Consider the following 56,227-nt stretch of genomic DNA (forward strand, 5'->3'; position numbering starts at 1 on the left):
TGGAATGTCTGGACCTTCGCTCGAGCCCACGCCGCACGGGCCCAGGCACCGGCCTATCTGTACTTCTTCACCCGGCGCCCGGCCTACCACGCCGACCAGTCATTCACCGGCCAGAGCCCGGCTGAACGGTTTGGCGCCTACCACTCGCTCGAGCAGGTGTACTTCTACGACAACCTCGATGTGAGTGCACCGACGCGCGCCTACACGGAGGTGGACCGGCGCATCGCCAGCATCGCCTCGAGCTACCTGGTGAACTTCGCCCGCACGGGCGATCCCAACGGCGGCGGCCTGCCCCCATGGCCTCGCTTCACCGGACCGGCCAGCGCCACGATGGAGATCGGCGACACCATCGCACCGGTGGCTGTGCCCTTCCAGGACAAGCTGGCCTTCTGGGACCGCTACTACACGGCCACGCTCGGGCGCGGCCTGCCTTTCTGAACGAGAAAGCCTCTGCACCATGCAAAACGTCTACCTCTGCGACGGCCTGCGCACGCCCATCGGCCGCTACGCCGGCGCACTCAGCGGCGTGCGCACCGACGACCTGGCCGCCGTGCCCCTGCAGGCCCTGATGGCACGCCACCCCGGCCTGGACTGGGCCGCGCTGGAGGAGGTGAGCTACGGCTGCGTCAACCAGGCCGGCGAGGACAACCGCAACGTGGCCCGCATGGCCACGCTGCTGGCCGGCCTGCCGGTGAGCGTGGCCGCCAGCACCGTCAACCGCCTGTGCGGCTCGGGGCTGGACGCGGTGGGCGGCATCGCCCGCGCCATCGCGTGCGGCGCGCTGGATCTGGCGGTGGCCGGCGGGGTGGAGAGCATGAGCCGCGCCCCGCTGGTCATGCCCAAAGCCACCAGCGCCTTCTCGCGCCAGGCCGAGGTGGCCGACAGCACCATCGGCTGGCGCTTCGTCAACCCGCGCATGGTGGCGCTGCACGGCGTCGACAGCATGGGCGAGACGGCCGAGAACGTGGCCCGGGAGCACGGCGTCAACCGTGCCGATCAGGATGCCTTCGCGCTGCGCAGCCAGCAGCGCGCCGCCGCCGCCCAGGCCGCCGGCTGGCTGGCGGCCGAGATCACCCCGGTGCCGGTGCCCGGCCGCCGCGGCGACATCACCTGGGTCAGCGTGGACGAGCACCCCCGCCCGCAGACCACCGCCGAGGAGCTGGCGCGGCTGAAGCCCGCCTTCCGCGACGGCGGCAGCGTCACCGCCGGCAACAGCTCGGGCGTGAACGACGGCGCCGCCGCGCTGCTGCTGGCCAGCGAGGCCGGCGCGGCCCGCCACGGCCTGACGCCCCGCGCCCGCGTGCTGGGCCTGGCCACCGCCGGCGTGGCGCCGCGCGTCATGGGCATCGGCCCGGTGCCGGCGGTGCGCAAGCTGCTGGCGCAGACCGGCCTGACGCTGGCCGACTTCGACCTGATCGAGCTGAACGAGGCCTTCGCGGCCCAGGGCCTGGCCGTGCTGCGCGGCCTGGGTCTGCCCGACGACGGCGACTTCATCAACCCGCAGGGCGGCGCCATCGCCTTCGGCCATCCGCTGGGCATGAGCGGCGTGCGCCTGGTGCTCACCGCCCTGCACCAGCTCGAGCGCAGCGGCGGCCGCCGCGCCCTGTGCACCATGTGCGTGGGCGTGGGGCAGGGCATCGCGCTGGCCATCGAGCGGGTGTGAGCCCGCTTTTTCCCGATCGCTCCTGAAAGAACCCATGACCGACGCACCCCTGCTGCTTCAGCGCCGTGGCGCCATCGCCTGGCTCACGCTCAACCGCCCGGCCACCCGCAATGCCTTGAGCGGCGACGACCTGTTCAGCGCCTTCGAGACGGTGCTGGCCGAGATCGACGCCGACCCCACGCTGCGCGTGGCGGTGCTCACCGGCGCGGGCAGCGCCTTCTGTGCCGGCGGCAACGTCGCCGAGATGCGCGACCGCCAGGGCATGTTCGCCGGCCCGCCGGCCGAGATCACCGCCCGCTACCGCCAGGGCATCCAGCGCATTCCCCGGGCGCTGGCGCGGCTGGGCCTGCCGATCATCGCGGCGGTCAACGGCCCGGCCATCGGCGCGGGCAACGACCTGGCCTGCCTGTGCGACCTGCGCATCGCCAGCAGCGCGGCGCGCTTTGCCGAGAGCTTCGTCAAGGTGGGCATCGTGCCGGGCGACGGCGGCTGCTGGCTGCTGCCCCGGGTGGTGGGCTGGTCCAAGGCGGCCGAGATGGCGCTGACCGGCGACACCCTGGACGCGGCCGAGGCGCTGCGCATCGGCCTGGTCTCGCAGGTGGTGGCGCCCGAGGCGCTGGAAGACGCCGCCCTGGCCCTGGCCCAGCGCGTGGCTGCCAACCCGCCCCAGGTGCTGCGCTGGACCAAGCGCCTGCTGTGGCAGGCCCGCAGCGGCACGCTGGACGAGGCGCTGGACGCCGCCGGCCAGTTCCAGGGCCTGGCCCACCACACGGCCGACCACCGCGAGGCCCTGGCCGCCTTCTTCGAGAAGCGCCCGCCGGTGTTCACCGGCGCCGGCATGGCCCCGCAGGAGGGCGCATGAACGCCGCCACCGTGAATGCGACGCCGCCCGTGCTGCAGATCGAGCACCCCAGCCCCGGCGTGCGCCTCATCCGCCTGCACCGGCCCGAGGTGCTCAACGCCTTGAACCTGCGCCTGCGCCATGCCCTGGCCGAGGCCTTCACCCAGGCCGATGCCGACGAGGCCGTGCGCGCCGTGGTGCTGGCCGGCAGCCCGCGCGCCTTCTGCGCCGGCGCCGACCTGAACGAGTATCGCCAGGCCACGCCCGCCGAGATCGTCGAGCGCGGCATGGGCCGGCTCTGGGACGCCATCGCCCAGTGCCGCAAGCCGGTGATCGCCGCGGTGTGCGGCCATGCGCTGGGCGGCGGCTGCGAGCTGGCCCTGCATGCCGATCTGATCATCGCCGGCACCGGAGCGCGCTTCGGCCAGCCCGAGGTCCGCATCGGCCTGATGCCCGGCGGAGGCGCCACCCAGCGCCTGACCCGCGCGGTGGGCAAGTTCCAGGCGATGCGGCTTCTGCTGCTGGGCGAGCCGATCGCGGCCGACGAGGCGCTGCGCCTGGGGCTGGTGTCGGAGGTGGTGGCCGACGATCAGGTCGAGCCGCGGGCGCTGGAGCTGGCCGCCCGGCTGGCCAGCGGTCCCGCTGCAGTGCAGACGCTCATCAAGGAGACGGTGATCGCCAGCATGAACCTGCCGCTGCAGCAGGGGCTGGAGCTGGAGCGGCGCGCCTTCGCGCTGGCCTTCGCCTGGCCGGACCGGGCCGAGGGCATCGCCGCACGGCTGGAGCGGCGCGAGCCGTGCTGGTCACACCGGAACGGCGCGGGCTGAACCACTCTGGCGCGCTGCTCAGCGCGAAGACGCCACATCCGGCCAGCGGAGTCAGACAGCACAACTGCGGCCACCCACGCGTCCAACGTCACCGACCCGATGAGAGTCTGATGACCAGCGCAGTGCAGGTGCATCGCGGCTTTGCCCAGGCACGGCTGCAGTGCGCCGGATGTCTCCTGACTCAGAACAGCTGAGACAGAAACACCAGACTGCGCCCCTGCGCCAGCACCGCGCTGGCCGGGTCGTGCGCGGCGCGGGCCCAGCAGTTGAAGCCGTGCTGCGCCTGAGGGTAGTCGTGGAACTCGGTCTGCGCGGCGGCGGGTGCGCAAGTCATGGCCGTGCGCACCGCGGCCACCGCGTCGGGCGGAATGCTCGGGTCGTGGCCGGCGTGGTGGAACTGCACCGGCACGGTGATGCGCGCGGCCAGCGCGGCAAGATCCGGCTGCGCGGCGATGCCGCCGCCGTAGTAGCAGACCACCGCGTCCACCCCGCACAGCGCCGCCGCAGCGAAGGCCAGCCGCCCGCCCATGCAGTAGCCGAGGGCGCCGATGCGACCGGTACATTCCGGCATCGCGCGCAGCGCTGCCAGCGCCACGGCCATGTCGGCCACCGCCTGCTCGCGGCTCAAGCCGCGCATCAGCGTCAGCGCACGCTCGCGGTCCTCGCCGACGTAGCCCAGCTCGACCCGTGTCGCCTGGCGCCGGAACAGGTCGGGCGCGATCACCACGAAGCCGGACTGCGCGTACTGCTCGGCCACGGCGCGGATATGCGCGTTGACGCCGAAGATCTCCTGCAGCAGCAGCAGACCGGGGCCGCGGCCGGCCGGCGGCAGCGCGACGAAGGCGTCCAGCGAGCCGTCCTCGGCGGGCAGGCTTGTCCAGCGGGTGGTGCAGGGGCTCATCAGAAGAATTCCTTGATCGGTCGGGAAAGAACCCGAGGCTAGCCGAGATCGGGCTGACCGGCAGACCGCGCACCCGCCCTGGGACGATCTCCTATCATCTCGCCTTTTCCCTTCCGCCCTGGCCCGTGTCCCGCCCCACCATGACCCCGCCCCTCCTGCCGCCGCTGGCGCAGGCTCGCCGATGAGCTCGCGCGGCCCGGCGCAGATCGCCGACCTGCATCGCTTCGACTGCATCATCGACGCGCGCTCGCCGTCGGAATATGCGCTCGACCACATTCCCGGCGCGATCAACTGCCCCTCGCTCGACGACGAGGAGCGCCGCATCGTCGGCACGATCTACAAGCAGCAGGGCGCCTTCGAGGCGCGGCGGGTCGGCGGCGCGATGGTGGCGGCCAACCTGGCACGCCACCTGCGCGAGCGCTTCGCCGACATGCCGGCAAGCTGGCGCCCGCTCGTCTACTGCTGGCGCGGCGGCCTGCGCAGCGGCTCGATGGTGAACTGGTGGCGGCTGGTGGGCTGGGACGCGCAGCAGCTCGCCGGCGGCTACAAGCGCTGGCGTCAGCATGTGATCGCGCAGATCGACGCGATCGCGCCGCAGCTCGATCTGCGGGTGGTCTGCGGCCCCACCGGCAGCGCCAAGACCCGCGTGCTGCAGGCGCTGGCCGCGCAGGGCGAGCAGGTGCTCGACCTGGAGGGCCTGGCCTGCCACAAGGGCTCGCTGCTGGGCGCGCTGCCCGGCGTCGAGCAGCCCTCGCAGAAGGCCTTCGAGACGCAGCTGGCGGTGCAGCTCGAGCGGTTCGACCTGGGCCGGCCGGTCCATGTCGAGGCCGAGAGCCGCCGAATCGGCCGCATCGCGCTGCCGACCGCGCTGATCGAGCGCATGCGCGCGGCCGTCTGCCTCGAGATCGAGGCCGGCGCCGCGGCGCGGCTGGACTATCTGCTCGAGGACTATGCCTACCTGGGCGACGAGCCCGAGCAGCTCGCCTCGCGCCTCGAGATGCTGCGCGAGCTGCACAGTCGCGAGACGATCGCGCGCTGGCAGGACTGGGCGCGCACCCGCGCGCTGCGCCCGCTCTTCGACGAGCTGAGCCGGCTGCACTACGACCCGGCCTACGGCCGCTCGCAGGCGGCGCATTTCCGCCGCTGGGCCGAGCGGCGCACGGTCGCTGCCGACACGCTGGACGCGGCCGGCATCGAGCGGGTGGCGCAGGCGCTGCGCGCGCTGGGCTGAAGGGGGCACAGGCATGGCACGGGAACTGCGCCTGCACGGCGTCGGCCGCCGCTGGGGCGATCGCGAGGTGCTCTCCAGCATCGACCTGACGCTGCGCGCCGGCGAGCGGGTGGCGCTGATCGGCCCGAGCGGTGCGGGCAAGTCGACGCTGCTGCGGCTGATGGCCGGCGCGCTGCGCCCGACCCAGGGCCGCATCGAGGTCGACGGCCGCGATCTGGCGCAGATGCCCTGGCGCGCGCTGCAGGCGCACCGCGCCCGCTGCCGCATCGTCGAGCAGCAGAACCTGCTGGTGCCGCAGTCGAGCGTGCACGACAACATCGTCGCCGGGCTGCTGTCGCACTGGCCGGCCTGGCGCACGCTGCTGGCGGCGCTGTGGCCGCTGGAGCGCGAGCGCGTCGCCGCGCTGCTGCAGGCGGTCGATCTGGCCGGGCTGCAGTGGGCGCCGGCGGCCACGCTCAGCGGCGGGCAGATGCAGCGCGTGGCGCTGGCGCGCGCGCTGGTGTCGGGCCCGCGCCTGCTGCTGGCCGACGAGCCGACCGCCTCGCTCGATCCGCGCACCGCGCGCCAGATCACCCGGCTGATCGTCGATCAGGCCAGGGGCGGCGACATGGCGCTGGTGTTCTGCACCCACTGGTTCGACATCGTACGCAGCGACTGCACCCGCGTCATCGGCCTGCGCGACGGCCGCCTGCTGTTCGATGCCCCGCCGGCCGAGATCGACGAGACCCGCCTGGCCCAGCTCTATGCCGGCAGCGATGAACGGCTCTGACCCGGTGCTGCGCTCGCGGCTGCTGACGCTGCTGCTGGTGCTGGCGGTGCTGCTCTCGGGCGGGGTGGCGCTGCCGCTCACCGGCGCCGAACCCGCGAAGCTGTTCGATGCCGAGGGGCTGAAGAACGCCGGCGACATCCTCTCCGGCCTGGCGCGGCCGGACTTCTCGGCCGAGTTCCTCGCGCGGGTGCTGGAGCTTTCGCTCGAGAGCCTGCTGATCGGCGTGCTGGGCACGGTGATGGCCACCGCGCTGGGCACGCTGCTGGCCCTGGCGGCGATCCGCGTGCCCGATCTGGACGATCCGCCGCAGCGCCTGCCGGCGTGGTGGCGGGGCTTGGGCGCGCTGATGCGCCAGATGGCGCGGCTGCTGCTGAACTTCTTCCGCTCGGTGCCGGAGATCGTCTGGGCCTATCTGTTCGTGCAGCTGCTCGGCCTGGGGCCGGGCGCGGCGGTGCTGGCCATCATGCTGACGGTGGGCGGCAACATCGGCAAGCTCTACGCCGAGCTGGCCGAGGCGCTCGAACCCGCCGCGATCCGCGCGCTGCGCGCCACCGGCGCCTCGCGCGGCGCGGTGCTGCTGCACGCGGTGCTGCCGCAGGTGCGCCGCGCCTGGACCGGCTACGCGCTGTTCTGCCTGGAATGCAACATCCGCATCGGCTCCATCCTGGGCGTGGTCGGTGCCGGCGGCCTGGGCAGCGAGATCGCGCTGAGCCTGCGCTATTTCCAGTACGACAAGCTGGCGACGACGCTGCTGGCGGTGCTGGTCTTCGTCGTCGCGCTGGAGGCGCTGGGCGCGCGGCTGCGGCGCTGGCCCCTGCAGCGCACGCTTGCGCTGGCCGGCCTGGGCACGGCAGCGGCGCTGTGGCGGCTGGAGATCGCCTGGGCGGATCTGTGGAGCGGCTCGTCGGTGGCGCTGCTGAGCTTCGAGCATCTGGCGCCGGACGCCGCCTTCATGCGCACCGTGGCGCTGCAGACCGGCGAGACGGTGCTGATGGCCTGGGCGGCGACGCTGGCCTCGGCGCTGGGCGCGGCGGTGCTGGCCCCGCTGGCGGCGGCGCACCTGAGCACCGGCAGCTTCCTGCCCGATCCGCCGCGTCCGGCCTGGCCGCGCCGGCTTGTGCTGTGGGCCGGGCGCCAGTCGGCGCGTGCGGTGCTGCAGCTCACCCGGGTGATGCCGGAGCTGACGCTGGCCCTGGTCTTCGTCGTCTGGGTCGGCGGCGGGCCGCTGGCGGGCATCCTGGCCATCGCGGTGCACAACCTCGGCGTGATGGGCCGCCTGTTCGCCGACGTGCTCGACGAGGCCGAGCCAGGGCCGCCGGCGGTGCTGCAGGCACAGGGCGCCGGGCGGCTGGCGGTCTTCGTCGCCGGCGTCTGGCCGCAGGTGCGCGCGCGGCTGGCGGCCTTCGCGCTCTACCGCTTCGAGGTCAATGTGCGTGCCACCACGATGGTGGGCTTCGTCGGTGCCGGCGGCATCGGCGACGCGCTGCACACCGCCATCAGCCTTTTCCATGTGCGCGACCTGACGCTGCTGCTGATCGTGCTGCTGAGCCTGGTCGCGCTGGTCGACCTGATCGGCGACCGCCTGCGCGCGCGCCTGCTCGCCACCCCCGGCCGCGGCCCGCGCTGCGCGCCGTCCGTCCTCTCCCCTTCCTCCTCCGGAGCCTTTCCCGCATGAACCTGCCCCGCCGCACCCTGATCGCCCTGTCCTCGCTGCTGGCCCTGTCCGCGCTGGCGCCGCTGGCACAGGCCCAGGAGACCGTCATCCGCGTCTCCGGCATCCCGGACGAGAACCCGACCGAGCTGGCGCGCAAGTACAAGCCGCTGGTCGACCAGCTGCAGAAGCACCTCGGCGTCAAGGTCGTCTACGTGCCGGTGATCGACTACGGCGCCGCGGTCTCGGCGCTGGGCGCCGGCAAGATCGACTTCGCCTGGCTGGGCGGCTTCACCTTCGTGCAGGCCAAGGTGATGTCGGGCGCGCGGCCGGTGGTCATGCGCGACATCGACCGCGAGTTCCACAGCGTCTTCATCGCCAGCAGCACCTCCGGCATCACCAAGCCCGAGGAGCTGCGGGGCAAGAGCTTCGCCTTCGGCTCGAAGTCGTCCACCTCGGGCCACCTGTTCCCGCGCCATTTCCTCGAGACCACCTGGCGTATCGACCCGGACAAGGACTTCGCCGGCGCGCCCGTCTACAGCGGCGCGCATGACGCCACCGTGAAGATGGTCGAGTCGGGCAAGGTGCAGGCCGGCGCGGTCAACATCGAGGTCTGGAAGCGCATGGAAGCCAAGCAGCAGTTCGACCCGGCCAAGGTGCGGGCGATCTGGACCACGCCGGCCTTCGTCGACTATGTCTGGGCCGCGCGCAAGGACCTGCCGGCCGAGACGGTGAAGAAGTTTGCCGACGCCTTCCTGACGCTGGACATGAACGATCCGGCCGAGAAGGCGGTGCTCGAGCTGCAGGGCGCGAAGAAGTTCGTGCCGGCGAAGGCCGAGGACTTCGCCATCATCGAGCAGGTGGGCCGCTCCACCGGCCTGCTGAAGTGAGGGCGGCCATGACGACCGCACCGGCCACTGCGCCCGCGCCCGCTCACCCGCCGCTGTCGCAGCTCGCCCACGGCGGCGGCTGCGGCTGCAAGCTCGCGCCCGGCGTGCTCTCCGAGATTCTGGCGCGCACACCGCAGGGGCTGATTCCGCCGGAGCTGATCGTGGGTCTGGAGACCAGCGACGACGCCGCGGTCTGGCGCCTGGACGAGCGCCACGCCATCGTCGCCACCACCGACTTCTTCACCCCGATCGTCGACGATCCGCGCGACTTCGGCCGCATCGCCGCGACCAATGCGCTGTCCGACATCTACGCGATGGGCGGGCGGCCGATCTTCGCGCTGGCCCTGGTCGGCATGCCGATCCAGAAGCTCTCGACCGAGACGATCGGCGCGATCCTGGAGGGCGGTGCCAGCGTCTGCCGCGAGGCCGGCATCCCGATCGCCGGCGGCCACTCGATCGACGCGGCCGAGCCGATCTACGGCCTGGTCGCGATCGGCCTGGTCGCGCCCGACCAGGTGCGGCGCAATGCCGACGCGCGCCCCGGCGACTGCCTGGTGCTGGGCAAGCCGATCGGCGTGGGCGTGCTGTCGGCGGCGCTCAAGCGCGGCCTGCTCGATGAGGCGGGCTATGCGCGCATGCGCGCGCCGATGACGCAGCTCAACGCGGTCGGCACCACGCTGGCCGCGCTGCCGGCGGTGCACGCGATGACCGATGTGACCGGCTTCGGGCTGCTCGGCCATCTGCTGGAGGTCTGCCGCGGCTCCGGGCTGGACGCGACGCTCGACCTCGCCACGGTGCCGGTGCTGGACGACGCGCGCCACTTCGCCCAGGACGGCATCTTCACCGGCGCCTCCACCCGCAACTGGGCCAGCTACGGCGCCGAGGTGGCGCTGCCGGCCGATCTGCCGGAAGCCCAGCGCGCGCTGCTGACCGATCCGCAGACCAGCGGCGGCCTGCTGGTGAGCTGCGCGCCCGAGGCGCTGGACGAGGTGCTGGCCACCTTCCGCGCCGCCGGCTTCGCCGAAGCGGCCTGCGTCGGGCGGATGCAGGCGCGCGGCGACGCGGTCGCGCGGGTGCAGGTGAAAGGCTGAACCGGAACGGCCGAACGATCTCGGGGCAGCGCTCAGCGCCGCCACAGCACCCGCAGATGCATCGGCCGGGTGAAGTTGGCGCCGTCGGCGCGCTGGTGCGGTGCATAGGCAACGCGCACCCGCTCGGTCAGTGCGGCATCGACATGATGGTCGGCGAAGCTCGGATGCAGCATCCGGCGCTCGAAGGCTGCGAAGTCGGCGAAGTGCACCGGCATCTCGAAATGGCGCTGCTCGCCGGCACGCCAGAGACTGTCGGGTCGTGCCAGTGCCCGGTCGAGGGCCTGCTGCGCAGCGATTCGCACCTCGCGTTCGTCGTTGAACAGTCGCACGATCTCGTTGAGCGCACCGTCGTAGACCGGCTCCGAGACATGCAGCCAGCCTCCCGGGCGCAGCACCCGCGCGATCTCGTCGAGCGCACGGTCCATCACCGCCGGCGGCACATGGTGCAGCGACTTCAGCATCAGCACGCCGTCGAAGCAGGCATCGGGCAGCGGCATCGCCTCGGCCCCTGCCAGCAGCAGGCGCAGCCGCGGATGGGGCCGCTGCAGATTGCGTTCATGCTGGCGCGCATCGACCTCCAGGCCGGTCAGCCGGCTGTCGGGATGGCGCTCGAGCAGAGCGCGTGCCAGACGGGCGGCGCCACAGCCGACCTCCAGCAGCTCCCGCCCGGACAGGTCGAACAGCGAATCGATCAGGTCCAGCTCGTCGGCGATCAGCGGCGCCTGGGTGCCCAGGGAACTCCGGGAAATCTTGGAAAAATTGGGACTGGCAGTGGAAATGCTCATGGGAAGACTATAGCAAATATACCTTGCAGGGTATATTTGCACTCCGTGCCACTGTTTTTCCGGAGACCCTGCGATGTCCTCCCTGCTGTCGCCTTCCACCCTGGTCATCGATGTCCGCTCGCCGGCCGAGTTCGCCAGCGGCCATCTTGACGGCGCCGTCAATCTGCCGCTCGACCGGCTCGCCGGCCTGTGCGCACAGGCACTGCCGGACCACCAGGCCGACATCGTCGTCTACTGCGCCGCCGGCGGCCGCTCGGCGATGGCCTGCCGGATGCTCGGCGAACTCGGCTACCGTCGGGTGCGCGACGGTGGTGCGCTGTCGGTGCTCGCGCTGGGCTGTGGACGGCCGCTGCGCCGGGTCTGACAAGACCTGCAGCGGAGCGAAGAAACCCCATCCTGTATGGGCATAGAATTTGCAGCCATGCCCAAGCCCGCGAAGTCTGTTGCCCGTCCGCTGTCCGCCATTCTTCCCAGAACCACGCTCGACCGCTCGCGCCATGCCGCGCCGCAGGTCTTCGAGCAGCTGCGTGCGCGCATCGTCTCGATGGAACTGGCCCCCGGCAGGGTTCTGGTGCGCAGCGAGCTGGCCGAGGCCTTCGGCGTGAGCCAGACGCCGATCCGCGACGCGCTGATCAAGCTCGGCGAGGAGGGGCTGGTGCAGATCTTCGCGCAGCACGCCACCGTGGTCAGCCGCATCGACCTGGCCGCTGCCACCCAGGCGCATCTGCTGCGGCAGGCGCTGGAGCTGGAGATCGTCGAGCGCCTGGCCTGCGGCGAGGCCGACGCCGCGCTGGAGGCCCGCCTGACCGCCGCACTGGCGCGCCAGCGCGCGCTGCTGGCGCGCCAGGAGGCCACCGGCACGCTGACCGATGCGGACTGTGTCGAGTTCATCGAGGCCGACCAGGCCTTCCACCAGGCGATGTACGTCGCGCTGGGCCTGGAGGCGCTGTGGACGCTGGTGCGCCGGCAGAGCGGCCACATCGACCGGCTGCGCCGGCTGCATCTGCCCGAGGCCGGCAAGGCGGCCTCGGTGCTGCGTCAGCATGAGGCCGTGGCGGCGGCGATCGCCCGGCGCGATCCGGCCGCGGCACGCGCCGCACTGCGCGAACACCTCAGCGGCACGCTTGGCCGCATCGACGAGATCCGCAGGCTCTACCCGGAATCGGTCATCGGCTGAGCGCGGCCGGCCTCGCGCGGCGTGGCACCGGTCACCCGGCGGAACATCGCGATGAAGGCCGAGGCGCTGGCATAGCCCAGGTCCAGCGCCACGCTGGCGACCTTCTCGCCCGCCTCCAGCCGCGGCAGCGCGCGCACGATGCGCAGGCGCTGGCGCCACTCGGCGAAGCCCATGCCCAGGTCGCGCCGGCAGCGCCGCGCCAGCGTGCGCTCGGTGCTGTGCACCTGAGCGGCCCAGTCGGCCAGCGAGCGCTCGTCGCCGGGATCGGCCTCCAGCGCGGCCAGCACCGCCGCCAGCGCCGGATCGCCAGAGCGCGGCAGGTAGCTGCCGATCGCACGCGCCTGCGTCAGCCGGTCGACCAGCACCTGCATCAGCCGCTGCTCCTCGGGGCGGGCGGGCTGCGCGGGCGGATGCTCTCGCAGGTGCTCGAGCACCGCGCGGGCGATCGGGTCGACCGCCAGCGCGCAGGGCCGGGGCGGCAGCACGCCACACAGCGCCGCATCCACATAGAGCGAACTGTGCGTCGCCGCCTGGCGGTTCAGGCCGATGTGCTCGACCTCCGGCGGCAGCCAGATGCCGAACTGCGGCGGCGCCAGGAAGGTCTGCGCGCCGATCATCTGCACCTCCATCAGCCCGCTGAAGGAATAGACGAACTCGCCCCAGGCGTGGCGATGGCGCTCGTAGCGGGCACGGGCAGGCATCGCCGCGGTGCGAAAGACCAGCGGCGCGGGCAGCGCATACGGATAGGGCGCGGCATGCAGCGTCAGGGCGGCATCGGCCTCGGGATCAGAGCGGCGCATGGGTGGAAGAAGCGAGGAGGACGGCCGCGTGAACGGCTGTCGGTGCGACGGCATCGATTGTCCGGGATTCGACATCTGCCGCATCGGCGCCAAACCAGAATCCCGGCTCATGAACTCCCGACTGCCCCTGGACGGCCGTGCCGCCGCGCTGATGACCCTGCTGTGCCTGCTGTGGAGCCTGCAGCAGATCTCGATGAAGGCGGCCGCGCCGGAGATCGCGCCGATGATGATGATTGCGTTGCGCTCCGGGCTGGCCGCGCTGCTGCTGGGCGCGCTGATGGCGCGGCGGGGCGAATTGCCGCAGCTCGCCAGCGGGCGCTGGAAGCCGGGGCTGCTGGCCGGCGCGCTGTTTGCCCTCGAGTATGTGCTGGTGTCGGAGGCGCTGGCCTACACCCAGGCCGCGCATGTGCTGGTCTTTCTCTACACCTCGCCGATCTTCGCCGCGCTGGGCCTGCACCTGCGGCTGCACGAGGAGCGGCTGGCGCCGCTGCAGTGGGGCGGCATCGGGCTGGCCTTTCTCGGCATCGCGGTGGCCTTTCTCGATCCGGGCGCCGGCCTGGAGATGAACGCGCGGGTGCTGCTGGGCGACGCGATGGCGCTGCTGGCCGGCGCCGCATGGGGCGCCACCACCGTGGTGATCCGCTGCTCGCGGCTGTCGTCGGCGCCGGCCACCGAGACGCTGCTCTACCAGCTGCTGGGCGCGTTCGTGCTGCTGCTGCCGCTGGCCTGGGCCGGCGGGCGCGACCATTTCGCGCCCGGCGCCGCCGGCTGGGGCCATCTGCTGTTCCAGAGCGTGATCGTCTCCTTCGCCAGCTTCCTGGCCTGGTGCTGGCTGCTGCGGCGCTATCTGGCCTCGCGGCTGGGCGTGTTCTCCTTCCTGACGCCGCTGCTGGGCGTGCTGCTGGGCGCGGTGCTGCTGGGCGAGATGCCCTCGCACGGCTTTCTGGTCGGCGGCGTGATGGTGCTGGCCGGCATCGGCCTGGTCAGCGCGCACGGCCTGCTGGGCGAGTGGCTGGCCGCGCGGACCGCGGCGCCCGCACTGGCGAGCCCGGGCAAGCGGATGTCGGAATCGGACAAGCCCTGAGGGGGCGGACTGCCGACAGTGGAGCCCGGCGGACCGCAGCGGTCCGCGTTTCGCAAGGTGGCTCCCGATGTCCATGTCCGACTCTCCCTCGCCGCGTCGCTACGCGCTCACGCTGGCCTGCCGCAGCGCCGCCGGCCAGGTGGCCGCGGTGGCGGCCTTTCTCGGCCGGCACCAGGCCTATGTCGAGCAGTTCACCGTCTACGACGACCCGCCGACCGCGCGCTTCTTCGTGCGCGCGGTCTTCCGCCGCGCCGAGGCCCGCGCCGACGACCTCGGGCGGCTGCGCCAGGAATTCGCCGTGCTGGCGCCGCAGTGCGATGCGCTGCAGTGGCAGGTGCATGACCTGGCCCAGCCGCTGCGCGTGCTGCTGATGGTGTCCCGGCTCGACCACTGCCTGGTCGAGCTGCTGGCCGGCTGGAAGCATGGCGAGCTGCCGATGCAGCCGGTGGCCGTCGTCTCCAACCACGAGACGCTGCGCGGTCTGGCCGAGGCCCACGGCCTGCCCTTCCACTGCCTGCCGGTCACGCCCGAGACCAAGGCGGCGCAGGAAGAGCGACTGCTCGGGCTGGTGCACGACACCGGCGCCGATCTGGTGGTGCTGGCGCGCTACATGCAGGTGCTGTCGGATGCGCTGTGCACCCGCCTGGCAGGCCGGGTCATCAACATCCACCACGGTTTCCTGCCGGCCTTCAAGGGCGCTCGGCCCTATCACCAGGCCTTCGAGCGTGGCGTGAAGCTCATCGGCGCCACCGCCCACTTCGCCACGCCCGACCTCGACGAGGGCCCGATCATCGAGCAGGCCACCGATCGGGTCGACCATGCGCACAGCCCGGAGGATCTGCTCGCAGTGGGCCGCCAGGTCGAGTCGACGGTGCTGTCGCGCGCGCTGCGCCAGGTGCTCGAGCACCGGGTCTTCATCAACGGCCAGCGCACCGTGGTGCTGCGCTGAGCCCGGAGGCATCATGACCATCAGCGTCTTCGACCTGTTCAAGATCGGCATCGGGCCGTCGAGCTCGCACACGGTGGGGCCGATGAAGGCCGCGCGCCTGTTCGTGCAGCGGCTCGACGCGGCCGGGCTGCTGGCGCGCGTGGCGCGCATCGAGGTGCAGCTCTACGGCTCGCTGGGCGCCACCGGGCGCGGCCACGGCTCGGACAAGGCAGTCGTGCTCGGCCTGCAGGGACACGCGCCCGACACGGTCGATGTCGACGCGGTGCCGGGCCTGCTCGAGCAGGTGCGCCTGAGCGGCCGGCTGCGCCTGGACGGCCGCCACGAGATCGCCTTCGACGAGCGGCGCGACCTGGTGCTGCACAAGCGCCGCGCGCTGCCCTTCCACGCCAACGGCATGGGCTGCGTCGCCTTCGATGCCGAGGGCCTGGAGCTGGACCGGCGCGAGTACTACTCGGTCGGCGGCGGCTTCGTCGTCAGCCATGAGGGCGGCGAGCCGGCGCTGGTCGCCGACCGCCCCGCGCTGCCGCGCCCGTTCCGCACCGGCGAGGAGCTGCTGGAGCAGACCCGCCGCCACCGCTGCAGCATCGCCGAGCTGATGCGCGCCAACGAGCGCTTCTGGCGCGATGATGCCGAGATCGATGCTGGCCTGGCACGCATCTGGCAGGTGATGCAGGACTGCGTGGTGCGCGGCTGCCGCACCGAGGGGGTGCTTCCCGGCGGCTTCAAGGTGCGTCGCCGGGCCCCCGACCTGCACCGCCACCTGCTCTCGCGCGCCGAGGCCGCGGTGGGCGACCCGCTGCTGGTCATGGACTGGGTCAACCTCTACGCGATGGCGGTCAACGAGGAGAACGCCGCCGGCGGCCGGGTCGTGACCGCCCCGACCAACGGCGCGGCCGGCATCGTGCCGGCGGTGCTGCACTACTACACCCGCTTCACCCCCGGCGCCAGCCGTGCCGGCGTCGCCGACTTCCTGCTCACTGCCGCGGCGATCGGCATTCTCTACAAGGAGAACGCCAGCATCAGCGGCGCCGAGGTCGGCTGCCAGGGCGAGGTCGGCGTGGCCTGCTCGATGGCCGCAGGCGCCCTGTGCGCGGTCATGGGCGGCACGCCCGAGCAGGTGGAGAACGCCGCCGAGATCGGCATGGAGCACCACCTGGGCCTGACCTGCGACCCGGTGGGCGGCCTGGTGCAGATCCCGTGCATCGAGCGCAACGCCATCGCCTCGGTCAAGGCGATCAACGCCGCGCGCATGGCGCTGCGGGGCGACGGCAACCACCATGTCAGCCTCGACAAGGTCATCAAGACCATGCGCGAGACCGGCGCCGACATGCTGACGAAATACAAGGAGACGGCCCGTGGCGGACTGGCGGTCAACATCGTCGAGTGCTGAACGCAGCGTCGACGACCTGACGGGCGCAGCAGCAGAGTCCCCCCCGCGTGATTCACGCCCGCTGAGCGTCGGCTTCGTGCTGATGCCCGGCTTCACGATGGTGGCCTTTTCCGGCTTCGTCGACGCGCTGCGCCTGGCCGCCGACGAGGGCGACCGCAGCCGTCCGCTGCACTGCCGCTGGAGCGTGCTGGCCGAGGAGCTGCGCCCGGTGAGCGCCAGCAACGGCATCGAGCTGATGCCCACCGAGCGCTTCCGCAATCCCTCCGGCTTCGACTATCTGGTGGTCGTCGGCGGGCTGCTGCCGGGCACGCGCCGGCTGAGCCCGGCGCTGCAGGACTTCCTGCGCCTGGCCGCTGCCCGCGCGGTGCCGCTGGTCGGGCTGTGCACCGGCTCCTTCGTGCTGGCGCGCGCCGGGCTGATGCGGGGGCGCCGCGTCTGCGTGAGCTGGTTCCATCACCAGGACTTCCTGCGCGAGTTTCCCGGCCTGCGCGCCGAGTCGCACGAGATGTTCGTGGTCGACCGCGACCGCCTGACCTGCGCCGGCGGCACCAGCGTCGTGCATCTGGCGGCCTGGCTGATCGAGCGCCACTGCGGCCGCGCGGCCGCGTCGAAGGCGCTGCGCATCCTGCTGGAGGAAGGGGCGCTTCCGGCGCGCACGCCCCAGCCCCAGCCCAGCTTCGCCGAGCGCACCGACGACCCGCGCGTGCGCCAGGCGATCTGGCTGATGGAGCAGAACCTGGCCAGCCCGATGCCGCTGCAGGAGGTGGCGCAGAGCGTCAGCATGAGCCTGCGCCACCTCGAGCGCTGCTTCCGCCAGGCCATCGGCATGGGGCCGCACGAGTTCTCGGTGCGGCTGCGGCTGCGCCATGCGCACTGGATGACGCAGCACACCCGGCTGCCGCTGTCGCAGATCGCGCTGGAATGCGGCTTCGGCGACAGCGCCGGCTTCTCGCGGCGCTTCCGCGAGGTCTTCGGCTACCCGGCCAGCGCGCTGCGCCGCGGCAAGGTCGACGCGCTGGCGATGAGCGATCCGCTGGCCCTGCCCGCGACTTGAGCCTGTCGTGATCCGACAAGAGGGTGTCGCGATGCGGCAATCGCGCCCGGGGTCGGACACGAAGAATGGACCCATCCCGATCAGCCAGGAGTCCAGACAAATGTCAGGCCAGACCTATTCATGGTGGAGCCTTTTCAAGAACGGCCTGAGCCACCACAGGACGTGGGAGCCGGCGTGGACGCGCCGGCCGCTGCAGTCCGGCTACGACGTGGTCATCATCGGCGGGGGCGGGCACGGCCTGGCCACCGCCTACTACCTCGCGAAGAACCACAAGGCGGGCCGCATCGCGGTGCTGGAGAAGGGCTACCTGGGCGGTGGCAACACCGCGCGCAACACCACCATCGTGCGCTCGAACTACCTGTGGGACGAGGCGGCGCTGCTGTACGAGCACGGCATGAAGCTCTGGGAGGGCCTGACCGAGGACCTCAACTTCAACGTGATGTTCAGCCAGCGCGGCGTCTTCAACCTGGGACACACGCTGCAGGACATGCGCGACATCGAACGCCGCGTCAACGCCAACCGGCTGCAGGGGGTGGATGCGCATGTGCTGACGCGCGACGAGGTGGCGGAGAAGATTCCGCAGCTCGACTGCAGCCGGCGCAGCCGCTATCCGGTGCTGGGCGCGAGCTGGCAGCCGCGCGCGGGCATTGCGCACCATGATGCGGTGGCGCGGGGCTTCGCACGGGCCGCGAGCCGCCTGGGCGTGGACCTGATCGAGAACTGCGAGGTGACCGGCCTGGACATCCAGGGCGGCCGCGTGCAGGGCGTGCAGACCAGCCAGGGCTATGTGAAGGCGGGCCGTGTGGGCTGCGTGGCCGCGGGCCACTCGTCGGTGCTGGCGCGCATGGCCGGCATCCGGCTGCCGATCGAGAGCCATCCGCTGCAGGCGTTCGTGAGCGAGTCGATGCAGCGCGTGATCGACACCGTCATCATGAGCAACGCGGTGCACGGCTATCTCAGCCAGTCCGACAAGGGCGAGCTGGTGATCGGCGCGGGCATCGACAGCTACCTGGGCTACGGCCAGCGCGGCAGCCCGCATGTCATCGACCACACCGCGGCGGCCATCATCGAGCTGTTCCCGCAGTTCTCGCGGGTGCGCATGAACCGGCAGTGGGGCGGCATCGTGGACGTGTCGCCGGACGCCTGCCCGATCATCAGCAAGACGAAGGTGCAGGGCCTGTACTTCAACTGCGGCTGGGGCACCGGGGGCTTCAAGGCGACGCCAGGCTCGGGCCATGTGTTCGCGCACACCATCGCCAACGACCGGCCGCACCCGCTCAACGAGGCCTTCTCGATCGACCGCTTCCACAGCGGCCACCTGATCGACGAGCACGGCGCCGCGGCCGTGGCGCACTGAGTCCGCTCGGCCCTTCGCATCTCTTTTCCGCAGGACACCCATCCCATGCTGCGACTGCACTGCCCGCACTGCGACGAACTCCGTGACGAGGAGGAGTTCAGCTACGCCGGCGAGGCCTACATCGCCCGCCCCGAGAACCCCGCCGAGGTCGACGACGCGACCTGGGGCGACTACCTCTTCATGCGCCGCAACCTCAAGGGCTGGTTCTGGGAGCAGTGGCAGCACTCGGCGGCGTGCCGCAAGGTGTTCGCGGTGCGCCGCCACACCGCGACCTACGAGATCTCGGGCAGCTGGACGCTGGCCGAAGGCAAGCCGCTGTTCGAGGCGGAAATGAAGGCCCAGCGCCAGGGAGAGCACGCATGACCGCGCGTCGCGTCGACATCGCCGGCACCCGCATCGACCGCCGCCGGCCGGTCCGCTTCCAGTTCGACGGCGAGGCGCTGTCGGGCTTTGCCGGCGACACGCTGGCCTCGGCGCTGCTGGCCTCGGGCAAGCTGCGCCTGGCGCGCAGCTTCAAGTACGGCCGCCCGCGCGGCCTGATCGGCGCCGGCCCCGAAGAGCCCAACGCGCTGGTGCAGATGGAGGAGGGCGCGCACACGGTGCCCAACATCAAGGCCACGCAGGCCGAGCTCTACGAGGGCCTGAAGGCCGGCTCGACCTCGGGCTGGCCCTCGCTGGACTTCGATCTGAAGGCCGTCATCGGCAGCGCCTCGCGCTTCATGCCGGCGGGCTTCTACAGCAAGACCTTCAAGTGGCCACGCAGCTTCTGGCCGGCCTACGAGGCGGTGATCCGCAAGTTCGCCGGCTTCGGCAGCGCACCCGTCGAGCCCGATCCGGAGCACTACGACCATCTCTACCACCATGTCGACGTGCTGGTGGTCGGGGGCGGTGCCGCCGGCCTGCTGGCGGCGCTGCAGGCCGGCCGCGCCGGGCTGAAGACGATCCTGGTCGACGAGCAGAACGAGCCGGGCGGCTGGCTGCTGTCGGACCCGGGCGCGAACATCGACGGCCGCGACCGCGATGCCTTCCTGGCCGCGACGCTGGCCGAGCTGGCGGCGATGCCGCATGTCACCTGCCTGAGCCGCACCACCGCCTTCGGCCTCTACCAGGACAACCTGGTGCTGGCGGTCGAGCTGATGCAGGACCACCTGCCGATCGGCACCCGCGACCCGCACCTGCCGCGCCAGCGGCAGCACAAGATCCGCGCCCACCAGGTGGTGCTGGCCACCGGCGCGATCGAGCGCCCGCTGGTCTTCGGCAACAACGACCTGCCCGGCGTGATGACCGTCTCGGCCGGCCAGACCTTCCTGCGCCGCTACGGCGTGCGGGTGGGCGACACGGTGGTGGTCACCGGCACCAGCGACCTGATCTACGACGCGGCCAACGCGCTGGCCGCCGCCGGCGCCCGGGTCCATGTGGTCGATCCGCGCCACAACGGCTTCGCCCGGCGCCTGGAGGCGGGCATCACCGTGCACCAGGGCTTTGCGGTGGCCGAGGCGCGCGGACGCAGCCAGGTCCGGGCCGCGCGCCTGGTCAAGCTGCACCCCGACCGCGACGAGGTCGCCGGCAGCGGCCCGACGATCCGCTGCGACGCACTGCTGAGTTCCGGCGGCCTGTCGCCCACGGTGCACCTGTTCTGCCATGACGGCCGCCGCCCGACCTGGGACGAGCGCGTCGCCGCCTTCGTCGCGCCGCGCCAGGGCCGCGAGGGCGTGGCCTGCGTCGGTGCGGTCACCGGCGCCTTCGAGCTGCAGGAGTCGCTGGCCCAGACCACCGAGGCGATGCAGCAGGTGCTGCGCCTGCTGGGCACGCCGGCGCTGCTGGCCGCGCCGGTGTGCCGCAGCGCGCCGCGCCAGGGCGCACGCCCGATGTTCCGCGTGCCCGACGGCCGCCCCGAGGGCACCGGCGCCAAGGCCTTCGTCGACTACCAGAACGATGTCACCGCCGCCGACATCGAGCTGTCCATCCGCGAGAACTGGCAGCACATCGAGCATGTCAAGCGCTTCACCGCCCTGGGCTTCGGCACCGACCAGGGCAAGCTGTCCAATGTCAACGGCTTCGTCATCGCCGCGCGGGCGCTGAAGCGCCCGGTCGCCGAGGTCAGCACCACCACCTACCGCCCCGCCTACACCCCGGTGAGCCTCGGCGCGCTGGCCGGCACGATGGAGGGCGAGACCTTCGATCCGGTGCGCACCACCGCGATCCACGCCAGCCATGTCGCCCGCCAGGCCGAGCTGGAGCCGGTCGGCAACTGGATGCGCCCCTGGTACTTCCCCAAGAAGGGCGAGGACATGCACGCCGCGGTGGCGCGCGAGTGCCGCGCCGCGCGCTCCGGCGTGGCCGTCATGGACGCCTCCACGCTGGGCAAGATCCAGATCGACGGGCCGGACGCGCGCGAGTTCCTCAACCGCGTCTACGCCAACGCCTGGAGCCAGCTCGCGCCGGGCAAGTGCCGCTACGGCCTGATGCTCGACGAGAACGGCATGGTCATGGACGACGGCGTCACCGCCTGCATCCACGACCAGCAGTTCTACATGACCACCACCACCGGGGGCGCCGCCAAGGTGCTCAACTGGCTGGAGCGCTGGCACCAGACCGAGTGGCCCGAGCTGCGGGTCTGGATGACCTCGGTCACCGACCACTGGTCCACCGTCGCCCTCGTCGGCCCGAAGTCCCGCCAGGTGCTCGCCCGGCTGTGCAAGGACATCGATCTCTCGCCGGAGAAGTTCAAGTTCATGGACTGGCGCGCCGGCACCGTCGCCGGCCTGCCCTGCCGGGTCTTTCGCATCAGCTTCTCGGGCGAGGTGAGCTACGAGCTCAACGTCGAGTCCGGCTACGGCCAGGCGCTCTGGGAAGCGGTGATGGAAGCCGGCGCCGACTTCGACATCACCCCCTACGGCACCGAGAGCATGCATGTGCTGCGCGCCGAGAAGGGCTTCATCATCGTCGGCCAGGACACCGACGGCTCGATGAGCCCGCACGACCTGGCCATGGGCTGGGCGGTGAGCACCAAGAAGAAGTACAGCTTCCTGGGCCAGCGCTCGCTCTCGCGCAGCGACACCGCCCGCACCGACCGCAAGCAGCTCGTCGGCCTGATGCCCGAGGACCCCGCCCTGGTGCTGGCCGAAGGCGCGCAGATCCTCGAGAGCACCGACACCAGCCAGACGCCGACGCCGATGCTCGGCCATGTCACCAGCAGCTACCTCAGCCCCGAGCTGGGCCGCTCGATCGCGATGGCGGTCGTGCGCGGCGGCGCCCAGCGCGAGGGCCAGCGCCTCTTCGCGATGGCCGGCGGCCGCATCACCCCGGTCAAGGTCGTCTCGCCCGTCTTCGTCGATCCCAAGGGAGAACGTCAACATGCCTGAACTCCGCTCCCCGCTGGCCCATCTGCCGCTCGGCCCGGCCACCCGCGAGCCCGCCGCCCTCACCGCCGCCGAGCTGCCCGACCTGGGCTACCTCGTGCTGCGCGGCCGCCAGGACGACCCCGCCTTCATGGCCGCCACCGCCGCGGTGCTGGGCGCGCCGCTGCCCGGCCGCCCGCGCTCGGTGCTGCGCGCCCCCGCCGGCGTCGTCCTCTGGCAGTCGCCCGACGAGTGGTGGCTGCTGTGCGCCCGCGACCAGCGCGACCGCCTGCTCTCCAGCCTGCAGGCCGCGCTGGCCGGCTGCTTCGCCCAGGTCGTCGACAACAGCGGCGGCTTCACCTCGCTGCGCGTCTCGGGCCTGCCGCACCTGCAGCTGCTGCGCCACCTCACGCCCTACGACGTCGAGGCGCTGCCCGCCGGCGACTGCGTCTCCACCGTCGTCAGCAAGGCCTCGATGACCATCCTGCGCAGCGACGCCGCAGGCGTCGCGCTGGTCTTCCGCCGCAGCTTCGCCGACTACCTCTGGCGCCTGATCGAGCGCAGCGCCCGCCCCTACGGCCTGCGCCTCGTCGAGGCCCGCCAGTGCCCCGACACCCTGCTCTCGCCGCTGCTCGCCGCCCAGCCGGCGCAGGCGCCGGCGCCGGCGCCGGGACAGCGCCGGGCCGCCTGAGCTTCGCCGACCTTTTCTTCTCGCAGATCGAACAAAGGACCCCGCACTCATGAAACGACGCACTGCTCTCTCCGGCCTGCGGCTCGCGCCGCTGGCCCTGGCGCTCGGTCTGGGCCTGACGCTGTCGGCGCAGGCCCAGGACGTGGTGAAGATCGGCTTCACCGGCCCGCTCTCGGGCGGCCAGGCCGCCTACGGCGCCGACAACCGCGACGGCCTGCTGCTGGCGGTCAAGGAGCTCAACGCCCGCGGCGTGCAGGTGGGCGGGCGCAAGGTCAGCTTCGAGGTGGTCGTGCAGGACGATGCGGCCGACCCGCGCCAGGGCGTGGCGGTCGCGCAGCTGCTGGCCGACGCGCATGTGCGCTATGTCGTGGGCCCCTACAACTCGGGCGTGGCCATTCCGGCCGGCCGCGTCTACAACGACGCCGGCATGCTGATGCTGACGGTGGCCTCCAACCCGAAGGTCACGCAGCTCGGCTATCCGCGCCTGTTTCGCGTCGGCGTCAATGACGCGCAGGTCGGCGTGTCGATGGCGGTGCATGCGGCCACGAAGATGAAGGCCCGGACGGTGGCGGTGATCGACGACCGCACCGCCTACGGCCAGGGCCTGGTCGAGGAGTTCGTGGCCGAGGCCAAGCGCCAAGGCATGACCGTGGTGCGCCAGGAGTACACCACCGACAAGGCCACCGACTTCACCGCGATCCTCAGCTCGATCCGCGCCGCCCAGCCCGACGTGGTCTTCTATGGCGGCTACTCCTCGCAGGCCGGGCCGATGCTGCGCCAGATGGTCACGCAGGGCATCCGCGCGCCGCTGCTCGGCGGCGACGGCATCTGCACCACCGAGACCAGCCGGCTCAGCGGCGGCAGTCTGGCCGACGGCCGGGTGTTCTGCAGCCAGGCCGGCGTGGTGCTGGACCAGGCCGATGCGGGCCGCGCCTTCGCGGCGAAGTACCGCGCCGCCTACCAGCGCGATCCGCTGACCTACGCGGTGTCCTTCTACGACGCGGCGATGCTGCTGGCCGACGCGATGCAGAAGACCGGCTCGACCGATCCGGGCAAGCTGGCCGAGCAGCTCGCCGCCGGCCGCTATGTCGGCGTGGCCGGCGAATACGCCTTCAACGCCGCGCATGACCTGAAGCAGTCGCCGGTGAGCGTCTACGGCTTCAAGGGCGGTCAGCCGCAGGTGCTGGGGCGCTGAGTCCGCGCGGCGCCAGGACAGGAAAGGGCCGGGGCAAAACCCCGGCCCTTTTGGCGTCGGATGAGGCGGATTACTTGCCCGCCGCAGCCACCCAGCGGTTGACCTGCTCGCCATGCGAGGCGATGTAGGCCGCGGCCTCCTTGGCGGCATTGCTGTCGCGGGCCTTGAGCATCACGCCCTCCAGGTCGGCCAGCGAGATCTTCAGGTTGCGGATGAAGGCCGCGGCCGCGGGAAAGTCGGCGCTGAAGCCCTTGCGTGCCAGCGCGTGGATCGACTCGGCGCCGCCCAGCGCCTGCTTCGGGTCCTCGAGATAGCGCAGCTTGTACTGCGAGAACATCCAGTGCGGCGACCAGGTGGTGACGACGATCCACTGCTTGCGCTGGATCGCGCGGTCCAGCGCCGAGACCATCGCCGCATCCGACGCGGTCAGCAGCTTGTAGTCGAGGCCGTAGGTCTTGATCGCGGCTTCCGACAGCTTCATCAGGCCCGCGCCGGCGTCGATGCCCTGGATCTTGCCGCCGAGCTTCTCCATCACCTCCGGCTTCTTCAGATCGTCGATGGTCTTCAGCGTGGCCACCGGGATGTCGGCCGGCACCGCCCAGCCCAGCTTGGCGTCGGTGTAGAGCGCGCCGAGATTCTCGACCGAGCCCTTGACCTTCTCGTAATAGCTCTGGTGCGTGCCCGGCAGCCAGGCCATCAGCATCAGGTCGATCTGGCCGCGCTCCAGACCGGCGTACTGCAGCGCCACATCGGTCATCACCAGCTCGACCTTCTGCGCCAGGCGCTGCTCGAGAATGAGCTTGGCGATGTTCGTGACCGCCTCGGCGTCGGACCAGGCGGTCCAGCCGATGCGGATGGGCTTGGCCTGGGCCAGCACCGACAGCGGCGTGCCCGCCAGCGCCAGGGTGGTGGTCGTGCCGGCCAGGAAATGCCGGCGATTCATCAGGGCCTTGTGGTCAGTCATGGAAATGCTCCAGCAAGAGGGGTATGGGAATGGCGTGTGACCGACTCCACGTTAAGGCCGCGATGATCGCCGGGATGATCCGGGAACGACACCAAGATGTCCTGCGGCGACAAGCGCTCCATCGGGCCCGGACGGGGCGGCGGCCGGCCCTCAGCGCCGGCTTTTCCACCAGCCGGCCAGCGTCAGCAGCAGCCACAGCGACTGGCTGAAGAAGGAAGAAATGTTGAAGGCGCCGATCAGCGAGACCAGCACGCACAGCGGCCCGATCATGTTGAGCGCGACGATGCGGCGGCTGCGCGGCGACTCGTGGCGCACCTGCACCAGGAAGTGCGCAACCACATAGGCGCCCACGCCGCACAGCCCGACCAGGTCGAGCAGGCCGAGCCGGATCATGCCGGCTCGGCCTGGCGCCGCGCCGGCCGGCCCTCGGCGCGGAACCAGAGAGCGCCCGAGCGGGGCAGCGCCGGGCGACCGCGCACCGCATCGGCCAGCTTCTCGGCGATCATGATCGTCGCCGCGTTGAGGTTGCCGGTGATGATGCGCGGCATGATCGAGGCGTCGATCACCCGCAGGCCCTGCAGTCCGTGCACCCGGCCCTCGGCGTCGACCACCGCCATCGGGTCCGTCGCCTCGCCCATGCGGCAGCTGCACGAGGGATGCAGCGCGGTCTCGGCATGCTCGCGCACGAAGGCGTCGATCTCGGCATCGGTCTGGATCTGCATGCCCGGCTTGATCTCGCGGCCGCGGAAGGCGTCCATCGCCTGCTGGCCGATGATCTCGCGGGTCAGGCGCACGCCGGCGCGGAACTCGCGCCAGTCGACCTCATGGGCCATGTAGTTGAACTGCAGCCGCGGCGCCACCCGCGGGTCGCGGCTGGCCAGGCGCACGAAGCCGGTGCTGGGCGAGCGCATCGAGCCGACATGGCACTGGAAGCCGTGTGCCTTGACCGGATTGCTGCCGTCGTAGTTCATCGCCAGCGGGATGAAGTGGTACTGCAGGTTCGGCCAGGCGAACTCCTCGCTGCTGCGGATGAAGCCGCCGGCCTCGAAGTGGTTGGAGGCCGCGATCCCGGTCCCTTTCAGGTACCACTCGATGCCGATCGCCGGCTTGTTGTGCCACAGCAGCGCCGGGTAGAGCGAGACCGGCTGCAGGCATTCGTACTGCAGGTACATCTCGAGGTGGTCCTGCAGGTTCTCGCCGACGCCGGGGCGGTCGATCACCACCGGAATGCCCAGCGCGCGCAGCGCATCCGCCGGCCCCACACCCGAGCGCAGCAGCAGCTGCGGCGAGGCGATCGCGCCGCTGCTGACCAGCACCTCGCGGCGCGCACGCGCCTGCCGCATCTCGTCGCCCTGCAGCCAGGCCACGCCGACCGCGCGGCTGCCCTCGAACAGCACCCGGTCGCTCAAGGCGCGGGTGCGCACCGTCAGGTTCGGGCGCTGGCGCGCCGCGTCGAGGTAGGCCAGCGAGGTGCTGCAGCGCCGCCCGTCGGCGGTGGTGGTGCGGTCCATCGGGCCGAAGCCTTCCTGACGGTAGCCGTTCAGGTCGTCGGTGCGGGCGTAGCCGGCCTGCTCGCCCGCGCGCACGAAGGCCTCGAACAGCGGGCTGATGTCGGCCTTCGGCGTGGTGACATGCAAGGGGCCGTCGCCGCCGTGCCAGTCGTTGGCGCCCTGGTCGTGCGTCTCGGCCTTGCGGAAATAGGGCAGGCAGTCGGCGTAGCTCCAGCGCTCCAGGCCGGGCTGCTGCGCCCAGCCCTCGTAGTCCATCGGATTGCCGCGGATGTAGACCATGCCGTTGATCAGCGACGAGCCGCCCAGGCCCTTGCCGCGGCCCTGTGTCATGCGCCGGCCGCCCATGTGCGGCTCGGGCTCGGTGACATAGGCCCAGTTGTAGGTGGTGCCCTGCAGCGGATAGGCCAGCGCGGCGGGCATCTGCGTGCGCCAGTCCAGCCGCCAGTCGGGGCCGCCGGCCTCCAGCAGCAGCACCGACACGTCGGCGTCCTCGCTCAGCCGCGCGGCCAGCACGCAGCCGGCCGAGCCGGCGCCGACGACGATGTAGTCGAACTCGTCCGGGGCGGCGTCCTTCTGAACCTTCGTCATGGCGAGCCCTCCTTCAGGCGCCGAACCAGCCCGAGGCGGCCGGCGCGAGGTTGATGTAGCTGTGCTTGAGCTCGGTGTATTCGTCCAGCCCGATGCGCGCCAGCTCGCGGCCGATGCCGCTGCCCTTGAAGCCGCCCCAGGGCGCTTCCGGGAAATACGGGTGGTAGTCGTTGACCCAGACGGTGCCGAAGCGCATCGCGCGCGTCATGCGTGCCGCGCGCGCCAGGTCGCGGGTCCAGACCGCGCCGGCCAGGCCGTAGGGCGTGCCGTTGGCCAGGCGCAGCGCCTCGGTCTCGCCCGAGAAGCGCTCGACCGCCAGCACCGGGCCGAAGATCTCCTCGCGCGCGATCGTCATCGACTCGGTGACGCCGGTGACAAGCGTCGGTGCCAGCCAGAAGCCGTGCCGGAAAGACTCGCCCTGCGGCGCGCAGCCGCCCGTCAGCACCCGCGCTCCCTCGCTCACCGCCTGCTCGACCATCGCCATCAGCCGCGCGCGCTGCGCCGCCGACTGCACCGGCCCCATCTGCGTGCCAGCCTCCAGGCCGCTGCCGACCGCGATGCGCGCCATGCGCGCGGCCAGCCGCTCGACGAAGGCGTCATGCACCGTGTCCTCCACCAGCAGCCGCGAGCCCGCGGAGCAGACCTGGCCGGCGTGGAAGAAGGCGGCGTCGAGCGCGCGGTCGACCGCGATGTCCAGATCGGCGTCGGCGAAGACAATGTTGGGGTTCTTGCCGCCCAGCTCCAGCGCGACGCGCTTGAAGTTGCTGTCGGCCGCGGCCTTCATGATGTGGCGCCCGGCCGCGGCGCCGCCGGTGAAGGACACCAGGTCCACGTCGAGGCTGGCGGCCAGTTCGGCCCCGACCTCGGCGCCGCCGGTGACCAGGTTGAACACGCCCGGCGGCAGGTCCAGCTCGCCCAGCAGCCGCGCCAGGTGCAGCGTGGTCAGCGGGGTGAGCTCACTGGGCTTGAGGACGACGGTGTTGCCCGCGCCCAGCGCCGGCGCGATCTTCCAGGCCGCCTGCAGCAGCGGATAGTTCCACGGCGTGATCAGCGCGCACACGCCCACCGGCTCGCGCAGCGTGCGGCTGATGACGTGGTGCGGCGCCTCGTTGACCGCGCCGGACTCGCCCGCCACCAGCGCGCCGAAATAGCGGAAGGTCGCGGCGATGTCGCCCATGTCGGTGCGGCTCTCGGTGAGCGTCTTGCCGGTGTTGAGGGACTCCAGCCAGGCCAGATGCTCGGCGTCGCGGTCGACGAGGTCGGCGATGCGGTGCAGCAGCCGGGCGCGCTCGCGGATGTTCGTCTCCCGCCAGGGGCCGTGGTCGAAGGCGTGGCGGGCCGCGGCGATGGCGCGGCGGGTGTCCATGCGGTCGGCCTCGGCGGCCTGGGCGATCACGCGCTCGTCGATCGGGCAGATGATGTCGCGGGTGGCCTCGGCCGCGGCGGGCTGCCACTGGCCGGCGATGAGAAGCTGGGTAGGGGTCACGGGCAAATCCTGGGCTCGGGGCCGGTCGAAGACGGTCGGGGTCGGCCGATCGTGGTCCGGAAGCCGGCGGGCCGGCATTCATTTTCCGACATCGATCGGGTCGAAAACGTCACGGCCGGCGATGACCAGCGCGAGAAAGAACATGTCGCCTGCGGACAAGTCCGGCCGGCCCGACCTGCAAGAGTGCAGGCACGCTCTCTCCCCTCGACCTCACCCAACCGGACAACCGCCATGAAGTGGATGACCCCGACCCTTGTCGCGCTGGCCAGCGCAATGACGACCCTGGCCGCCGCGCCGGCGCAGGCACAGGCGCAGGAAGACGCCAGCTGCCAGAAGGTGCGCTTCGCCGATGTCGGCTGGAGCGACATCGCCGCCACCACCGGCCTGGCCTCGGTGGTGCTGAAGGCGATGGGCTACCAGCCCAGCGTGACCGTCGCCTCGGTGCCGATCACCTTCGCCGGCATCAAGAGCCGCCAGATCGACGCCTTCCTCGGCTACTGGAACCCGAGCATGACGCCGATGATGGAGCCCTTCGTCAAGGCCGGGCAGATCCAGGTGTTCGAGCGCCCGAACCTGACCGGCGCCAAGTACACGCTGGCGGTGCCGGAGTATCTTTTCGATGCCGGGCTCAAGTCCTTCAAGGACATCGCCCGCTTCGAGAAGGAGCTGGGCGGGCGCATTCTCGGCATCGAGCCGGGCAATGACGGCAACGCGCTGATCGCCGACATGATCAAGCAGAACCAGCACGGCCTGCAGAAGTTCAAGCTGGTGGAATCGTCCGAGGCCGGCATGCTCGCCGAGGTGCAGCGTGCGGTGCGCGCGAAGAAGCCGGTGGTCTTCCTGGGCTGGGAGCCGCACCCGATGAACGTGCAGGTGAAGATGAAATACCTCGAGGGCGGCGACGAGGTCTTCGGCCCGAACTACGGCGAGGCCAAGGTCTACACCGCGGTGTCCGTCGGCTACGAGGCGCGCTGCCCGAATGTCGCCACCTTCCTGCGCAACCTGCAGTTCACCACCGTGATGGAAAACGAGGTGATGCTCGACATTCTCAACAAGGCCCGCCCCGAAAAGGCAGCGCGCACCTGGCTGGCCAAGCACCCCGAGGTGCTGGGCCCATGGCTGAAGGGCGTGAAGACCCTCAAGGGCGAGGACGCCGCCCCGGTGGTGGCCAAGGCGCTGGGCGGCTGAGACCGGCGCACGCCGGGCTGTTTTGCTTGCAGGAGCCTGGAGATGCTGTCCCTGTCCGCCGCCCATGTGCACCTGACGGTGGCCATCCTCGCCGAGGTGGTCGCCACCAGCAGCCTGAAAGCATCCGACGGCCTGAGCCGCCCGCTGCCCACCGCGGTGGTCGTCATCGGCTACGCGGTCGCCTTCTATTTCCTCGCGCTGGCCCTGCGCAGCGTGCCGGTCGGCCTGGCCTACGCGATCTGGTCAGGCGCCGGCATCGTGCTGGTGTCGCTGGCCGGCTGGGCGCTGTTCGGCCAGAAGATCGATCTGGCCGGCGCAATCGGCATCACGCTGATTCTGGCGGGGGTGCTGGTGTTGAATTTGTTTTCGAGGGCGGGGCATTGAAGGGCGGGCAGCTAGGAGGCCAACAGGTTCACATCGGCGCCGCCATCTGAATTTGCATGCGCAGGTGCCCGCCTTCGCGGGCATGACGGAACGAACATGTTTGCCAGACTGACCGTCAACTCGGCCACGACACGACACAAGAAAGCCATCGATCACCCCTGCAGCGTCTCGATCTCGAACCCCACGACATTGCGCGCCGTGCGGCTGAACTCGATGCCGATCAGGTGCACGGTGGCGCCGCGGCCCAGGTATTTCTCGGCGTAGCGCTTGTCGCGGATCTGCTGCAGCGCGTGGCCTTCGGGGGCGTCGGCCACCACCTTGAACTCGAACAGGAAGACCTGTGCGCCCAGGCGCAGCGTCAGGTCGATGCGGCCGTGGCTGGTCGCGTCCTCGACCTGCAGGTCCAGCCCCAGCCCGGCCAGGTGGCTGTAGAACACGCTGGCGTAGTGGCCCTCGAAGCCGGCCAGCGGGTTCCTGCGATACCAGTCGCTCGGGATGCTGGCGAACAGCGCCCGCAGCGCCGTCTCCATGCCCAGTCCGTCGCGCTCGCGCAGCGCCCTCATCAGCGCCTGGCGCTGCAGCGAGGCGGCCCGCATCGGCACGCCGTAGCCGGGCAGCAGCACCCGGTTCAGGCTCATCTCCACCTCCCGGTTCGGATAGCCCAGCGTGTAGATCAGCTCGCGCGTCTCGGTCTCCTCGGCCGCGTGCACGCTCAGGTAGCCGGCCTGGAACAGCAGCGCCACCGCGCCGATCTGCTCCACCTCGAAGCTCATCAGCTCCATCTCGTCGGCCTGCAGCCGCGCCAGATCGGGCGTGAACCACGACTGCTCGGCCAGCAGCCTGACCAGGAAGGTGGGCGTGCCGGTGTCGAACCAGTGCGCCTTGAACTGCCGGCTGTCGAACAGCAGCAGCACGTCGAAGGGGTTGTAGACGCCCACGCCCAGCCAGTTGTAGCCGTTGTACCAGCGCCGGATCTCGTCGCGGTCCAGCCCCGGCAGCTCCGGCGCGAACACGGTGTCGAGGTCGGCGTCGGTGTAGCCGCACAGCGCGCTCCAGCGCGCGTCCAGCGTGATGTCGTGCAGATTGTTCAGCCCCGAGAACAGGCTGACCTTGCTGAACTTGGACACGCCGGTCAGGAACACGAACTTCAGGTGCGGATCCGCCCCCTTGAGCACCGAATACAGGTTGCGCAGCCCGTCGCGCATCTCCGCGGCCCGGGCCGGCTCGGTGAGGTTGTCCAGAATGGGCTTGTCGTACTCGTCGACCAGCACCGCGACCGGCGCGCCGTGGCGCTCGTGCACCCGCCGGATGAGTTCGGCAAAGCGGCCGTCGACCGTTCGGCGTTCGCATTGCACGCCCAGCGCGACCTCGTTGTCCTGCAGGATCTCGTGAATGCGCGCGTCCAGCTCGGCCCGGCTCTGCAGCATGCCGTCGGAAAAGCTGATGCGGATGACCGGATGGCGCTGCGACCAGTCCCAGCGCGATTCGGCCGCCAGCCCCTCGAACAGCGCCCGGTTGCCCTCGAACAGTTCCTTGAAGGTGTCCACCAGCAGGCTCTTGCCGAAGCGCCGCGGGCGGCTCAGGAAGAAGTACGAGCCCGACGCGATCAGGTCGATCGCCAGGCCCGACTTGTCGACGTAGTAGCAGCCTTCCTCGCGCAGCTTGGCCAGGGTCTGGATGCCGAGGGGCAGCTTCTTGCGGGGCAGTGCGGAGGCGGCGTGGCTCATGGAACCAGTGTAGCCACGCCGGAATGGCCGGGCGGCCGCTCAGCTCTCCTGCTGCCGCGCCCCGAAGCTCTCGGTCAGGCGGTCCAGGATGATCGCCAGCAGCACCACCGACAGGCCGCTCTCGAAGCCCAGGCCGATGTCCAGGCGCTGGATGCTGGAGAGCACCTCGTTGCCCAGGCCGCCGGCGCCGACCATCGAGGCGATGATGACCATCGAGAGCGCCATCATGATGGTCTGGTTCACGCCCGCCATCAGCGTGGGCAGCGCGATCGGCAGCTGCACCTTCCACAGCAGCTGCATCGAGGTGCAGCCGAAGGCCTGGCCGGCCTCGACCTGCTCGCTGCTGACCTGGCGGATGCCCAGCGCGGTCAGGCGCACCACCGGCGGCATCGCGAACACGACGGTGGCCAGGATGCCCGGCACCCGGCCCAGGCCGAAGAGCATCGCCGCCGGGATCAGGTAGACGAAGGCGGGCATGGTCTGCATGAAGTCCAGCACCGGGCGCAGCAGCGCGTTGAAGCGGTCGCTGCGCGCGCTCAGGATGCCCAGCGGCACGCCCACGACGATGCTGATCAGCGTGGCCGAGAACACCAGGGCCAGCGTCACCGCGGTCTGGTCCCAGAAGCCGATGATGCGGATCACCAGCAGGCTGGCCAGCGCGAACAGGCCGAAGCGCCAGTTCAGCCGCCACACGCCCAGCGCGGTCACCGCGATCATCACCAGCCAGGACGGGATCGCCAGCAGGCCGGCCTCGATCTGGCTGGCGAAGCCTTCGACCAGCGCGCCGATCACGTCGAAGAGACCGCCGCCCTGCTCGAGCAGCAGCTTGACGGCGTCGTTGACCAGGGCGCCCAGCGGCAGCAGGTTCTTGCCCTCGCCGATCAGGTCTTGCAGGAAATCAGCTGGCATGTCGGGTGCTCGCGATCTTGAGGAGGAGGCTGCGGGGAGTGATGCAGCCGACAAGGCGTTCGGCGTCGTCGAAGACGCTGACGGGCTGGTCCAGGCCGAGCACGGTGTCGAGCGTCTCGGGCAGGGTGGTGGTGGCGCGCAGCCGGCCGGTGCCGCCCGCCGGGAAGGGCACGACGGTGCGGTCGACCAGGTCGGCGGCGGTCAGGTAGCGCGAGGTGTCGACGCCCCGGAAGAAGCGGCGCACATAGTCGTTGGCGGGGCTGGTGACGATCTCGTGCGGCGAGCCTTCCTGGACCAGGTTGCCGCCTTCCATGATGGCGATCTTCGAGCCGATCTTCAGGGCTTCCTCCAGGTCGTGCGAGACGAAGACGATGGTGCGGCGCTGCTCGCGCTGCAGGTCCAGCATCAGATCCTGCATCTCGGTGCGCTTGAGCGGATCGAGCGCCGAGAAGGCCTCGTCCATCAGCAGGATGTCGGGATCGACCGCCAGCGCGCGCGCCAGGCCGACGCGCTGCTGCATGCCGCCGGAGAGCTGGCGCGGGTACTTGGCCGCATAGGCCTTCAGGCCGACCTGCTCGAGCGCCTGCATCACCTTGTCGCGGTAGCGCTTCGGGTTCTCGCCGGCCACCTCCAGGCCGAAGGCGACATTGTCCTGCACCGTGCGGTGCGGCATCAGCGCGAAGCTCTGGAAGACCATCGCGATGCGCTTGCGCCGCCAGCGCATCAGCTCCGGCAGCGGCATGCGCGCGACATCGTCGCCGTCGATGACCACCGAGCCGGCGGTCGGCTCGACCAGGCGGTTGATCAGCCGGATCAGCGTCGACTTGCCCGAGCCCGACAGGCCCATCAGCACATAGATGTCGCCGGCCTGCACCTCGAAGCCGACCTTGTTGACGCCGACCACCTGGCCGGTGCGCTGGAAGATCTCGTCCTTGCCGATCCCCTGGCTCAGCATCGCCAGGGCGGCATCGGGTTTGGGGCCAAAGACCTTGGTCAGGTCGCGGATCTGGATCTTGGGTCTGGCCATGCGGGGCTCCCGGGCAATCGTCGAGGGTGGAGAGAGACAGGAGAGATTCATCATCGGAATGGACAGCGGGCGGCCCCTAGCGGTCAAGCTCGAGATCCCCAAGCGGTCGGCTGCAGCAGGGCAGCATCCAGCCCTGGGCCACCTCGCGCGGGCGCAGGCCGCCGCCCTGGCTCATCTGCACCTCGCCGGAGAGACGCCGCGTGCGGCAGGTGCCGCAGACGCCGCTCGAGCAGCTGAAGGGCCAGCGCAGGCCGGCGCGGCGCGCGGCTTCGAGCAGCGTCTCGTCCGGGGCGCACTCGAAGCGCTCGCCGCGCTTGAGCGTGATGACAAAGCGGGGGGCCGGCTCGGCGGCGTCCGGGATCGGGGCCGCGACGGGCGCGGGGGTCGGTGCCGGGGCCTCGAAGCTGAAGCTCTCCTCGTGGTAGCGGCTCATGTCGAAGCCGGCCTCCGCCAGCATCGCGCGCACCGCGGCCATGAAGGGCGCCGGGCCGCAGCACCAGACCTCGCGATCCAGCAGATCGGGCACCTGCGCGCGCAGCAGCGGCAGCGACAGCCGGCCCAGCAGGCCGCTGTAGCCAGGCGTGCTGCCACGCCCCTCGCAGACCACGCTGGCGCGCCAGCGCGGCAGCCGGCGCGCCAGCACCGCCAGCTCGTCGGCAAAGACGACATCCTGCGGCGTGCGCGCGGCGTGGAGGAACTGCACATCGGCGTCCAGGCCCAGATCGGCCCAGGCGCGCGACATCGACATCAGCGGCGTCACGCCGCTGCCCGCCGACAGGTAGAGCTGGCCGCGGGCCGGTGCGGCCACCGGGCCGGCTGGAAAGCAGAACTGCCCGGCCGGGCCGGTCAGCGACAGCCGCCCGCCTGGGCGCAGGTGGTCGTGCAGCCAGTTCGACACCCGTCCGCCGACCACCCGCTTGACGGTGATGGCCAGCGTGTCGGGCCGCGTCGGGCTGGAGCTCAGGGTGTAGCAGCGATGCAGGCGCTCGCCGTCGATGTCCAGCGCCAGGGTGACGAACTGGCCCGGACGGTAGCGGAAGCTGCGCGCGCCGTCGTGCAGGCGCAGCACGAAGGTGCGCACATCATGGGTCTCGTCGATCACCTGCACGCAGGTGAAGTGCTCGTCGTCCGGCACCCAGGCGTCGGACGGCGCATCGGCCAGGTCAGGAAAGGAGGCGTTCATGGGGAAAACCGTGGAGTCGCGACGTTTGCAATGAACGTGCCTGACATGCCGCAGCCCGGCATCAGCGCGAGGCCGTCAGGCTGGCGCGCATGCGGTCCACGTACCAGACGCAGAAGGCCTCCACCAGGCCTTCGGTGAAGGGCGAATAGGGGCCGGGCTGGTAGGCGCTGCTGGCCACGCCGGCCTGAGAGAACTCGACCAGGCGGCGGTCCTGGTCATTGGTGGCATTCCAGACCGCGGTCAGGTTCTCGACGGTGTAGTCCACGCCTTCCACCGCATCCTTGTGCACGCACCAGGTGGTGCGCACCAGCGTGCGGCCCGCGCTCAGCGGAATCACCGAGAAGCTCACCACATGGTCGCTCATGAAGTGGTGCCAGGAGTTGGGCTGCGTCCAGAACGACAGGCCGCCGAGCGACTTCTCGGTGAAGTCGGCCAGCAGCTTCTTGCAGGCGACCTCGGTGTTCATCGTCTGCGACTCGCCGGCGCGGTCCAGCGGCAGGCGCTGGGTGCGGAAACCGGTGACGCGGGTGTCGAGCTCCTCGATGCGGGCGCTGGGCAGGCCCATCGCCGCCCAGCGGGCTTCGCTGTCGCGCACGATCTGCTCGAACTGCGCGATGCCTTCGGTGTTCTGCGGGCCGGGCTGCGCACCGAAGCCGTGCTCGTAGAGCGAGATGGTCAGCTCCGGATGGTTGCCCACGCAGTGGTAGCACTCGCGGTTGTTCTCCATCGTCAGCTTCCAGTTGCCCTGCTCCAGGATCTCGACCTGGGCGGCGACCTTGCACTCGGAGAGCCTGTGCGGCGCCAGATAGGGGCGCATGCGCGCGGCGACCTCCTCGAAGTCGGCCGGCGGCTCATCGGCCAGGCAGATGAAGATCAGGCCCTCCAGATCGCGCAGGTGCACCTTGTGCAGATGGTGCTGGTCGCGCAGGAAGGTCTCGCCCATGTGGTCGGCGTGGATCAGCCGGCCTTCCAGGTCGTAGGTCCACTGGTGATAGGGACAGACGATGTTGCCCAGGCTGCCCTGGTGCTCGTGGCACAGCTTGGAGCCGCGGTGGCGGCAGACATTGTGGAAGGCGCGCAGCTGCATGTCGTCGTCGCGCACGATCAGCACCGAGTCGGCGCCGATGTCGACGGTGAGGTAGTCGCCCGGCTCGGGCACCTGCGGCGCCACCGCGACGAAGATCCAGTGGCGACGGAAGATGTGCTCCAGGTCGGCCTGGAAGATCTCCTCGCTCAGGTAGAACGGGGCTTCGAGGCTGTGGCCGGGCCGGCGGCGCTCCAGCAGCGTGGCGAGCATCGCATCGGCGCGGCCGGTGCGGGGGTGCAGGGTGACGGGGGCGGTTGTTGTCGTCATGGCGGAGATCCTCGGAACGCGGGAGGGCTGCAGGTCGTCGAGGCCATTGTTCGGTCAGCCGCCCCGGCGACCTTGCATGTGACGGACACGGATTTGTCTGCAGGCGACATCGGCACGCGACAGGTCGCGATGTCGGTTTTGGGCAAATGCGTGTCCGCGGCGCACAAGCCGCAGCGGCGCCGGGCTCGAAGAATGAGGCCATCCGAGATCGCCTCTCCCCGCCTCACCGCAGCCCTCCCCGACGCCATGAACACTGCCGACTTCTTCGCCACCCCTCTGGCCCAGGCCGACCCGCAGGTCGCCCGCTCGATCAGCCGCGAGCTCAACCGCCAGCAGAGCCAGATCGAGCTGATCGCCTCCGAGAACATCGTCTCCCGCGCGGTGCTGCAGGCCCAAGGCTCGGTGTTCACCAACAAGTACGCCGAGGGCTATCCGGGCAGGCGCTACTACGGCGGCTGCGAGCAGGCCGATGTGGTCGAGGCGCTGGCGATCGAGCGGCTGTGCCAGCTCTTCGGCGCACGCTACGCCAATGTGCAGCCGCACTCCGGCGCGCAGGCCAACACCGCGGTGATGCTGGCCCTGGTCAAGCCGGGCGACACGGTGCTGGGCATGGCGCTCTCCGCCGGCGGCCATCTGACGCACGGCGCCAAGCCCGCACTCTCGGGCAAGTGGTTCAACGCGGTGCAGTACGGCGTGCGCGAAGGCGACTGCCGGGTCGATCTCGACGAGGTCGAGCGCCTGGCGCACGAGCACCGCCCCAAGCTCATCATCGCCGGCTTCTCGGCCTACCCGCGCACGCTCGACTGGGCGCGCTTCCGTGCGATCGCCGACGCGGTGGGCGCGCTGCTGATGGTCGACATGGCGCATGTGGCCGGCCTGGTGGCCGCGGGCGTCTACCCGAGCCCGGTGCCGCATGCGCATGTCACCACCAGCACCACGCACAAGACGCTGCGCGGCCCGCGCGGCGGCGTGATCCTGAGCAACGACGAGGAGATCGCGAAGAAGATCAACTCGGCCGTCTTTCCCGGCGCGCAGGGCGGACCGCTGATGCATGTGATCGCCGCCAAGGCGGTGGCCTTCGGCGAGGCGCTGCAGCCGGCCTTCCAGGACTACGCCCGCCAGGTGGTGGCCAATGCCCGCGCGCTGGGCGAGACGCTGCGCGAAGGCGGTCTGGACCTGGTCACCGGCGGCACCGACAACCACCTGCTGCTGGTCGACCTGCGGCCGCTGGGCCTCAAGGGCAACCAGACCGAGGTGGCGCTGGAGCGCGCCGGCATCACCTGCAACAAGAACGGCATCCCCTTCGACACCGAGAAGCCCACCGTCACCTCGGGCATCCGCGTCGGCACCGCCGCGATCACCACCCGCGGCCTGAAGGAGGACGACTGCCGCGAGGTCGGCCGGCTGATCCTCGACGTGCTGCAGGCGCTGCGCCGCAGCCCCGAAGGCGACGCACAGGTCGAGATGCTGGTGCGCGAGCAGGTGCAGACGCTGATGAGCCGCTTCCCCATCTATCCCGAACTCTGAGCCCCGAAGGACGCACGCCATGAATCCCCTGCACGCCGAATCCATCGTCATCGACGGCCTGATCATCTCGAAGTGGAACCGCCCGGTCTTCGAGGACATGCGACGCGGCGGCCTGACCGCCGCCAACTGCACCGTCTCGGTCTGGGACGACTTCAAGAGCACGGTGCACAACATCGCCGAGATGAAGGCGCACATCCGCGCCAACGCCGACCTGCTGACGCTGGTGCGCACCACCGACGACATCCGCCGCGCCAAGCGGGAGGGCAAGACCGGCATCATCCTGGGCTTCCAGAACGCGCACGCCTTCGAGGACCACCTGGGCCACATCGAGGCCTTCGCCGACCTGGGCGTGCGCGTGGTGCAGCTCTGCTACAACACCCAGAACCTGATCGGCACCGGCTGCTACGAGCGCGACGGCGGCCTCTCCGGCTACGGCCACGAGGTCATCGCCGAGATGAACCGCGTCGGCATCATGGTCGACCTCTCGCACGTCGGCGCCAGGACCAGCGAGGAGGCCATCCTGGCCTCCAAGAAGCCGGTCACCTACAGCCACTGCCTGCCCGCGGGCCTGAAGGAGCACCCGCGCAACAAGAGCGACGAGCAGCTGAAGTTCATCGCCGACCGCGGCGGCTTCATCGGCGTGACCATGTTCCCGCCCTTCCTCAAGCGCGGCATCGAGTCCACCGTCGACGACTATGTCGAGGCGCTGGACTACGTCATCAACCTGGTCGGCGAGGACTGCGTCGGCGTGGGCACCGACCACACCCAGGGCTACGGCCAGGACTTCTTCGACCACATCACGCACGACAAGGGCCGGGGCCGGCGCCTGACCAACTTCGGCACCGTGCTGAACCCCGAGGGCATCCGCACCATCGGCGAGATGCCCAACCTGACCGACGCGATGGAGCGCGCCGGCTGGAAGCCCGAGCGCATCGTCAAGGTGATCGGCGGCAACTGGCTGCGGGTGTTCGGCGAAGTCTGGGGCGCCTGAGCGCCACGCAACAGGAGCACACGACCATGCAACCGCAACTGCCCATTTCCGTCGACGAGACCACCGGCATCTGGACCACCGACGGTCTGCCGATGATCTATGTGCCGCGCCACTTCTTCGTCAACAACCATGTCGAGGCCGAGGCCGCGATCGGCCGCGAGACCTACGCCGCGAGCCTCTACAAGGCCGGCCACCGTTCGGCGTTCTTCTGGTGCGAACAGGAGAGCAGGACGCACGGCCTGCAGGGCCTGGCGGTCTACGAGCACTACCTCAAGCGCCTGTCGCAGCGCGGCTGGGGCCTGTTCTCGTTCGACGAGGTGGATGCCACCACAGGCCATGCCCGCATCCGGCTGGAGCACTCGGTCTTCGTGCTGGCCCAGGGCATCGCCGGTGTGCCGGTGAGCCGGGACAAGGTCTGCTACCTGTTCGCCGGCTGGTTCTCCGGCGCGATGGACTGGGTCGGCCAGGCCACCGGCCAGACCTGGAAGACCCACAGCGAGGAGACCCGGTGCGCCGCAGAAGGCCACGCGCACTGCGTGTTCACCGTCACGCCGATCGCGCACTGACCCGACCGCGCGCCACCCCGCCGCCCCTCACGCCGCCTGACCACGCCGCCCGACCATGCGCTACCCGCACCTCTTCGAACCCATCCAGCTCAACCAGCTGAAGATCCGCAACCGCATCGTCAGCACCGCGCACGCCGAGGTCTACGCCGACGACGGCATGCCCGGCGAGCGCTACATCCGCTACTACGAGGAGAAGGCCAAGGGCGGCGTCGGTCTGGCGATCTGCGGCGGCTCCAGCCCCGTCTCGCGCGACAGCCCGAGCAGCTGGTGGAGCTCGGTCAATCTCTCGCGCGACCAGACGATGGAAGGCCTGTCCCGGCTGGCCGAGACCATGCACAGGCATGGCGCCAAGATCATGATCCAGGCCACCCACATGGGCCGGCGCAATGCCTGGCACGGCTTCGACTGGCCGCACCTGGTCAGCCCCTCGGGCGTGCGCGAACCGGTGCACCGCGGCAACGCCAAGACGATCGAGATCGAGGAGATCCGCCGCATCATCCAGGACTACGCCCGCGCCGCGCGCCGGGTGAAGGCCTCGGGGCTGGACGGCATCGAGATCTCGGCGGCGCACCAGCACCTGATCGACCAGTTCTGGAGCCCGCGCAGCAACTTCCGCACCGACGAGTGGGGCGGCAGCCTGCAGAACCGCCTGCGCTTCGGCATCGAGGTGCTGCAGGCGGTGCGCGCCGAGGTGGGCAAGGATTTCGTCGTCGGCCTGCGCATGTGCGGCGACGAGTTCCACGAGGACGGCCTGAACCACGAGATGCTCAAGGAGATCGCGCAGGCCATGAGCGAGACCGGCCTGATCGACTACCTGAGCGTGATCGGCTCCGGCGCCGACACCCACAACACGCTGGCCAACTGCATGCCGCCGATGGCGCTGCCGCCCGAGCCCTTCGTGCATCTGGCCGGCGGCATCAAGAGCGTGGTGAAGATCCCGGTGATGCACGCGCAGAGCATCCGCGACGCGCAGCAGGCCGAGCGCCTGCTGGCCAGCGGCACGGTCGACATGGTCGGCATGACCCGCGCGCAGATCGCCGACCCGCACATGGTCATCAAGATCCGCGACGGGCGCGAGGACCAGATCAAGCAGTGCGTCGGCGCCAACTACTGCATCGACCGCCAGTACAACGGCCTGGATGTGCTCTGCGTGCAGAACGCTGCCACCAGCCGCGAGCGCACCATGCCGCACACGATCGCCAGGACCAGCGGCCCGAAGCGCCGCGTGGTGGTGGTCGGCGCCGGCCCGGCCGGGCTGGAAGCCGCCCGCGTGGCGCGCGAGCGCGGCCATGACGTGGTGCTGTTCGAGAAGGCGCCGCAGGTGGGCGGCCAGGTGAACCTGGCGGCCAAGGCGCCGAAGCGCGAGCAGATGGCCGGCATCATCCGCTGGTTCGATCTGGAGACCACCCGCCTGGGCGTGGACCGCCGCCTGGGCACCGAGGCCGATGTGTCGATGATTCTCGACGAGCGGCCGGACATCGTCGTGCTGGCCACCGGCGGGCTGCCGCACACCGGCCAGAACCCCGAATGGGGCGTGGCCGAGGGCCTGGCGGTGTCGGGCTGGGACATCCTGAGCGGCAAGGTGGCCCCGAAGGGCAACGTGCTGGTCTATGACGCGATCAGCGCGCACGCCGGCTCCGGCGTGGCCGACTTCATCGCCAGCCGCGGCCACCTGGTCGAGATGGTCACGCCCGACGTGAAGATCGCCGACGACACCGGCGGCACCACCTTCCCGATCATCTACCGCCAGCTCTGCGCGCAGGGCGTGATCCTGACGCCCAACCACTGGCTCGACCGCGTCTACCGCGAGAGCACGCCCGAGGGCGACCGGCTGGTCGCGGTGCTGCGCCACGAGTACACCGAGGTGCAGGAGGAGCGCGTGGTCGACCAGGTCGTGATCGAGAACGGCATCCGCCCGAACGAGGCGCTGTACTGGCAGCTCAAGGATCGCTCGGTCAACCACGGCCAGACCGACATCGACGCGCTCTACGACAACCAGCCGCAGCCGGCGCTGGCCGAGAAGCTCGGCGACGGCCGCTTCGCGCTGTTCCGCATCGGCGACGGCGTGTCGATGCACAACATCCACGGCGCGATCTACGACGCGCTGCGCCTCTGCAAGGACTTCTGAGCATGGATGCCGTCCTGTCTTCCTCGTCGGCCTGGGTCTGGCGCGACGCCATCACGGCGGTGTTCTGGCTGGCGGTGGCCGCGCTGGCGATCGGCACCGCGCGGCGCGCGGCGCTGTGGCGCACCGGCCTGGCCGCACCGGTGGCCTGGCGCGGGCTGCTGGCCATCCCGAAGCGCTATTTCGTCGACCTGCACCATGTGGTGGCGCGCGAGCCGGCGGTGGCGCGCGCCCACGTCGCGGTGGCCGGCGGCGCGCTGGCCTGCCTGGCGCTGGTGGCGATCAACGACGGCCTGCGGCTGCGCATCGCCGCGCTGGACATCGCGCTGGTGGCCTTCGCGCTGGTGATGCTGGCCGGCGCGCTGATGATGGCGCTGCGCCGGCGCCAGCCGGCGGTGGCCGCGCGGGTCTCGCGCGGGCCGTGGCAGCGCCTGCCGTGGACGCTGGGCGCGGGCGCGCTTGGGCTGCTCGCGCTGGCCGCCGGCGCGCTGTGGCACGAGAGCATCGCGCCGTGGTGGGCGGCGCTGTGCGTGCTGGCCCTGGGCACCGGCGCGGCCGAGCTTGCGCTGGGCGTCGGTCTGGCCGGGCCGATGAAGCATGCGGTGGCCGGCCTGCTGCACCTGGGCCTGCATCCGCGCCCCGAGCGCTTCGGGCCGCAGCCGGTGGGTCCGGCCGCGCAGCGCCAGGCCAGCGCGCTCAAGCCGGTGGATCTGGTGCGTGACCTGCCCGGCACCGCCCGGCCGGCCGATCTGCCGTGGAACCGCCTGCTCTCTTTTGATGCCTGCGTGCAGTGCGGCAAGTGCGAGGCGGCCTGCCCGGCCTTCGCCGCCGGCCAGCCGCTCAATCCGAAGAAGCTGGTGCAGGACCTGGTGAGCGGCATGTCCGGCACCGGCGACGCGCACTATGCCGGCAACCCCTATCCGGGCAAGGCGATCGGCCGCCATGCCGGCGCGCCGGACCAGGCGGTGGTGCCCGGCCTGATCGACCCCGAGACGCTGTGGAGCTGCACCACCTGCCGCGCCTGCGTGCAGGCCTGCCCGATGCTGATCGAGCATGTCGATCTGGTGGTCGACCTGCGCCGCAGCCTGACGCTGGTCGGCGGCACCGTGCCGAACAAGGGCGACGAGGTGCTGGCCGCGCTGCGCGAGACCGACACCCAGGGCCGCCACCCGCTCGCCGCCCGGCACCACTGGGCCAGCGACCTGGGCCTGCAGGTGCTGGCCGACGCGCCGGCCACGCAGCGCACCGAGTGGCTGCTGCTCGCCGGCGAGGCCGGCTTCGACCTGCGCGGCCAGAAGACGCTGCGCGCGCTGGCGACGACGCTGCGCGCGGCCGGCGTGGTGCCGGCGCTGCTGGGCGCGCTGGAGACCGACTGCGGCGACGTGGCGCGCCGCCTCGGCGACGAGGCCGGCTACCAGCGCCTGGCACGCCAGCTCATCGCGACGCTGCAGGCGCATCCGGCGGCGAACCTGGTCACCGCCGACCCGCACCTGCTGCACGCCCTGCGCAACGAATACCCGGTGCTCGACGCCGCCTGGGCCGAGCAGCTGGCCCAGGGTCGAACCCGCGTCTGGCACCACACCGAGCTGCTGGCCGATCTGCTCGAGCGCGGCCGGCTGCGCCCGAAGGCGGATGCCGCGGCCAGCGCGCCCAGCGTCACGCTGCATGATCCCTGCTACCTGGGCCGCTACAACGGCCAGGTCGAGGCCCCGCGCCGCGCGCTCAAGGCCATCGGCATCCAGGTGGTCGAGATGGAGCGCTGCGGCCTGAACGCCCGCTGCTGCGGCGGCGGGGGCGGTGCGCCGACCACCGACATTCCCGGCCAGCGCCGCATTCCCGACATGCGCATGGACGACGCGCGCGCCACCGGCGCCGAGGTGGTCGCGGTGGCCTGCCCGCAGTGCACCGCGATGCTCGAAGGCGTGACCGGCAAGCGCCCCGAGGTGCTGGACGTGGCCGAGCTGGTCGCCCGCGCCGTCGAGACCCGCCCCGCCCAGGAGACCCGAGCATGATCCGACGAGTCGATCCGCGCCGACCGGCGCTCATCACCCCGCAGGGCCTGCGCCGCATCGTGCTCGGCGGCACCGAGGGCGAACGCGGCCTGCGCCTGGCGGCGGTGTCTCATGCCACGGCAAAACGCCCACGCCTGGCCCTGCCAAGCGAGCGCGCCGCCGGCTGCCTGCTGGTGCTGGTCCATCCCGACAGCGGCAGCCTGGACGAGCATGCCCGCGAGGCGATCGCCGCCGCAGCGCTGCTGGCCCGGCCTGACGAGGCGGTGGTCGTGCTGATGCCCTGGCCGCAGGCCCCGGTCACGCCCGGCGCCCCGGACCCGCAGGCCGGCGCGCTGGACGCCGCCGCGCTGGGCATCGACCGGCTGGAGCTGCTGCCGGTGAACGAGGCGCTCTCGCCCGAGGCGCTGGCCGATGCGGTGGCGGCACGCTGGCAGACGCTGGCGCCGCGCCTGACGCTGGCGCCGGACCGCGGCGACGACGGCGACCTGGGCCGGCGCCTGGCGGTGCGCCAGCCGCTGGCCTGCGCCGCCGGCGTGGTCGAGATCGCCGACGGCCGGGTGCGGGTGCGCGATCTCGGCGGCGTCGGTCGTGCGGCTGCCGACGCCACCGCGGCGCTCGACGGGCTGGACCTGCTGCTGCTGGAACGCCAGGTCGCGCGCACCGAGCTGCCCTTCACCGGCCTGGGCGAGCGCCAGATGCTGCCGGCGCCCGCGCCCCGCGCGCTGCCGGGTCGGGTCGATCTGGGCGTGGTCGCCGGCCAGGCGCAGCAGGTCGCGCTCGAGGAGGCCGACTTCATCCTGGCCGCCGGCAACGGCGTGACCGACGTGAAGCTGTTCCTGGAACTGGCCGAGGCGCTGGGCGCGGCGGTCGGCGCCTCGCGGGTGGCGGTGGACGACGGCCGCTTCGCGCGCAGCCAGCAGATCGGCGCCACCGGCCGCACGGTGCAGGCACGCGGCTATCTGGCGATGGGCATTTCCGGCGCGGTCCAGCACCTGCAGGGCATCCGCGAATGCCGCCATGTGCTGGCGGTCAACACCGACGTGTCCGCGCCGATGGTGCAGCGCGCCGAGCTGACGGTGGTCGAGGACGTGCAGGCGCTGATGCGCGAGCTGCTCGCGCTGCTGCAAGCCGAGCGCGCGGCGCCGCCGGCGGCCTCGTCCACCCCGATTCCTTCCCTCAAGGCGGCCTGACATGAGTTCCTCTTCACTGAATGTGCATGCCTCGCCGGTGGCGGTGCTGGTCAGCGTGCGCGTCGATCCGGTCAGCGGACGCGCCACCCGCAGCCGTGCCGACGCCGCCGGCGCCGCGCTGGCCCTGCAGGCGCTGCAGGCCCGGGCCACGCTGCAGGGCCGATCCCACGCGGCCCAGCCGCGGCTGCTGCACGCCGCCTGCCGCCAGAGCGCGATGCCCGAGGCGGTCGCGCGCGACTACCTGGCGCTGGGCATCGACCGGCTCGAGCGGCTGGAGCTGGCCGCCGCCGATCCGGAGCACATCACCGCCGCGCTGGCCGAAGCCTGCCACGACACGCCGCTGGTGATCGCCGGCGCCCGCGGCGAGTCCGGTCTGGCCAGCGGCCTGCTGCCGCACCGGCTGGCGCAGCGGCTGCAGCGGCCGCTGATCGCCGAAGTGATCGACCTGCAGCCCGAGGCCGACGGCGGCTGGCGGGTGGTGCAGGCGCTGCCGCGCGGCGCGCGGCGCAGCTGGCGGCTCGAGCACGGCGCCGCCGCGGTGCTGGTCAGCAGCGAGCGCCTGGCACGGCGCGAGGATCTGCGCATGCGCCACGCCTGGCTGGCCGCGCAGCAGGGCCGCATCGAGGACCGCCGCACCGCATCCGGCCCGACCGCCGGACCGGTGGTGGTGGCGGCCCCGACCTGGACACCCGAGCCGGCCCGGCGCCAGCGCCGACCGCTTGCACCCGTCTCGACCGAGAGCGGCGCGGCACGCATGGCCCGCGCCACCGGCACCGCCGCGCCGGCGCGACAGGGCGGCGCGGTGCTGAACCAGGGCTCAGCGCAGGACAAGGCCCGCGAGCTGCTGGCGCATCTGCGCCGCCTCGGCCTGACCCGTCCGCCAGGCTGACCGCCTGTCGCCTGCGCGCCTGCCGCTCCCCTGCCCGGCCCGGTTGTCCTGAACGGCGACCGGGCCTTGTTCTTTTTCTCTGTGCCATCTTCAGAATATCAGCGTAATCACCTGTTCTGCATCAAGACCAATTACGGTGAAATCTGGCAGGCGCGGCACCGTGATGGTGCCGCATGCACCGCCGAACCTCATGCGCGACCCACCGTCGCGGGCACGACCGGCGTCCGGATCGCAGTTTTTCCGGCACAGGCCGGCATGTCGTGGAAATTCAGCTCAGGAATGTGCTGGCACGATCGTTGCTCAATATATGAGGATTCCGGCGGCAACAGGTCCGACCGGGCAGCCCGGACCGCAGTCCCCAGCCACGAAGGTTTCACGCGATGGTTTCCTCCTCGAATCCCGATCCCCGGGTCCGGCATTTCGGATTCCTGCTGCTCGAGAATTACTCGATGATCGCCTTCGCCAATGCGGTGGAGGTGCTGCGCATGGCCAATCTGACCAGCCGGCAGACGCTCTATACCTGGAGCGTCTGCGCAGCCGAAGGACGCGCGGCCCAGGCCAGCAACGGTCTGGGCGTGTGCGGCGCCTGCCAGCCCGAGGATCTGGACCGCTGCGATGCGGTCTTCGTCTGCGGCGGCGTCGAGGTACAGAAAGCGATTTCCGACAATCTGATCAAGGACTTGCGTCGCCGTGCCGCGCGCGGACAGACGCTGGGTGCGCTGTGCACCGGCACGCATGCACTGGCCGCGGCCGGCGTGCTCGACGGCTACCGCTGCGCGGTGCACTGGGAAAATCTGGTCGCGCTGCGCGAATCCTGTCCGAAGGTGAATTTCGCGCTGGAGGTGTTTGTCATCGACCGCGAGCGCATCACCGCCTCGGGCGGCATCGCGCCGCTGCACCTGATGCTGCATCTGGTGCGCCATCACCACGGCAACAAGCTGGCGATGGCGATTTCCGAGCAGTTCATCGTCGACCGGGTGCGCGACCAGAGCGACCAGCAGAAACTGCCGCAGCCGGAATTCGTCGGGCCCGGCTACGAGCATCTGGCCGAGGCCGCCGAGCTGATGGCCGCCAACATCGAGGAGCCGCTGCCGCTGTCGGAAATCGCCGACGCCGCCGGCATTTCCCTGCGCCAGCTCGAGCGGCTGTTCCACCGGTATTACAAGGTCACGCCGGCCCAGCATTACCTGACGCTGCGGCTGCGACGCGCGCGCGAGCTGCTCTCGCACACCAGCGCACCGATCATGCAGATCACGGTGGCCTGCGGATTCCAGACCGCCTCGCATTTCTGCAAGGCCTACCGGGCGCTGTTCGGGCATTCGCCCAGCGAGCACCGCCGCCAGGGCGGCAGCCAGGGCATGGTGCATGTGATCGGCGCGCCGGCGCCGGCCGCCGTGCAGCGCCGCGCCCGGATCGAGCGCGGCGCGCCGATGTACGTGTCCTGAGCCCTTCGGCGCGCTGCCCCCCCCGCGGCGGCCGGGCCGGCTACAGTGCCCGGTCATGGAACTCCGCCACCTGCGCTATTTCGTCTGCGTCGCCGAGGAGCAGAACATCGGCCGCGCCGCGCTGCGGCTGCACATCTCGCAGCCGCCGCTGACCCGCCAGATCCAGCAGCTCGAAGAGGAGCTGGGCGCGCTGCTGTTCCGGCGCACCTCGCGCGGCGTCGAGCTGACCGACGCCGGCCGGGTGCTCTACGAGGACGCGCGCGGCATCCTGGCCCAGGCCGAGCGCGCCGCCGAGCGCACGCACAAGGCCGCGCAGGGCCTGCTCGGCCGGGTCGACGTGGCGATCTTCGGCTCGGGCATCTTCGGCGTGATCCCGCAGCTGCTGCGTCGCTTCCGCGAGACCTGCCCGGAGGTCAGCATCGTGCTGCACTCGCTCGACAAGGAGGCGCAGATCGATGCGCTGCACCACCGCCGCATCACCGTCGCCTTCAACCGGCTGATGCGTCCGGTCGAAGGGCTGAGCTGCGAGACGCTGCTGACCGAGCCGATCTGGGTCGCCGTGCCCTCGGGCACCGCGCTGGCCGCGCGCACCGCCATCACGATGCAGGAGCTGCGCGATCAGCCGCTGGTGCTCTTTCCCACCGGCTCGCGGCCGAGCTTCATCGACCGGGTGCACGAGATGTGCCGCGGCGCCGGCTTCACGCCGCAGGTCGCGCAGGAGGTCGGCGACGTGGTGCATGCGGTCACGCTGGTGGGCACCGGCTTCGGCGCCTGCCTCGTGTCGCGCTCGGCAGCCAACATGAACATGCCCGGCGTGACCTTCCGGCCGCTGCACCATCCGGCGCAGGACCGCATCGACCTGTGCTGCATCCACCGCTCGGACGACGACTCCGAGCTGCTGCAGGCCTTCCTGCGCTCGATGCGCGAGGGCGCTCGGCGGCTGGCCGACCTGCCCTGAATCCGGCCGGCCGTCATTCCTGCGAGGTATGACAGACCCAGCTTGATGGTATTGGACGGCATGACAGGGCCTGTCCAGAATCCAGTCGTTCCCCCTTCAAACGGCAACGACAGGAGACAGACATCATGGCCCTGACCGGCGTACTGCGACCCGGACATGTTCAGCTGCGCATGCTCGACCTCGAGGAAGGCGTGCGCTTCTATCGCGATGTACTCGGACTGGAGGAGACCGGGCGCGACGCCGCCGGCCGGGTCTATCTGAAGGCCTGGGACGAGCGCGATCACCACAGCATCGTGCTGCGCCAGGCCGATCGCGCCGGCATGGACTTCTTCGGCTTCAAGGTCGCCAGCAGCGCCGACCTGGACCGCTTCGAGGCCGAGCTGCGCGATGACGGCCTGAAGACCGAGCGCATTCCGGCCGGCGAGCTGCTCGAGACCGGCGAGCGCCTGCGCTTCGAGCTGCCCAGCGGCCACCTGATCGAGCTCTACGCCGAGAAGACCTTCGTCGGCAGCCACTTCGGCCAGAAGGATCCGAAGCCCTGGACGCCGCACCAGGACCGCGGCATCGCGCCGATGCGCTTCGACCACGCGCTGCTCTACGGCCCGAACGTCGACCGGGTGCTCGACATCTTCACCCGCATCCTGGGCTTCCACCTGGCCGAGTACGTCACGCTGCCCGACAGCGACGTCAAGGGCGCGCTGTGGCTGTGCTGCTCGAACAAGGCGCACGACATCGCCTTCGTGATCCACCCCGAGCCGGGCAAGCTGCACCATGTCTCGTTCTACATGGAGTCGATCGACCGGGTCTTCCGCGCCGCCGACATCATGGCCGCGCACGACATCAAGGTCGACATCGGCCCGACCCGCCACGGCATCACCCGCGGCGGCACGATCTACGCGTGGGATCCGTCGGGCAACCGCTTCGAGACCTTCTCGGGCGGCAACAGCTCCTACCCGGATCTGCCCCCGATCGCCTGGACCTGGGAAGGCCTGGGCGAGGGTGGCGGCCTGGACGTGGCCCACAGAACGATGCACGAGACCTTCCTGACCGTGGTGACCTGAAACCTGCCCGCGAGCCGCCCACGAGAAGAACCCCCGCAGGACCGAAGACATGACACGAATCATCACCAGCTTCATCGACGGCGAATTCCAGCCGGCCGAGGGCGCCCGGCTCTTCGACAAGCGCTCGCCGGTCGACGGCCGGGTCATCGCCCGCATCGCCGAGGCCCCGCAGGCCGAGGTCGACCGCGCGGTGCGCGCCGCCCGCGCCGCGCTGCGTGGCGACTGGAGCCGCATGACGGTCGAGCAGCGCGCGGCGATGCTGCACGCGGTGGCCGACGAGATCACCCGACGCTTCGACGACTTCGTCGCGGCCGAGATGGCGGACACCGGCCAGCCCTCACATGTGATGACGCATGTCTTCATCCCGCGGGGCGCGGCCAACTTCAAGATCTTCGCCGACGTGGTGAAGAACGTGCCGACCGAGTCCTTCCGCATGGACACGCCGGACGGGCGCGGCGCGCTGAACTACGCCATCCGCAAGCCCAAAGGCGTGATCGGCGTGATCTGCCCGTGGAACGCGCCTTTCCTGCTGATGACCTGGAAGCTGGGGCCCGCGCTGGCCTGCGGCAACACGGTGGTGGTCAAGCCCTCCGAAGAAACGCCGCTGACCGCCGCGCTGCTCGGCGAGGTGATGGCCAAGGTCGGTGTCCCCAAGGGCGTCTACAACGTCGTCAACGGCTTCGGGCCGAAGTCGACCGGCGAGTTCGTCACCACGCATCCGCAGATCGACGCGATCACCTTCACCGGCGAGACCCGCACCGGCACCGCGATCATGAAGGCCGCGGCCGAGGGCCTGCGCGACGTCTCGTTCGAGCTGGGCGGCAAGAACGCCGGCATCGTCTTCGCGGATGCCGACTTCGACGCGGCGGTGGACGGCATCTTCCGCTCGGCTTTCCTGAATACCGGGCAGGTCTGCCTCGGCACCGAGCGCGTGTATGTGGAGCGGCCGATCTTCGAGCGCTTCCGCGATGCACTCAAGGCCAAGGTCGAGGCGGTCAAGTACGGCCGCCCCGAGGACCACGCCAGCACCTACGGCCCGCTCATCAGCCAGGAGCACCGCGACAAGGTGCTGGGCTACTACCAGCGTGCCGTCGACGAGGGCGCCACGGTGGTGACCGGCGGCGGCGTGCCCGACATGCCGGCCGACCTGAAGGGCGGCTGCTGGGTGCAGCCGACCATCTGGACCGGCCTGGGTGACGACGCCAGCGTGGTGCGCGAGGAGATCTTCGGTCCCTGCTGCCATCTGCGCCCCTTCGACAGCGAGGACGAGGTGGTGGCCCTGGCCAACGACAACGTCTACGGCCTCTCGACCACGATCTGGACCCAGCACCTGGCGCGCGCCCACCGCATGGCCGAGCGCATCGAGGTCGGCATCACCTGGATCAACGCCTGGTTCCTGCGCGACCTGCGCACGCCCTTCGGCGGCTCGAAGCAGAGCGGCATCGGCCGCGAGGGCGGCGTGCATTCGCTGGAGTTCTACACCGAGACGCGCAACGTCTGCGTCAAGCTCTGAGGACATGTCCCCCATGCAAGCCGACCTCATCGAACGCTGCGGCGACGAGCTGTTCGACGCCTGGCGCGAGCGCCGCACCCTGAGCCCGCTGCTCGAGCGCTTCCCCGGCATCCGCGTCGAAGACGCCTACCGGATCCAGTCGCGCTGTGTGGCGCGGCGCCTGCAGGCCGGCGAGACCCTCGTCGGCAAGAAGATCGGCGTGACCTCCCGGCCGGTGCAGGAGATGCTCGGCGTCTTCGAGCCGGACTTCGGCCAGCTGACCTCGGGCATGGTCTGCAGCGAATCGGACGGCATCAGCCTGGACGGCCTGATCCAGCCCAGGGCCGAGGCGGAACTCGCCTTCGTGCTGGAGCGCGATCTGGTCGGCCCCGGTATCACCGCCACCGACGTGATCCGCGCCACCGCCTATGTCTCGCCGTGCTTCGAGATCGTCGACAGCCGCATCCGCGACTGGAAGATCAGGATCCAGGACACGGTGGCGGACAACGCCTCGTGCGGCGTCTTCGTGCTGGGTGACGCCAAGGCCAGCCTGAAGAAGTTCGATGCCGCGCTGGCCGGCATGGTGCTGCAGCGCAACGGCAGCCTGCACTCGACCAGCGTGGGCGCGGCGGTGCAGGGCTCGCCGGTGAATGCGGTCGTCTGGCTGGCCAACACGCTGGGGCGGCTGGGCCTGCCCTTCCGTGCAGGCGAGGTGATCCTGTCGGGCTCGCAGTCGCCGCTGGTGGCGGTGACCGGCGGCGACGAGCTGGTCTGCACGATCGGCGGCCTGGGCACCTGCCGGGCGCGTTTTCATGGAAAGGCCGCACTGTGAACCTCACTCCTGCCACCGACATGCGCACCACGCTCGATCCCGCCGACGTGCAGGCGCTCACCGACCGCATCGAGGCGGCGCAGAAGGGCGCCACCGCGATCCCGAAGCTGACCGAGGACTTTCCCGGCATGACGCTGGGCGACGGCTACGCGGTGCAGCTCGCGCTGCTGGAGCGCTGGCTGAAGGAGGGCCGCCGCCAGATCGGCTGGAAGGCCGGCCTGACCTCGCAGGCCAAGATGATCCAGATGGGCGTCGACGTGCCCACCGTCGGCTTCCTGCTGGCCGACATGGCGCGGCCCGAATCCAGCGTCATCACCACCGAGGACCTGGTGCACCCGCGCGTCGAGTGCGAGGTCGCCTTCGTGCTGAAGACGGCGCTGGGCGGACGGGACTGTTCCCGCGCCGACGTGCTGGCCGCGACCGACTTCGTCGTGCCGGCCATCGAGGTGATCGACTCGCGCTTCTCGGGCTTCAGGTTCGACCTGCCCAGCGTCGTGGCGGACAACAGCTCGTCGGCGCGCTATGTCACCGGCGGGCGGGCGCTGGAGCCGGATGCGCTGGCGCTCGACACGCTCGGCGTCGTGCTGGAGAAGAACGGCGAGCCGGTGGCGATGGGCGCCTCGGCCGCGGTGATGGGCCATCCGGCCGAGGCGGTCGCGCTCTTGGTGCGGGTGCTGGCCGAACTCGGCCACGAGCTGCCGGCCGGCAGCTTCGTGATGAGCGGTGGCATCACCGAAGCCATCGCCGTCAAGCCGGGCGACTTCGTCTGCGCGCGCTTCCAGGACCTCGGCAGCGTCGCGGTCCGCTTCGGCTGAAGCGGCCAGGAATCCATGCTTCAAGGAATCAATGTGAGCAAGAAGATCAAGTGCGCGCTGATCGGCTCGGGCAACATCGGCACCGACCTGATCTCCAAGATCCAGCGCAGCCCGGTGCTGGAGGCGGTCTGGATGGTCGGCATCGACCCGGAATCCGAGGGCCTGCAGCGCGCCCGCGACCTGGGCCTGAAGACCACCCATCTGGGCGTGGACGGCCTGCTGCCGCATGTGCTGGAAGACGGCATCCAGATCGCCTTCGACGCCACCAGCGCCTATGTGCATGCCGAGAATTCGCGCAAGTTGAACGAACTCGGCGTGCTGATGATCGACCTGACGCCGGCGGCCATCGGCCCGCTGTGCGTGCCGCCGGTGAACCTGCGCGAGCACGCCGACCGCGTCGAGATGAACGTCAACATGATCTCGTGCGCAGGTCAGGCGACGATCCCGATCATCCACGCGATCAGCCGCGTGCAGCCGGTCGAGTACGGCGAGATCGTCGCCAGCCTGGCGTCGAAGTCGGTCGGCCCGGGCACCCGCGCCAACCTCGACGAGTTCACCTACACGACGTCGAACGCGATCGAGCGCGTCGGCGGCGCCAGGAAGGGCAAGGCGCTGTGCATCATCAACCCGGCCGAGCCGCCGATGATCATGCGCAACACCATCAACTGCCTGACCGAAGGCGAGCCGGACCAGGCCAGGATCATCGACTCGGTGCTGGCGATGATCGAGGAAGTGCAGAAGTACGTGCCCGGCTACCGGCTGGTCAACGGCCCGCTGTTCGACGGCCGCCGCGTCGCGGTCTTCATGGAGGTCAAGGGCCTGGGCGACTACCTGCCGACCTACGCCGGCAACCTCGACATCATGACTGCCGCCGCCTGCCGCACCGCCGAGATGTTCGCCGAGGAGATCCTCGCCGGAAAGATCACGCTCAAGCCGACCGCGCCCGCGCTGGTCGCCTGACGCCCGAAGGAGTAGACCGACATGACGACGAACCTGAAGGGCCGCAAGGTTGTCCTGCATGACATGTGCCTGCGCGACGGCATGCATGCCAAGCGCGAGCAGATCTCGATCGACGAGATGGTCCGGGTCGCCACCGCGCTGGACGCGGCCGGCGTGCCGCTGATCCAGGTCACGCACGGCGCGGGCCTGGGCGGCAACTCGCTGCAGCACGGCTTCGCGCTGGCGAAGAACGAGGAGTACCTGAGCGCGGTCTGCCCGCTGATGAAGCAGGCCAGGGTCAGCGTGCTGCTGATCCCGGGTCTGGGCACGATGCGCGAGCTGCAGAGCGCCTTCGACTGCGGCGCCCGCAGCGTGCATGTGGCGACGCACTGCACCGAGGCCGACACCGCGCCGCAGCACATCGCCTTCGCGCGCAGGCTCGGCATGGACACCACCGGCTTCCTGATGATGGCGCACCTGAACAGCCCCGAAGGGCTCGCGCAGCAGGCGCTGAAGATGGAGAGCTACGGCGCGCAGACCGTCTACATCACCGACTCGGCCGGCTACATGCTGCCCGAGGACGTGACCGCAGCCGTCACCGCGCTGCGCGAGGTGCTGAAGCCCGAGACCGAGATCGGCTTCCACGGCCACCACAACCTGGGTCTGGGCATCAGCAACTCGATCGCCGCGATCGCCGCCGGTGCCAGCCGCATCGACGGCTCGGTCGGCGGTCTGGGCGCGGGCGCGGGCAACACGCCGCTGGAGGTGTTCCTGGCGGTGTGCGAGCGCATGGGGATCGAGACCGGCGTCGACCTGTTCAAGCTGATGGACGTGGCCGAGGACGTGATCCTGCCGATGATGGCCGAGCGCATCGTTCGCATCGACCGCGACTCGCTGACGCTGGGCTTCGCGGGCGTCTATTCGACCTTCCTGCTGCATGCCAAGCGGGCCGAGAAGCGCTTCGGCGTGCCGGCGCGCGACATCCTGGTCGAGCTGGGCCGCAGGAAGATGATCTCCGGCCAGGAGGACATGATCGAGGACACCGCGATGACGATGGCCAAGGAGCGCGGCCTGCTGCAGGACGTGGCCCGCATGAAGGTGAACGCATGAACACCGGCACGCAGCGTGAACTGGCGGTGGTCGTCGGCGCCACCGGCGCCTTCGGCCAGGCCATCGTCGAGCGGCTGGTCGGTCGCGGTCTGACGGTGCTGGCGGTCGCGCGCGGCACGGACAGCCTGGCGGGTCTGGCCGAGCGCTTCGGTCCGCGGCTGCTGCCGTGCGCGGCCGACATCTCGGGCGACGCCTCGATCGAGGCGATCCGCGCCACGGTCGACGCGCAGCACGCGCTGGATGGCGCGCCGGTGCGGCTGGTGGTGCACGGCCCCGGCGTCGCGGTGGCCGGCGGCATCGCCCAGGTGCCGACCACGGCGATGGTCGACGCGGTCAACATCAAGGTCGGCGGCCTGCTGCGGCTGACCCGCGCGGTGGAGCACCGGCTGGTGCGCGGCTCGCGTGTGGTGGCCATCGCCGGCCACTACGGGCTGGAGCCGACCGCCTACGCGGCGGCGGCCGGCGTCGCCAACGCGGCGCTGTTCAACGTCATGCGCCAGCTCGGACTGCACCACGGCGCACGCGGCATCACCACGCACACGCTGGCGCCGGGCCCGGCCGACACCGAGCGGCTGCACCGCGTCATCGCCGACCGCGCCGCGCTGCAGGGCACCACGCCCGAGGCGGTGCTCGACGCGATGCGCGCTGATTCGAGCATCGGCCAGCTCACCACGCCGGCACAGGTCGCCTGGGCGGTGGCGCTGCTGCTCGACCCGGAGGCCGACGTGCTGACCGGCTCGACGCTCATGCTCGACGCCGGACGCCGGCGCGGCCTGCCCTGATCCGCCTGATCGCTCGCGAGGAGATTCCATGCCCCTGGCCACTATCCATGTGCTCGCCGGCCATCCGCGGCCGGTGCTCAAGACCCTGGTGCGCGAGGCCGCGGCCACGCTCGCGCGCGTCATCGACGCGCCGCCCGAGCGCCTGCAGGTCTGGATCACCGAGGTCGATCCGGAGCTGTACGCGATCGCCGGCGTGCCGGCCGACGAGGTGCTGGCCGAGCGGCCCCGCGCCGAGGTCGAGATCCCGCTGGTGCGCCTGGCGCTGATGGAGGGCCGCCCGGTCGAGACGCTGCACCGCGTCATGGCCGAGATGAGCGCGGTCACCGCACGCGTGCTCGGCGGCGATCCGCAGCGGGTGCGGGTGATGATCGATCCGGTCCACCCCGACCGCTGGGCCATCGGCGGCGTGCCCGCCAGCGTCGCGCGCGCGGCCGAGCTCGCGGCGCGGCGCTGACCGAGCGCGCGGCCACGCACTTGCCGGCCGCAGTCCTCCCGATTCCCTGACGGCCATCGAGGCACCCCGGCGATCAGACCGGGGGCCCTGGGGATCCCTTTTCACTTTTCCATGCCCCACGAGGAGACAAGCATGAACTTCACCCGCACCGCGGCCGCCGCGCTGCTGCTGGCCCTGGGCGCCGGCGCCCACGCCACCGAGAACGGCCAGACCACCGCCGCGGCCGGCGCCGAGGGCTTCCTGGCCGGCGCGCTGCCGCCACCCGGCCTCTACGGCCTGATCTACGCCAACCACTACCGCGCCGACCGCTTCAACGGCGGCGACGGCCAGGCCCTGATTCCCGGCTTCAAGGTCCGCGCCAACGTGCTGGTCGGCCGCCTCGTCTACATGAGCGACACCCTGGTGCTGGGCGGCCAGCTCGGCGCCTATGGCGTGCTGCCGCTGGTCGACCTGAAGGTCGAGGCGGGCGGCGCCAGCGGCAGCCACACCGGCCTGGGCGACCTGGAGGCCGGACCGCTGATCGCCTGGCACCACAGCCCGCAGCTGCACACCGCCGCCGCGGTGGTCGGGGTGCTGCCGACCGGCGACTACGACAAGAACCGCCTGGCCAACACCGGCAACCATGTCACCACGCTGCGCGGCGTGTACGTGGCGTCCTACCTGGGCGAGTCGGTCGACGCGTCGACCAAGCTGACCTACTCGATCAACCGGAAGAACGACGCGACCGACTACCGCAGCGGCCAGTACCTGCATGCGGACTGGAACCTGGGCTGGCGGGTCGCGCCGACCTGGCAGATCGGCCTGCAGGGCTACCTGATCCGCCAGACCACCGACGACAGGATGGGCGGCGCCACCGTCGGCGACGGTTTCCGCACCCGTGTCTTCGCCGCCGGCCCGGCCGTGCGCTGGCAGGCCTCGCCGAGCGGCCCGTCGCTCGAGCTGCGCGCGCTGAAGGAAAGCGGTGCGCGCTATCACTCGAGCGGCACCTCGCTGTGGCTGAAGGCGGTCTTCCCGCTCTGAACCGGAGCGCA

At 71.0% G+C, this 56,227-nt stretch carries 52 protein-coding genes (1 of these 52 only partly in view); 40 read left to right on the top strand and 12 right to left on the bottom strand.

Going from position 1 to position 56,227, the window contains the following annotated elements; translation table 11 throughout:
- The 4 genes in view from HZU84_RS09060 to HZU84_RS09075 are tightly spaced (at most 34 nt apart) and all read left to right on the top strand, a layout consistent with a single transcriptional unit that may run on beyond the window.
- On the top strand, nt 1–438 hold the final stretch of the coding sequence (locus tag HZU84_RS09060; protein ID WP_149505664.1) for a carboxylesterase/lipase family protein. Its footprint begins 1,176 nt before the window's first position; the window shows 438 of its 1,614 coding nt (coding positions 1,177–1,614); its start codon lies beyond the left edge, outside the window; the stop codon is at nt 436–438.
- Nucleotides 439–457: 19 nt separating this feature from the next.
- Nucleotides 458–1,663, top strand: a complete 1,206-nt coding sequence (pcaF, locus tag HZU84_RS09065) for a 3-oxoadipyl-CoA thiolase (RefSeq protein ID WP_149505663.1) — start codon at nt 458–460, stop codon at nt 1,661–1,663.
- Between the two features lie 34 nt (nt 1,664–1,697).
- A complete protein-coding gene (locus HZU84_RS09070) occupies nt 1,698–2,525 on the top strand; it encodes a crotonase/enoyl-CoA hydratase family protein (RefSeq protein WP_149505662.1) in 828 nt (275 codons plus the stop codon).
- A complete protein-coding gene (locus HZU84_RS09075) occupies nt 2,522–3,331 on the top strand; it encodes an enoyl-CoA hydratase-related protein (protein WP_149505661.1) in 810 nt (269 codons plus the stop codon). The genes HZU84_RS09070 and HZU84_RS09075 overlap by 4 nt, the downstream gene beginning before the upstream one ends.
- A 181-nt stretch (nt 3,332–3,512) precedes the next feature.
- On the opposite strand, the gene HZU84_RS09080 is transcribed toward HZU84_RS09075, so the two are convergent.
- Complete coding sequence (locus tag HZU84_RS09080; protein WP_149505660.1) at nt 3,513–4,232, bottom strand: dienelactone hydrolase family protein; 720 nt, start codon at nt 4,230–4,232, stop codon at nt 3,513–3,515.
- A 181-nt stretch (nt 4,233–4,413) separates the two neighbouring features.
- Here HZU84_RS09080 and mnmH point away from each other — a divergent pair, with 181 nt between their 5' ends.
- From mnmH to selD, 5 genes are read left to right on the top strand one after another with little or no spacing between them, the layout of a single operon-like run.
- Nucleotides 4,414–5,463, top strand: a complete 1,050-nt coding sequence (mnmH, locus tag HZU84_RS09085; RefSeq protein WP_149505659.1) for a tRNA 2-selenouridine(34) synthase MnmH — start codon at nt 4,414–4,416, stop codon at nt 5,461–5,463.
- Between the two features lie 13 nt (nt 5,464–5,476).
- Complete coding sequence (locus tag HZU84_RS09090; protein WP_149505658.1) at nt 5,477–6,232, top strand: phosphonate ABC transporter ATP-binding protein; 756 nt, start codon at nt 5,477–5,479, stop codon at nt 6,230–6,232.
- Nucleotides 6,219–7,907 (top strand): PhnE/PtxC family ABC transporter permease, encoded by a 1,689-nt coding sequence (locus HZU84_RS09095; protein WP_180692864.1) that lies wholly within the window; start codon nt 6,219–6,221, stop codon nt 7,905–7,907. Before HZU84_RS09090 ends, HZU84_RS09095 begins: the two co-directional genes overlap by 14 nt.
- Nucleotides 7,904–8,773, top strand: coding sequence for a putative selenate ABC transporter substrate-binding protein (locus HZU84_RS09100; RefSeq protein ID WP_149505656.1), 870 nt, complete (start codon nt 7,904–7,906; stop codon nt 8,771–8,773). Before HZU84_RS09095 ends, HZU84_RS09100 begins: the two co-directional genes overlap by 4 nt.
- An 8-nt stretch (nt 8,774–8,781) precedes the next feature.
- Entirely contained in the window at nt 8,782–9,864 is a 1,083-nt protein-coding gene (gene selD / locus HZU84_RS09105) for a selenide, water dikinase SelD (RefSeq protein ID WP_149505655.1), read from the top strand.
- Between the two features lie 32 nt (nt 9,865–9,896).
- Here selD and HZU84_RS09110 read toward each other — a convergent pair whose 3' ends face one another.
- Nucleotides 9,897–10,649: a class I SAM-dependent methyltransferase gene (locus HZU84_RS09110; protein ID WP_149505654.1), complete on the bottom strand. Its 753-nt coding sequence runs from the start codon at nt 10,647–10,649 to the stop codon at nt 9,897–9,899.
- A 73-nt stretch (nt 10,650–10,722) separates the two neighbouring features.
- Between HZU84_RS09110 and HZU84_RS09115 the strand changes: the two genes are divergently transcribed.
- Nucleotides 10,723–11,013: a rhodanese-like domain-containing protein gene (locus HZU84_RS09115; RefSeq protein WP_149505653.1), complete on the top strand. Its 291-nt coding sequence runs from the start codon at nt 10,723–10,725 to the stop codon at nt 11,011–11,013.
- Nucleotides 11,014–11,070: 57 nt separating this feature from the next.
- The gene (locus HZU84_RS09120) at nt 11,071–11,826 is read left to right on the top strand and encodes a GntR family transcriptional regulator (protein ID WP_149505652.1); all 756 of its coding nucleotides are present in this window, start codon (nt 11,071–11,073) and stop codon (nt 11,824–11,826) included.
- Here the strand turns inward: HZU84_RS09120 and HZU84_RS09125 are convergent.
- Nucleotides 11,802–12,626, bottom strand: coding sequence for an AraC family transcriptional regulator (locus HZU84_RS09125; protein WP_149505651.1), 825 nt, complete (start codon nt 12,624–12,626; stop codon nt 11,802–11,804). The genes HZU84_RS09120 and HZU84_RS09125 overlap by 25 nt on opposite strands.
- 109 nt (nt 12,627–12,735) lie before the next feature.
- Here HZU84_RS09125 and HZU84_RS09130 point away from each other — a divergent pair, with 109 nt between their 5' ends.
- The 9 genes from HZU84_RS09130 (at nt 12,736) to HZU84_RS09170 (ending at nt 23,687) form a co-directional block, all read left to right on the top strand.
- Nucleotides 12,736–13,710, top strand: a complete 975-nt coding sequence (locus HZU84_RS09130) for a DMT family transporter (RefSeq protein ID WP_149505650.1) — start codon at nt 12,736–12,738, stop codon at nt 13,708–13,710.
- Nucleotides 13,711–13,783: 73 nt separating this feature from the next.
- Nucleotides 13,784–14,659 carry a formyltetrahydrofolate deformylase gene (gene purU / locus HZU84_RS09135; protein WP_149505759.1) on the top strand — a complete coding sequence of 292 codons (876 nt, stop codon included), beginning with the start codon at nt 13,784–13,786 and terminating at the stop codon, nt 14,657–14,659.
- Nucleotides 14,660–14,672: 13 nt separating this feature from the next.
- Nucleotides 14,673–16,049, top strand: coding sequence for an L-serine ammonia-lyase (locus tag HZU84_RS09140; RefSeq protein WP_149505649.1), 1,377 nt, complete (start codon nt 14,673–14,675; stop codon nt 16,047–16,049).
- Complete coding sequence (locus tag HZU84_RS09145; protein WP_219340906.1) at nt 16,015–17,103, top strand: GlxA family transcriptional regulator; 1,089 nt, start codon at nt 16,015–16,017, stop codon at nt 17,101–17,103. Before HZU84_RS09140 ends, HZU84_RS09145 begins: the two co-directional genes overlap by 35 nt.
- 100 nt (nt 17,104–17,203) lie before the next feature.
- Nucleotides 17,204–18,460, top strand: a complete 1,257-nt coding sequence (locus HZU84_RS09150) for a sarcosine oxidase subunit beta family protein (protein ID WP_149505648.1) — start codon at nt 17,204–17,206, stop codon at nt 18,458–18,460.
- A gap of 45 nt (nt 18,461–18,505) precedes the next feature.
- Nucleotides 18,506–18,823: a sarcosine oxidase subunit delta gene (locus HZU84_RS09155; protein ID WP_149505647.1), complete on the top strand. Its 318-nt coding sequence runs from the start codon at nt 18,506–18,508 to the stop codon at nt 18,821–18,823.
- Complete coding sequence (locus tag HZU84_RS09160; protein WP_149505646.1) at nt 18,820–21,825, top strand: sarcosine oxidase subunit alpha family protein; 3,006 nt, start codon at nt 18,820–18,822, stop codon at nt 21,823–21,825. The genes HZU84_RS09155 and HZU84_RS09160 overlap by 4 nt, the downstream gene beginning before the upstream one ends.
- Nucleotides 21,818–22,492: a sarcosine oxidase subunit gamma gene (locus HZU84_RS09165; protein ID WP_149505645.1), complete on the top strand. Its 675-nt coding sequence runs from the start codon at nt 21,818–21,820 to the stop codon at nt 22,490–22,492. The genes HZU84_RS09160 and HZU84_RS09165 overlap by 8 nt, the downstream gene beginning before the upstream one ends.
- A 49-nt stretch (nt 22,493–22,541) precedes the next feature.
- Nucleotides 22,542–23,687 (top strand): branched-chain amino acid ABC transporter substrate-binding protein, encoded by a 1,146-nt coding sequence (locus HZU84_RS09170; protein ID WP_149505644.1) that lies wholly within the window; start codon nt 22,542–22,544, stop codon nt 23,685–23,687.
- Nucleotides 23,688–23,757: 70 nt separating this feature from the next.
- On the opposite strand, the gene HZU84_RS09175 is transcribed toward HZU84_RS09170, so the two are convergent.
- From HZU84_RS09175 to HZU84_RS09190, 4 genes are all read right to left on the bottom strand, one after another.
- A complete protein-coding gene (locus HZU84_RS09175) occupies nt 23,758–24,651 on the bottom strand; it encodes a glycine betaine ABC transporter substrate-binding protein (protein ID WP_244954570.1) in 894 nt (297 codons plus the stop codon).
- A gap of 150 nt (nt 24,652–24,801) precedes the next feature.
- On the bottom strand, nt 24,802–25,044 hold the full coding sequence (locus HZU84_RS09180; RefSeq protein WP_149505643.1) for a CBU_0592 family membrane protein: 243 nt from the start codon (nt 25,042–25,044) through the stop codon (nt 24,802–24,804).
- Complete coding sequence (gene betA / locus HZU84_RS09185; protein WP_149505642.1) at nt 25,041–26,750, bottom strand: choline dehydrogenase; 1,710 nt, start codon at nt 26,748–26,750, stop codon at nt 25,041–25,043. Before betA ends, HZU84_RS09180 begins: the two co-directional genes overlap by 4 nt.
- A gap of 13 nt (nt 26,751–26,763) precedes the next feature.
- Nucleotides 26,764–28,236: an aldehyde dehydrogenase family protein gene (locus HZU84_RS09190; RefSeq protein WP_149505641.1), complete on the bottom strand. Its 1,473-nt coding sequence runs from the start codon at nt 28,234–28,236 to the stop codon at nt 26,764–26,766.
- A gap of 240 nt (nt 28,237–28,476) precedes the next feature.
- On the opposite strand from HZU84_RS09190, the gene HZU84_RS09195 reads away from it, so the two are divergent.
- Entirely contained in the window at nt 28,477–29,424 is a 948-nt protein-coding gene (locus HZU84_RS09195; RefSeq protein WP_149505756.1) for a choline ABC transporter substrate-binding protein, read from the top strand.
- 42 nt (nt 29,425–29,466) lie between these two features.
- A complete protein-coding gene (locus tag HZU84_RS09200; protein ID WP_149505640.1) occupies nt 29,467–29,808 on the top strand; it encodes a DMT family transporter in 342 nt (113 codons plus the stop codon).
- Between the two features lie 152 nt (nt 29,809–29,960).
- Here the strand turns inward: HZU84_RS09200 and HZU84_RS09205 are convergent, their stop codons facing one another.
- The 5 genes from HZU84_RS09205 to HZU84_RS09225 all read right to left on the bottom strand — a co-directional run bounded on the left by HZU84_RS09205 (nt 29,961) and on the right by HZU84_RS09225 (nt 35,951).
- The gene (locus tag HZU84_RS09205) at nt 29,961–31,535 is read right to left on the bottom strand and encodes an ATP-binding protein (protein ID WP_180692865.1); all 1,575 of its coding nucleotides are present in this window, start codon (nt 31,533–31,535) and stop codon (nt 29,961–29,963) included.
- A 39-nt stretch (nt 31,536–31,574) separates the two neighbouring features.
- Nucleotides 31,575–32,444 carry an ABC transporter permease gene (locus tag HZU84_RS09210; protein WP_149505639.1) on the bottom strand — a complete coding sequence of 290 codons (870 nt, stop codon included), beginning with the start codon at nt 32,442–32,444 and terminating at the stop codon, nt 31,575–31,577.
- Nucleotides 32,434–33,471, bottom strand: coding sequence for a quaternary amine ABC transporter ATP-binding protein (locus HZU84_RS09215; protein WP_149505638.1), 1,038 nt, complete (start codon nt 33,469–33,471; stop codon nt 32,434–32,436). Before HZU84_RS09215 ends, HZU84_RS09210 begins: the two co-directional genes overlap by 11 nt.
- Before the next feature lie 76 nt (nt 33,472–33,547).
- Nucleotides 33,548–34,654, bottom strand: coding sequence for an FAD-binding oxidoreductase (locus tag HZU84_RS09220; protein ID WP_149505637.1), 1,107 nt, complete (start codon nt 34,652–34,654; stop codon nt 33,548–33,550).
- Between the two features lie 61 nt (nt 34,655–34,715).
- Entirely contained in the window at nt 34,716–35,951 is a 1,236-nt protein-coding gene (locus HZU84_RS09225) for an aromatic ring-hydroxylating oxygenase subunit alpha (RefSeq protein ID WP_149505755.1), read from the bottom strand.
- Between the two features lie 303 nt (nt 35,952–36,254).
- Between HZU84_RS09225 and glyA the strand changes: the two genes are divergently transcribed.
- The 18 genes from glyA to HZU84_RS09315 all read left to right on the top strand — a co-directional run bounded on the left by glyA (nt 36,255) and on the right by HZU84_RS09315 (nt 56,216).
- Nucleotides 36,255–37,535: a serine hydroxymethyltransferase gene (glyA, locus tag HZU84_RS09230; RefSeq protein WP_149505636.1), complete on the top strand. Its 1,281-nt coding sequence runs from the start codon at nt 36,255–36,257 to the stop codon at nt 37,533–37,535.
- A gap of 19 nt (nt 37,536–37,554) precedes the next feature.
- Entirely contained in the window at nt 37,555–38,526 is a 972-nt protein-coding gene (locus tag HZU84_RS09235) for a dipeptidase (protein ID WP_149505635.1), read from the top strand.
- A gap of 26 nt (nt 38,527–38,552) precedes the next feature.
- Nucleotides 38,553–39,092, top strand: a complete 540-nt coding sequence (locus HZU84_RS09240; RefSeq protein WP_149505634.1) for a DUF5943 domain-containing protein — start codon at nt 38,553–38,555, stop codon at nt 39,090–39,092.
- A gap of 55 nt (nt 39,093–39,147) precedes the next feature.
- Nucleotides 39,148–41,220, top strand: a complete 2,073-nt coding sequence (locus tag HZU84_RS09245) for an oxidoreductase (protein ID WP_149505633.1) — start codon at nt 39,148–39,150, stop codon at nt 41,218–41,220.
- 2 nt (nt 41,221–41,222) lie between these two features.
- Entirely contained in the window at nt 41,223–43,229 is a 2,007-nt protein-coding gene (locus HZU84_RS09250) for a (Fe-S)-binding protein (protein ID WP_149505632.1), read from the top strand.
- Nucleotides 43,226–44,419 (top strand): electron transfer flavoprotein subunit alpha/FixB family protein, encoded by a 1,194-nt coding sequence (locus tag HZU84_RS09255; RefSeq protein ID WP_149505631.1) that lies wholly within the window; start codon nt 43,226–43,228, stop codon nt 44,417–44,419. Before HZU84_RS09250 ends, HZU84_RS09255 begins: the two co-directional genes overlap by 4 nt.
- A gap of 1 nt (nt 44,420) precedes the next feature.
- A complete protein-coding gene (locus HZU84_RS09260) occupies nt 44,421–45,308 on the top strand; it encodes an adenine nucleotide alpha hydrolase family protein (protein WP_149505630.1) in 888 nt (295 codons plus the stop codon).
- Nucleotides 45,309–45,688: 380 nt separating this feature from the next.
- The gene (locus HZU84_RS09265; RefSeq protein ID WP_149505629.1) at nt 45,689–46,753 is read left to right on the top strand and encodes a GlxA family transcriptional regulator; all 1,065 of its coding nucleotides are present in this window, start codon (nt 45,689–45,691) and stop codon (nt 46,751–46,753) included.
- Between the two features lie 55 nt (nt 46,754–46,808).
- Nucleotides 46,809–47,711, top strand: a complete 903-nt coding sequence (locus HZU84_RS09270) for a LysR family transcriptional regulator (RefSeq protein WP_149505628.1) — start codon at nt 46,809–46,811, stop codon at nt 47,709–47,711.
- A gap of 125 nt (nt 47,712–47,836) precedes the next feature.
- Nucleotides 47,837–48,772 carry a catechol 2,3-dioxygenase gene (locus tag HZU84_RS09275; RefSeq protein WP_149505627.1) on the top strand — a complete coding sequence of 312 codons (936 nt, stop codon included), beginning with the start codon at nt 47,837–47,839 and terminating at the stop codon, nt 48,770–48,772.
- Nucleotides 48,773–48,821: 49 nt separating this feature from the next.
- A complete protein-coding gene (locus HZU84_RS09280) occupies nt 48,822–50,285 on the top strand; it encodes a 2-hydroxymuconic semialdehyde dehydrogenase (RefSeq protein WP_149505626.1) in 1,464 nt (487 codons plus the stop codon).
- 13 nt (nt 50,286–50,298) lie between these two features.
- Nucleotides 50,299–51,096 (top strand): fumarylacetoacetate hydrolase family protein, encoded by a 798-nt coding sequence (locus HZU84_RS09285; RefSeq protein WP_149505625.1) that lies wholly within the window; start codon nt 50,299–50,301, stop codon nt 51,094–51,096.
- A 20-nt stretch (nt 51,097–51,116) separates the two neighbouring features.
- Nucleotides 51,117–51,911, top strand: a complete 795-nt coding sequence (gene dmpH, locus HZU84_RS09290; RefSeq protein ID WP_149505754.1) for a 2-oxo-3-hexenedioate decarboxylase — start codon at nt 51,117–51,119, stop codon at nt 51,909–51,911.
- A gap of 33 nt (nt 51,912–51,944) precedes the next feature.
- On the top strand, nt 51,945–52,871 hold the full coding sequence (locus tag HZU84_RS09295; RefSeq protein WP_244954569.1) for an acetaldehyde dehydrogenase (acetylating): 927 nt from the start codon (nt 51,945–51,947) through the stop codon (nt 52,869–52,871).
- Nucleotides 52,872–52,892: 21 nt separating this feature from the next.
- On the top strand, nt 52,893–53,960 hold the full coding sequence (gene dmpG, locus HZU84_RS09300) for a 4-hydroxy-2-oxovalerate aldolase (RefSeq protein WP_149505623.1): 1,068 nt from the start codon (nt 52,893–52,895) through the stop codon (nt 53,958–53,960).
- Complete coding sequence (locus tag HZU84_RS09305) at nt 53,957–54,742, top strand: SDR family NAD(P)-dependent oxidoreductase (protein ID WP_149505622.1); 786 nt, start codon at nt 53,957–53,959, stop codon at nt 54,740–54,742. The genes dmpG and HZU84_RS09305 overlap by 4 nt, the downstream gene beginning before the upstream one ends.
- Nucleotides 54,743–54,770: 28 nt before the next feature.
- A complete protein-coding gene (locus HZU84_RS09310) occupies nt 54,771–55,196 on the top strand; it encodes a tautomerase family protein (RefSeq protein WP_149505621.1) in 426 nt (141 codons plus the stop codon).
- A gap of 132 nt (nt 55,197–55,328) precedes the next feature.
- Nucleotides 55,329–56,216 carry a SphA family protein gene (locus tag HZU84_RS09315; protein WP_180692866.1) on the top strand — a complete coding sequence of 296 codons (888 nt, stop codon included), beginning with the start codon at nt 55,329–55,331 and terminating at the stop codon, nt 56,214–56,216.
- The last annotated feature ends 11 nt before the right edge of the window (nt 56,217–56,227 follow it).

Origin of the sequence: Sphaerotilus sulfidivorans (genome assembly GCF_013426975.1) — a bacterium.
Classification (GTDB): domain Bacteria; phylum Pseudomonadota; class Gammaproteobacteria; order Burkholderiales; family Burkholderiaceae_C; genus Sphaerotilus; species Sphaerotilus sulfidivorans.

Bases quoted from the DNA above. Each gene is read 5' to 3' on its own strand.
- HZU84_RS09100 (WP_149505656.1), top strand. From the start codon at position 7,904: ATGAACCTGCCCCGCCGCACCCTGATCGCCCTGTCCTCGCTGCTGGCC.
- mnmH (WP_149505659.1), top strand. From the start codon at position 4,414: ATGAGCTCGCGCGGCCCGGCGCAGATCGCCGACCTGCATCGCTTCGAC.
- HZU84_RS09160 (WP_149505646.1), top strand. From the start codon at position 18,820: ATGACCGCGCGTCGCGTCGACATCGCCGGCACCCGCATCGACCGCCGC.
- HZU84_RS09310 (WP_149505621.1), top strand. From the start codon at position 54,771: ATGCCCCTGGCCACTATCCATGTGCTCGCCGGCCATCCGCGGCCGGTG.
- HZU84_RS09080 (WP_149505660.1), bottom strand. From the start codon at position 4,232: ATGAGCCCCTGCACCACCCGCTGGACAAGCCTGCCCGCCGAGGACGGC.
- HZU84_RS09270 (WP_149505628.1), top strand. From the start codon at position 46,809: ATGGAACTCCGCCACCTGCGCTATTTCGTCTGCGTCGCCGAGGAGCAG.
- HZU84_RS09140 (WP_149505649.1), top strand. From the start codon at position 14,673: ATGACCATCAGCGTCTTCGACCTGTTCAAGATCGGCATCGGGCCGTCG.
- HZU84_RS09205 (WP_180692865.1), bottom strand. From the start codon at position 31,535: ATGAGCCACGCCGCCTCCGCACTGCCCCGCAAGAAGCTGCCCCTCGGC.
- HZU84_RS09255 (WP_149505631.1), top strand. From the start codon at position 43,226: ATGATCCGACGAGTCGATCCGCGCCGACCGGCGCTCATCACCCCGCAG.
- HZU84_RS09260 (WP_149505630.1), top strand. From the start codon at position 44,421: ATGAGTTCCTCTTCACTGAATGTGCATGCCTCGCCGGTGGCGGTGCTG.
- HZU84_RS09120 (WP_149505652.1), top strand. From the start codon at position 11,071: ATGCCCAAGCCCGCGAAGTCTGTTGCCCGTCCGCTGTCCGCCATTCTT.
- HZU84_RS09165 (WP_149505645.1), top strand. From the start codon at position 21,818: ATGCCTGAACTCCGCTCCCCGCTGGCCCATCTGCCGCTCGGCCCGGCC.
- HZU84_RS09090 (WP_149505658.1), top strand. From the start codon at position 5,477: ATGGCACGGGAACTGCGCCTGCACGGCGTCGGCCGCCGCTGGGGCGAT.
- HZU84_RS09285 (WP_149505625.1), top strand. From the start codon at position 50,299: ATGCAAGCCGACCTCATCGAACGCTGCGGCGACGAGCTGTTCGACGCC.
- HZU84_RS09305 (WP_149505622.1), top strand. From the start codon at position 53,957: ATGAACACCGGCACGCAGCGTGAACTGGCGGTGGTCGTCGGCGCCACC.
- HZU84_RS09125 (WP_149505651.1), bottom strand. From the start codon at position 12,626: ATGCGCCGCTCTGATCCCGAGGCCGATGCCGCCCTGACGCTGCATGCC.
- pcaF (WP_149505663.1), top strand. From the start codon at position 458: ATGCAAAACGTCTACCTCTGCGACGGCCTGCGCACGCCCATCGGCCGC.
- HZU84_RS09110 (WP_149505654.1), bottom strand. From the start codon at position 10,649: ATGAGCATTTCCACTGCCAGTCCCAATTTTTCCAAGATTTCCCGGAGT.
- HZU84_RS09095 (WP_180692864.1), top strand. From the start codon at position 6,219: ATGAACGGCTCTGACCCGGTGCTGCGCTCGCGGCTGCTGACGCTGCTG.
- HZU84_RS09150 (WP_149505648.1), top strand. From the start codon at position 17,204: ATGTCAGGCCAGACCTATTCATGGTGGAGCCTTTTCAAGAACGGCCTG.
- dmpG (WP_149505623.1), top strand. From the start codon at position 52,893: ATGACGACGAACCTGAAGGGCCGCAAGGTTGTCCTGCATGACATGTGC.
- HZU84_RS09275 (WP_149505627.1), top strand. From the start codon at position 47,837: ATGGCCCTGACCGGCGTACTGCGACCCGGACATGTTCAGCTGCGCATG.
- HZU84_RS09210 (WP_149505639.1), bottom strand. From the start codon at position 32,444: ATGCCAGCTGATTTCCTGCAAGACCTGATCGGCGAGGGCAAGAACCTG.
- HZU84_RS09250 (WP_149505632.1), top strand. From the start codon at position 41,223: ATGGATGCCGTCCTGTCTTCCTCGTCGGCCTGGGTCTGGCGCGACGCC.
- HZU84_RS09180 (WP_149505643.1), bottom strand. From the start codon at position 25,044: ATGATCCGGCTCGGCCTGCTCGACCTGGTCGGGCTGTGCGGCGTGGGC.
- HZU84_RS09115 (WP_149505653.1), top strand. From the start codon at position 10,723: ATGTCCTCCCTGCTGTCGCCTTCCACCCTGGTCATCGATGTCCGCTCG.
- HZU84_RS09070 (WP_149505662.1), top strand. From the start codon at position 1,698: ATGACCGACGCACCCCTGCTGCTTCAGCGCCGTGGCGCCATCGCCTGG.
- purU (WP_149505759.1), top strand. From the start codon at position 13,784: ATGTCCGACTCTCCCTCGCCGCGTCGCTACGCGCTCACGCTGGCCTGC.
- HZU84_RS09200 (WP_149505640.1), top strand. From the start codon at position 29,467: ATGCTGTCCCTGTCCGCCGCCCATGTGCACCTGACGGTGGCCATCCTC.
- HZU84_RS09235 (WP_149505635.1), top strand. From the start codon at position 37,555: ATGAATCCCCTGCACGCCGAATCCATCGTCATCGACGGCCTGATCATC.
- glyA (WP_149505636.1), top strand. From the start codon at position 36,255: ATGAACACTGCCGACTTCTTCGCCACCCCTCTGGCCCAGGCCGACCCG.
- HZU84_RS09155 (WP_149505647.1), top strand. From the start codon at position 18,506: ATGCTGCGACTGCACTGCCCGCACTGCGACGAACTCCGTGACGAGGAG.
- HZU84_RS09220 (WP_149505637.1), bottom strand. From the start codon at position 34,654: ATGAACGCCTCCTTTCCTGACCTGGCCGATGCGCCGTCCGACGCCTGG.
- HZU84_RS09215 (WP_149505638.1), bottom strand. From the start codon at position 33,471: ATGGCCAGACCCAAGATCCAGATCCGCGACCTGACCAAGGTCTTTGGC.
- HZU84_RS09315 (WP_180692866.1), top strand. From the start codon at position 55,329: ATGAACTTCACCCGCACCGCGGCCGCCGCGCTGCTGCTGGCCCTGGGC.
- selD (WP_149505655.1), top strand. From the start codon at position 8,782: ATGACGACCGCACCGGCCACTGCGCCCGCGCCCGCTCACCCGCCGCTG.
- HZU84_RS09265 (WP_149505629.1), top strand. From the start codon at position 45,689: ATGGTTTCCTCCTCGAATCCCGATCCCCGGGTCCGGCATTTCGGATTC.
- HZU84_RS09170 (WP_149505644.1), top strand. From the start codon at position 22,542: ATGAAACGACGCACTGCTCTCTCCGGCCTGCGGCTCGCGCCGCTGGCC.
- HZU84_RS09130 (WP_149505650.1), top strand. From the start codon at position 12,736: ATGAACTCCCGACTGCCCCTGGACGGCCGTGCCGCCGCGCTGATGACC.
- betA (WP_149505642.1), bottom strand. From the start codon at position 26,750: ATGACGAAGGTTCAGAAGGACGCCGCCCCGGACGAGTTCGACTACATC.
- HZU84_RS09195 (WP_149505756.1), top strand. From the start codon at position 28,477: ATGACCCCGACCCTTGTCGCGCTGGCCAGCGCAATGACGACCCTGGCC.
- HZU84_RS09280 (WP_149505626.1), top strand. From the start codon at position 48,822: ATGACACGAATCATCACCAGCTTCATCGACGGCGAATTCCAGCCGGCC.
- HZU84_RS09245 (WP_149505633.1), top strand. From the start codon at position 39,148: ATGCGCTACCCGCACCTCTTCGAACCCATCCAGCTCAACCAGCTGAAG.
- dmpH (WP_149505754.1), top strand. From the start codon at position 51,117: ATGCGCACCACGCTCGATCCCGCCGACGTGCAGGCGCTCACCGACCGC.
- HZU84_RS09225 (WP_149505755.1), bottom strand. From the start codon at position 35,951: ATGCTCGCCACGCTGCTGGAGCGCCGCCGGCCCGGCCACAGCCTCGAA.
- HZU84_RS09175 (WP_244954570.1), bottom strand. From the start codon at position 24,651: ATGACTGACCACAAGGCCCTGATGAATCGCCGGCATTTCCTGGCCGGC.
- HZU84_RS09240 (WP_149505634.1), top strand. From the start codon at position 38,553: ATGCAACCGCAACTGCCCATTTCCGTCGACGAGACCACCGGCATCTGG.
- HZU84_RS09075 (WP_149505661.1), top strand. From the start codon at position 2,522: ATGAACGCCGCCACCGTGAATGCGACGCCGCCCGTGCTGCAGATCGAG.